The organism is Bifidobacterium dolichotidis, from assembly GCF_003951975.1.
GTDB classification, from domain to species: Bacteria; Actinomycetota; Actinomycetes; order Actinomycetales; family Bifidobacteriaceae; genus Bifidobacterium; species Bifidobacterium dolichotidis.
The window spans coordinates 230,685-288,355 of sequence record NZ_QXGM01000002.1 but is presented as its reverse complement, the minus strand read 5'-3'; the positions used below and the strand labels follow the sequence as shown (position 1 = coordinate 288,355).

The 57,671-nt window shown below is 48.9% G+C and carries 46 protein-coding genes, 5 tRNA genes and 2 pseudogenes (1 of these 53 only partly in view); 38 read left to right on the top strand and 15 right to left on the bottom strand.

The genetic code is table 11. The features are described 5' to 3' along the window. Window positions 1-299, top strand: partial view of a metallophosphoesterase gene (locus D2E26_RS05055; protein ID WP_125963609.1) — the 3' portion only. It extends 1,192 nt beyond the left edge of the window; 299 of the gene's 1,491 nt are visible here — the last part of the coding sequence; the start codon falls outside the window, past its left edge; it ends in the stop codon at window positions 297-299. 192 nt (window positions 300-491) lie between these two features. On the opposite strand, the gene D2E26_RS05050 is transcribed toward D2E26_RS05055, so the two are convergent. The 4 genes and pseudogenes from D2E26_RS05050 to D2E26_RS05035 form a co-directional block, all read right to left on the bottom strand. Continuing rightward, window positions 492-2,198, bottom strand: coding sequence for an acyl-CoA thioester hydrolase/BAAT C-terminal domain-containing protein (locus D2E26_RS05050; protein WP_125963608.1), 1,707 nt, complete (start codon window positions 2,196-2,198; stop codon window positions 492-494). Between the two features lie 401 nt (window positions 2,199-2,599). Further along, a complete protein-coding gene (locus D2E26_RS05045; protein WP_125963607.1) occupies window positions 2,600-3,214 on the bottom strand; it encodes a DUF4125 family protein in 615 nt (204 codons plus the stop codon). 70 nt (window positions 3,215-3,284) lie between these two features. After that, the gene (locus D2E26_RS05040; protein ID WP_241218884.1) at window positions 3,285-5,237 is read right to left on the bottom strand and encodes a DUF4037 domain-containing protein; all 1,953 of its coding nucleotides are present in this window, start codon (window positions 5,235-5,237) and stop codon (window positions 3,285-3,287) included. Between the two features lie 135 nt (window positions 5,238-5,372). Further along, window positions 5,373-5,585: pseudogene (locus tag D2E26_RS05035) on the bottom strand (response regulator transcription factor); the annotation flags it as partial. A 304-nt stretch (window positions 5,586-5,889) separates the two neighbouring features. Between D2E26_RS05035 and D2E26_RS05030 the strand changes: the two are divergent. The 3 genes from D2E26_RS05030 (at window position 5,890) to D2E26_RS05020 (ending at window position 7,994) form a co-directional block, all read left to right on the top strand. Beyond that, on the top strand, window positions 5,890-6,216 hold the full coding sequence (locus D2E26_RS05030) for a hypothetical protein (RefSeq protein ID WP_125963605.1): 327 nt from the start codon (window positions 5,890-5,892) through the stop codon (window positions 6,214-6,216). Between the two features lie 123 nt (window positions 6,217-6,339). Next, entirely contained in the window at window positions 6,340-7,083 is a 744-nt protein-coding gene (locus D2E26_RS05025) for an ABC transporter ATP-binding protein (RefSeq protein ID WP_125963604.1), read from the top strand. Between the two features lie 8 nt (window positions 7,084-7,091). Beyond that, on the top strand, window positions 7,092-7,994 hold the full coding sequence (locus D2E26_RS05020) for an ABC transporter permease (protein WP_420897210.1): 903 nt from the start codon (window positions 7,092-7,094) through the stop codon (window positions 7,992-7,994). 401 nt (window positions 7,995-8,395) lie between these two features. Here the strand turns inward: D2E26_RS05020 and D2E26_RS05015 are convergent. After that, a tRNA-Pro gene (locus D2E26_RS05015) sits at window positions 8,396-8,469 on the bottom strand. 201 nt (window positions 8,470-8,670) lie between these two features. Here D2E26_RS05015 and lysS point away from each other — a divergent pair. The 5 genes from lysS to D2E26_RS04990 all read left to right on the top strand — a co-directional run bounded on the left by lysS (window position 8,671) and on the right by D2E26_RS04990 (window position 15,573). After that, window positions 8,671-10,335, top strand: coding sequence for a lysine--tRNA ligase (gene lysS, locus D2E26_RS05010; RefSeq protein WP_125963920.1), 1,665 nt, complete (start codon window positions 8,671-8,673; stop codon window positions 10,333-10,335). A gap of 445 nt (window positions 10,336-10,780) precedes the next feature. Beyond that, window positions 10,781-12,103, top strand: a complete 1,323-nt coding sequence (locus D2E26_RS05005; protein WP_125963602.1) for a hypothetical protein — start codon at window positions 10,781-10,783, stop codon at window positions 12,101-12,103. Between the two features lie 288 nt (window positions 12,104-12,391). After that, window positions 12,392-13,351, top strand: coding sequence for a 1,4-dihydroxy-2-naphthoate octaprenyltransferase (gene menA / locus D2E26_RS05000; RefSeq protein ID WP_125963601.1), 960 nt, complete (start codon window positions 12,392-12,394; stop codon window positions 13,349-13,351). 200 nt (window positions 13,352-13,551) lie between these two features. After that, window positions 13,552-14,295 (top strand): phosphoglyceromutase, encoded by a 744-nt coding sequence (locus D2E26_RS04995; protein ID WP_125963600.1) that lies wholly within the window; start codon window positions 13,552-13,554, stop codon window positions 14,293-14,295. A gap of 273 nt (window positions 14,296-14,568) precedes the next feature. Beyond that, on the top strand, window positions 14,569-15,573 hold the full coding sequence (locus tag D2E26_RS04990) for a zinc-binding dehydrogenase (RefSeq protein WP_125963599.1): 1,005 nt from the start codon (window positions 14,569-14,571) through the stop codon (window positions 15,571-15,573). Window positions 15,574-15,776: 203 nt separating this feature from the next. On the opposite strand, the gene phoU is transcribed toward D2E26_RS04990, so the two are convergent. Continuing rightward, a complete protein-coding gene (gene phoU, locus D2E26_RS04985) occupies window positions 15,777-16,457 on the bottom strand; it encodes a phosphate signaling complex protein PhoU (protein WP_125963598.1) in 681 nt (226 codons plus the stop codon). A gap of 542 nt (window positions 16,458-16,999) precedes the next feature. Between phoU and D2E26_RS04980 the strand changes: the two genes are divergently transcribed. Then, complete coding sequence (locus D2E26_RS04980) at window positions 17,000-18,178, top strand: sensor histidine kinase (RefSeq protein ID WP_241218883.1); 1,179 nt, start codon at window positions 17,000-17,002, stop codon at window positions 18,176-18,178. Window positions 18,179-18,283: 105 nt separating this feature from the next. Here D2E26_RS04980 and D2E26_RS04975 read toward each other — a convergent pair whose 3' ends face one another. Then, the gene (locus D2E26_RS04975) at window positions 18,284-18,547 is read right to left on the bottom strand and encodes a DUF2530 domain-containing protein (RefSeq protein ID WP_164515879.1); all 264 of its coding nucleotides are present in this window, start codon (window positions 18,545-18,547) and stop codon (window positions 18,284-18,286) included. 284 nt (window positions 18,548-18,831) lie between these two features. Here D2E26_RS04975 and D2E26_RS04970 point away from each other — a divergent pair, with 284 nt between their 5' ends. Continuing rightward, window positions 18,832-20,316: a type I phosphomannose isomerase catalytic subunit gene (locus D2E26_RS04970; protein WP_125963596.1), complete on the top strand. Its 1,485-nt coding sequence runs from the start codon at window positions 18,832-18,834 to the stop codon at window positions 20,314-20,316. Window positions 20,317-20,594: 278 nt separating this feature from the next. Here D2E26_RS04970 and serC read toward each other — a convergent pair whose 3' ends face one another. Beyond that, complete coding sequence (gene serC, locus D2E26_RS04965) at window positions 20,595-21,734, bottom strand: phosphoserine transaminase (protein ID WP_206432072.1); 1,140 nt, start codon at window positions 21,732-21,734, stop codon at window positions 20,595-20,597. A 916-nt stretch (window positions 21,735-22,650) separates the two neighbouring features. Between serC and D2E26_RS04960 the strand changes: the two genes are divergently transcribed. The 3 genes from D2E26_RS04960 (at window position 22,651) to D2E26_RS04950 (ending at window position 25,922) form a co-directional block, all read left to right on the top strand. Continuing rightward, window positions 22,651-23,625, top strand: coding sequence for a CHAP domain-containing protein (locus D2E26_RS04960; RefSeq protein WP_125963594.1), 975 nt, complete (start codon window positions 22,651-22,653; stop codon window positions 23,623-23,625). A 237-nt stretch (window positions 23,626-23,862) separates the two neighbouring features. Then, window positions 23,863-24,630: a C40 family peptidase gene (locus tag D2E26_RS04955; RefSeq protein WP_125963593.1), complete on the top strand. Its 768-nt coding sequence runs from the start codon at window positions 23,863-23,865 to the stop codon at window positions 24,628-24,630. Window positions 24,631-24,878: 248 nt separating this feature from the next. Next, the gene (locus tag D2E26_RS04950) at window positions 24,879-25,922 is read left to right on the top strand and encodes a universal stress protein (RefSeq protein WP_125963592.1); all 1,044 of its coding nucleotides are present in this window, start codon (window positions 24,879-24,881) and stop codon (window positions 25,920-25,922) included. Window positions 25,923-26,212: 290 nt separating this feature from the next. Here D2E26_RS04950 and D2E26_RS04945 read toward each other — a convergent pair whose 3' ends face one another. Then, the gene (locus D2E26_RS04945) at window positions 26,213-26,626 is read right to left on the bottom strand and encodes an OsmC family protein (protein ID WP_125963919.1); all 414 of its coding nucleotides are present in this window, start codon (window positions 26,624-26,626) and stop codon (window positions 26,213-26,215) included. Window positions 26,627-27,099: 473 nt separating this feature from the next. Between D2E26_RS04945 and D2E26_RS04940 the strand changes: the two genes are divergently transcribed. The 3 genes from D2E26_RS04940 to D2E26_RS04930 all read left to right on the top strand — a co-directional run bounded on the left by D2E26_RS04940 (window position 27,100) and on the right by D2E26_RS04930 (window position 29,495). Next, window positions 27,100-27,969, top strand: coding sequence for a thymidylate synthase (locus tag D2E26_RS04940; RefSeq protein WP_125963591.1), 870 nt, complete (start codon window positions 27,100-27,102; stop codon window positions 27,967-27,969). A gap of 156 nt (window positions 27,970-28,125) precedes the next feature. Further along, window positions 28,126-28,809 (top strand): dihydrofolate reductase, encoded by a 684-nt coding sequence (locus D2E26_RS04935; RefSeq protein ID WP_125963590.1) that lies wholly within the window; start codon window positions 28,126-28,128, stop codon window positions 28,807-28,809. Between the two features lie 170 nt (window positions 28,810-28,979). After that, a complete protein-coding gene (locus D2E26_RS04930; RefSeq protein ID WP_125963589.1) occupies window positions 28,980-29,495 on the top strand; it encodes a low molecular weight protein-tyrosine-phosphatase in 516 nt (171 codons plus the stop codon). A gap of 549 nt (window positions 29,496-30,044) precedes the next feature. On the opposite strand, the gene galE is transcribed toward D2E26_RS04930, so the two are convergent. Further along, complete coding sequence (gene galE / locus D2E26_RS04925) at window positions 30,045-31,055, bottom strand: UDP-glucose 4-epimerase GalE (RefSeq protein ID WP_125963588.1); 1,011 nt, start codon at window positions 31,053-31,055, stop codon at window positions 30,045-30,047. Window positions 31,056-31,334: 279 nt separating this feature from the next. Here galE and trmB point away from each other — a divergent pair, with 279 nt between their 5' ends. Together trmB and D2E26_RS04915 are read left to right on the top strand one after the other, a co-directional pair. Continuing rightward, window positions 31,335-32,120: a tRNA (guanosine(46)-N7)-methyltransferase TrmB gene (gene trmB / locus D2E26_RS04920; protein WP_241218899.1), complete on the top strand. Its 786-nt coding sequence runs from the start codon at window positions 31,335-31,337 to the stop codon at window positions 32,118-32,120. A gap of 127 nt (window positions 32,121-32,247) precedes the next feature. Beyond that, window positions 32,248-32,319: transfer RNA gene (locus D2E26_RS04915), tRNA-Glu, on the top strand. Between the two features lie 221 nt (window positions 32,320-32,540). Here D2E26_RS04915 and D2E26_RS04910 read toward each other — a convergent pair. Then, window positions 32,541-33,635 (bottom strand): MazG nucleotide pyrophosphohydrolase domain-containing protein, encoded by a 1,095-nt coding sequence (locus D2E26_RS04910; protein WP_125963586.1) that lies wholly within the window; start codon window positions 33,633-33,635, stop codon window positions 32,541-32,543. A 167-nt stretch (window positions 33,636-33,802) separates the two neighbouring features. After that, a complete protein-coding gene (locus D2E26_RS04905; protein ID WP_125963585.1) occupies window positions 33,803-34,105 on the bottom strand; it encodes a hypothetical protein in 303 nt (100 codons plus the stop codon). A 395-nt stretch (window positions 34,106-34,500) separates the two neighbouring features. Here D2E26_RS04905 and D2E26_RS04900 point away from each other — a divergent pair, with 395 nt between their 5' ends. The 9 genes from D2E26_RS04900 (at window position 34,501) to D2E26_RS04860 (ending at window position 40,572) form a co-directional block, all read left to right on the top strand. Continuing rightward, a complete protein-coding gene (locus D2E26_RS04900) occupies window positions 34,501-35,160 on the top strand; it encodes a DUF4190 domain-containing protein (protein ID WP_241218881.1) in 660 nt (219 codons plus the stop codon). A gap of 237 nt (window positions 35,161-35,397) precedes the next feature. Beyond that, window positions 35,398-35,471 (top strand) — tRNA-Asp (locus D2E26_RS04895). Between the two features lie 37 nt (window positions 35,472-35,508). Then, window positions 35,509-35,582, top strand: a tRNA-Asp gene (locus D2E26_RS04890). A gap of 1 nt (window position 35,583) precedes the next feature. Continuing rightward, a tRNA-Phe gene (locus D2E26_RS04885) sits at window positions 35,584-35,659 on the top strand. Between the two features lie 901 nt (window positions 35,660-36,560). Then, entirely contained in the window at window positions 36,561-36,818 is a 258-nt protein-coding gene (locus tag D2E26_RS04880; RefSeq protein ID WP_125963584.1) for a hypothetical protein, read from the top strand. A 347-nt stretch (window positions 36,819-37,165) separates the two neighbouring features. Further along, a complete protein-coding gene (locus tag D2E26_RS04875) occupies window positions 37,166-38,044 on the top strand; it encodes an ABC transporter ATP-binding protein (protein ID WP_125963583.1) in 879 nt (292 codons plus the stop codon). Continuing rightward, entirely contained in the window at window positions 38,041-39,486 is a 1,446-nt protein-coding gene (locus D2E26_RS04870; RefSeq protein WP_125963582.1) for a hypothetical protein, read from the top strand. Before D2E26_RS04875 ends, D2E26_RS04870 begins: the two co-directional genes overlap by 4 nt. Then, window positions 39,473-39,970, top strand: a complete 498-nt coding sequence (locus D2E26_RS04865) for a hypothetical protein (protein WP_125963581.1) — start codon at window positions 39,473-39,475, stop codon at window positions 39,968-39,970. The genes D2E26_RS04870 and D2E26_RS04865 overlap by 14 nt, the downstream gene beginning before the upstream one ends. Continuing rightward, entirely contained in the window at window positions 39,970-40,572 is a 603-nt protein-coding gene (locus tag D2E26_RS04860; protein ID WP_125963580.1) for a hypothetical protein, read from the top strand. Before D2E26_RS04865 ends, D2E26_RS04860 begins: the two co-directional genes overlap by 1 nt. 249 nt (window positions 40,573-40,821) lie before the next feature. Here D2E26_RS04860 and D2E26_RS04855 read toward each other — a convergent pair whose 3' ends face one another. After that, entirely contained in the window at window positions 40,822-41,784 is a 963-nt protein-coding gene (locus tag D2E26_RS04855) for a glycosyltransferase family 2 protein (RefSeq protein WP_125963579.1), read from the bottom strand. A 136-nt stretch (window positions 41,785-41,920) separates the two neighbouring features. On the opposite strand from D2E26_RS04855, the gene D2E26_RS04850 reads away from it, so the two are divergent. The 10 genes and pseudogenes from D2E26_RS04850 (at window position 41,921) to D2E26_RS04805 (ending at window position 55,600) form a co-directional block, all read left to right on the top strand. Then, entirely contained in the window at window positions 41,921-43,615 is a 1,695-nt protein-coding gene (locus D2E26_RS04850; protein WP_420897205.1) for an AI-2E family transporter, read from the top strand. After that, window positions 43,615-44,841: a glycosyltransferase family 2 protein gene (locus tag D2E26_RS04845; RefSeq protein ID WP_125963578.1), complete on the top strand. Its 1,227-nt coding sequence runs from the start codon at window positions 43,615-43,617 to the stop codon at window positions 44,839-44,841. The genes D2E26_RS04850 and D2E26_RS04845 overlap by 1 nt, the downstream gene beginning before the upstream one ends. A 289-nt stretch (window positions 44,842-45,130) precedes the next feature. Next, window positions 45,131-45,941, top strand: a pseudogene (locus D2E26_RS04840) (ABC transporter ATP-binding protein); the annotation flags it as partial. Between the two features lie 415 nt (window positions 45,942-46,356). Next, window positions 46,357-47,994, top strand: coding sequence for an ABC transporter permease (locus D2E26_RS04835; RefSeq protein WP_125963577.1), 1,638 nt, complete (start codon window positions 46,357-46,359; stop codon window positions 47,992-47,994). 53 nt (window positions 47,995-48,047) lie between these two features. Beyond that, window positions 48,048-49,631: a D-alanyl-D-alanine carboxypeptidase/D-alanyl-D-alanine endopeptidase gene (gene dacB / locus D2E26_RS04830; protein WP_125963576.1), complete on the top strand. Its 1,584-nt coding sequence runs from the start codon at window positions 48,048-48,050 to the stop codon at window positions 49,629-49,631. 278 nt (window positions 49,632-49,909) lie between these two features. Then, on the top strand, window positions 49,910-51,142 hold the full coding sequence (gene tilS / locus D2E26_RS04825; protein ID WP_241218880.1) for a tRNA lysidine(34) synthetase TilS: 1,233 nt from the start codon (window positions 49,910-49,912) through the stop codon (window positions 51,140-51,142). Continuing rightward, window positions 51,111-51,677: a hypoxanthine phosphoribosyltransferase gene (gene hpt, locus D2E26_RS04820; RefSeq protein WP_206432071.1), complete on the top strand. Its 567-nt coding sequence runs from the start codon at window positions 51,111-51,113 to the stop codon at window positions 51,675-51,677. The genes tilS and hpt overlap by 32 nt, the downstream gene beginning before the upstream one ends. Next, window positions 51,674-53,749 carry an ATP-dependent zinc metalloprotease FtsH gene (ftsH, locus tag D2E26_RS04815; protein WP_125963574.1) on the top strand — a complete coding sequence of 692 codons (2,076 nt, stop codon included), beginning with the start codon at window positions 51,674-51,676 and terminating at the stop codon, window positions 53,747-53,749. Before hpt ends, ftsH begins: the two co-directional genes overlap by 4 nt. A gap of 301 nt (window positions 53,750-54,050) precedes the next feature. Then, window positions 54,051-55,052 carry a hypothetical protein gene (locus D2E26_RS04810; protein WP_125963573.1) on the top strand — a complete coding sequence of 334 codons (1,002 nt, stop codon included), beginning with the start codon at window positions 54,051-54,053 and terminating at the stop codon, window positions 55,050-55,052. Between the two features lie 2 nt (window positions 55,053-55,054). Next, entirely contained in the window at window positions 55,055-55,600 is a 546-nt protein-coding gene (locus D2E26_RS04805; RefSeq protein WP_125963572.1) for a DUF3180 domain-containing protein, read from the top strand. Between the two features lie 85 nt (window positions 55,601-55,685). On the opposite strand, the gene D2E26_RS04800 is transcribed toward D2E26_RS04805, so the two are convergent. Together D2E26_RS04800 and D2E26_RS04795 are read right to left on the bottom strand one after the other, a co-directional pair. Then, window positions 55,686-56,609 (bottom strand): acyl-CoA thioesterase, encoded by a 924-nt coding sequence (locus D2E26_RS04800; protein WP_125963571.1) that lies wholly within the window; start codon window positions 56,607-56,609, stop codon window positions 55,686-55,688. Window positions 56,610-56,798: 189 nt separating this feature from the next. After that, window positions 56,799-57,569: a DUF559 domain-containing protein gene (locus D2E26_RS04795; RefSeq protein ID WP_164515878.1), complete on the bottom strand. Its 771-nt coding sequence runs from the start codon at window positions 57,567-57,569 to the stop codon at window positions 56,799-56,801. Window positions 57,570-57,671: the final 102 nt, after the last annotated feature.

Here is a 57,671-nt window from a genome sequence, read left to right as displayed (position 1 = left end):
CGCCAACGGCTGGATTCACCTCATACGGGCCGAAAAGTAGTGATCGTGCGCTGCGATTGTTTGTATTCAATGAACATCATCCTGCACAGTATGAAACAAGATTACTCAAATATGGTGATCTCATTGGACGCCTGCCTATGAAACCAGTTCGCGTGCTCCTCGGTGAAACCATGGTCGCTGATGTAAGTTCAATCGGCAACTGGTTACGCAATGCCAAGGTTCGTGCAGTGCTTGGAGCTGTTGCAACGTATATGGTCGCATCGAAATTTATACGGTACTTGGGGAGTAAGCGTTCATAAAGTGTGCGGCTTAATCCCGCACATAATCGCGTTACTGCTAACCGCACATAAGCAATTTGCCTTTTACGCACGTAAGCGACTTACCTCTCTGCGCACATAAGTAACTTGCTTCTCTACGCATGTAAGCGAAATACAAAAAAGACCGTCGAATTACCGGCGGTCTTTTTTGCTTAGTGAAATCGGCTTATTACATCAAATAACAAATAGGCCGAAGAATGCTGCGAGGAACAGCATAATGAGTGCGCACAGAATGACGGAACCAATGGTGAGCCAATATTCACGAAGCAGGCGGATAGCATGACGTTTTGGATGATTTGGCAGACGCAGCGTTGTTTTGCGTCCCACGATGCGAATCAACATAAATGAGAACACAAGTACGCTAAGTGCGGTGCCGATTTGCAGAATGTGCCACCAGAAGTGCATCTCGTCAGCTTGATCCTGAAGGTTCAGTGCGGTTTTCAGTGCGAACACAAAATAAGCAATGAAGCCAGCAGTTAACGCAATTGAGAGCAGCATCGTCGATGAAACGAGTACCTTGGTGCTCTTTGACACAGGTAATGGGCGTTTTAGCGACGGAATATGCATACGATGCCGTGCACTTGGAATCGATGCATGCTGCGCATCACTTGATGAAGATGCTGTGTGGAACGTACCTGATGCAACAAGTTGCTCGTAACGGCGAATGCGGCGGGTGCGATACACATTAATAATGTCGCCAACAATCCAGAACACGAGGGAAAGTACACAGAGCAATACCTCGAGAGCACTCAGAATGATGATCACGTTAATTGAGGTGATCAGACCTGGCGTAATTGTGCTTGGCGCAGCCCATTCTTGGAATGGCTTATCACCAGCAACAAGTGGAGTCTGCCAATCATCAGTTTTCGTGCCATTCGCTACTGCATGCACCCAGTCTTCTAGGTTATGTGTGTAATTCGGCTCAAGTGGCAAATCCGGCTTAGCTTGCATAGAGCCCATGCGCATTTGGTGATTCGTAGGGTAGTAGCGAACCGTAACGTTAGTGTTGCCGTTTTCGCGGCCGGTACGAATCAGCATGGCTGCGCCCTGTTCCACAGGCATTGCAGGATCTTTAGTACCGTAATTGACGAGCAATGGCATCTTGAATGCAGACAAGTAATGCTCAGCATCGAAATCAGCATAATTCAGATCGAGCATGCCAAAGTTCATACTCGTAATCTTTGGAACAATGCCAATAACGCCCTTAGGTGCGCCTGCAATATGCAGATATGCTGTGGCGGCCATGGCCATTTGTTGGCGAGGAGACACAACAGGGGCTGATGTCAGCACAGCAAAGGCCAGTGATGGATCCTTAGATGCCATAACTGAAGAAATCCAAGTGCCTTCTGATTCGGCATATAGACCGACCTGAGCAGGATTAACACCTGACGTATGACGTAGATAGTTCACGCCGTCCAGATAGTCATCGGCCATTGCAACGTAATTACGGTCGCGGAATGTGTAGTTATCAAGGCGCTTATCTTGCACCAGCGTGGTGATACCAGAGGAAGCCATAGCGTGAGCAATATCGCCAAAGACTTCAGAAGCCTTACCAGTTCCGGCACCATGCACGAACTCTACTGCTGGATGGTTTTGCGGAGCATTAATAGGTTCTCGAAGGATTGCGTTGACTTGCACGCCATCACTAATCGTGAGCTTGAGCGGCGTAGTACGCACTTCGTAGGTGCCTTCTTGCGTAGTAGCACCGAGTTTCGATTGAATTGCAGTGTCTGCATCCGTAACCGTAATGTGTCCAGAAAGACGGTGGACAGACCAACGAGGTGCCATCACATACGAAAGTGCACCAAGGATAGCGAATAGCACGATAGCTACTCCGAGACTCCACGCAATAGGCTTGAGCTTGCTCTGCGAAGTGCCCACGCAAATACCTCTTCTACCAGAATGCAAAAGCGCGCTTCAAACGTATGCGTCCTCCAGATTCTCTCAAATCATGTGAAAAATACGCATGCGTATAAGCGTACAAATATGACCAATTTCTCTGGACATTGCATTTTAGGAGAGGGGTTGCAACATCTAGCGATGCGCGAACAAATCGCTTATGTGCGGGAGTGTAAGGCTAGTTATGTCTAACCTCGTTCTACACATTGCTGCCTGCTCAGATCTATGGCCTACACAAAATAATCCCGCACATAAGCCAGATATAGAGATAACGAATCAATCTTTTTGCATTCGTTGGAACTGGCTTATGTGCGGGAAGGTTTTACAGTTGCTTTATGTGCGTGAGATATGGAATCGATCTAGTTGAGCTGCGCAACCTCAGGTTAGGCCTGGGCGGCTTCCGCGCTCGCGAGATCTTTGAAACCAGCAAGTTCTATAGTATTGCGCACCGTTTGCTGGGTAAGATTTTTGCCATTCTGCACATAAGTAAGAATGAGCTGATTATAAAGATTTAAAGTTTTATCACTGTACGTGCTGAGTTCGCCACGTAAATAAGTTTCGAAAGAAGTTTGTGCGTCGCTATCTTCTCGCGTCTCGAGTACGCGCATAGCCGCGCCAAGGTGTGGATATTGTGCGCGGAATTCTCGCGCCCATTGAATTTGTTTAGAAATAATTTGTTCTTGCATAGTGACTCGCTGCTTGTCTAGAACAGACAATGCCTGCTTAATCTCCCGATCGTAAATCTCTGGATCCGTGGTAATCATCATTCGCGCATACTTTTCGGTAATAAGATTGCGTCCGACTGCTCGTGCTCGTGTGAGATCAACGAGATACGACTCCAAAAGGTTGTCTGGCCACGTCATAAATTGACTCATGCGCATGAGTATGAACTGTGGGTAGTTGTTCTGGCACTCTGCGCGACCGTCTCGTCCCTGCGTTTGCTGGAACATCTGCCATTCGGCATCCACGATCGCTTGCTGCATTTCGCTGCGTTGCATGGTTCTTCCTTCTTTCTTTTTCTATTGATTTCTGCCAACCACAGAAATCACAAAAACTATTGAAATGGCTTTATTTATGGAGTGACGGATCAGACGAACTGATGTGTTCTTCGACATAAGGGCGTTGCCACTCGAGGAACGTGTGTGCACTCGAAGTGAGCCCAGCCGCCTGCAATCCGCACGTAACGCGATTACAAATCAATTCGATAGTTTCTGTAAGTTCCTTACGTGCGGGGGAGTCGGGGTTAAAGCAGGCTTCAGAACTGAGCTGCAGAATGTGCTCGAGAGGATCGCACACATCGTCAAGCATCATGGCTGGTCGTGCACTGAGCTTGCGAAGCGCAGCAAACTGCCACTTGTAATACGGGCAATAACCAGCACGAATTGGTTCGTTCATCAGGAAAACAAGCGATGTAATAGCATGCACGAATTCAGTGATGCAGAGCATGGCTGCTGAAGCATCGTTACGTGCAAACATGCGAGGTAGATTGGCTTGACCACCTTGTGAGGCCATGCCAAGACGTCGTGAAATTAGTGCGATACGAACATCATCAGGCATCAACAAGAAGGCCTGGCGAGCTTTCGAAAACGCACCTAATGGATCTGCAAAAATACGACCATTGGTTGCAGTTGCCAGTGTTGTCTCATCCAGCATGAGCCATAAGTGCGGCTCATCAGAGCGTGGAGCCTGTGCCTGGCCTGTTAAACCCTCAAAGAATTGAGGAATGCTAAATACACCATCACGAGCAGTTCGGCCCTTACTCTGTTCCTCCTGCACATAAGCCAGTTGCCCAAGCTGCTGCTCATTGCCATGCTCCCGCACATAAGCGAGTTGTGTGGTTTCGTAAGCATTTTGCAGGGTCTGGCCGTATTGCACGAAATCTTCAGGAGTCAGCCAAATACAGACACGCGGAAAGAAATCATGATCTTGCGAAATCTCGTCATCGAATCCGAAGCATTCTGACCCGTGGCCCACGAGACCAGCAGCAATACGAGGAAGCAGTTCAGGGAATTCTTGTTCCAACATAGGGCGTACTGCTGTATTCCAAAATTCTCGAGACAGTTCCATACCTGTTTGGCGAGGAGCCATTGGCTGTTGAGACTCGCTTATGTGCGGGGAAGAAGAGGAAACTTCGGCATGGACTTGATTAGCCATCTCTTCAATAGAATGTACGTACTCTGCAAAATCCTTGGTACGAATGGAATCTGGACCATAATTCAAGGCCAACACGTCAATTGCGCGGCGTAACGAGGGGAGTGCTTCATCAATACGACCAAGCTCCACGAGGACGTTGCCATAGGTGATTAAAGCAGCTGCCGCATGGCCATCATTATCTTGATTACAAGCATGGAAGGCATCGAGTGCTTGCTGTGCTGTAGTAAGTGCTTGGTGCAATGACTGCAGCACTTCCATTTCGCTTACGTGCGGGGAAGATGTGGCAGCCTGCTTATGTGCAATAGCCTGCCAAACTTGCGCCAGATTGGTTAATGAAGAAGCGATGTCGAGGTCGCGCTGTGTATCAGGAGATTGCTGCTGCATAATACGCAATGCCTGTTCGAGTTCATCGCGTGCTTGTTCTGGACGATCGGTTTCCATGAACAACATAGAACGATTATTGTGCAGTGCAGCAAGCGTGCGATCATTTGGATCACAGATGTTCTGAGCTGCGGCAAGTGCCTGATCATACAAATCTTCGGCCTGATCATAATGCTGAGCTGCTCGCATAGCAGTTGCTGCATTAATCAGCGTTGTAACCCAAGTTGGCGTTCCCGTAAGTCCCATGCGAATAGCGAGCTCAAGAGATCGCTGCACAATCCACTGATTCTCATCATGACGTTCCTGAGAACGATAGAAGCCCATCGTTTCATTCAATACGGCTAATAAACCCGCATTATCTCCGGCATTCTCCGCAGTGACCATAGCTTCCTGCAGAAAATCATCGATACGTTCTGGCGAGGCATGCTCAGCAAACAACGCATCGAGAGTTGTCATAAATTGATGAGTATCAAACTGTTGTGTCACCTTTGACTCCTCATACCAGTTTTACGTGAAAACTTACGTTCACTTCTATGAATGAAATGTACGCCGGATACTGCTCATTCATAGTTTCAAACAATGAGACGATAAGGCACTCGGAGGCCGTGAGGTAAGTATTTCTCAAATAATGCGACGGACAGTAGCCCAATGTGTAAGTTCTGTGCGATTTGAGAGCTGGAGCTTGCGAAGTACTGCACTCATATGAGTTTCTACTGTTTTTACGGAGATGAATAATTCCGCTGCAACTTCGCGATAGGTGTACCCGCGTGCGATGAGTCGCATCACTTCTTGTTCTCGAGTAGACAGTCGATTGAATTCATCATCATCTGCTGAATCAGCATCACCAGCCCGACTACCAATGGACAATAATGGATGCGGTGCTGCAATTACTTCAGTGCAGAACACCTCGTGATTATTCGCAGTAGTTACACGGATATGTTTTGTATTCGGTTTTGCTTGCTGAGCGATAAAGCTTCCATTTCGTTTAAATAGTAGCGATTCGGAAGGTTACAGTTTCTAGCAAACTTGTCATATTTCTCATGAACCTACTATCGCTGTAACCGTCGCTGATGAAGTATCCCATTCTGTAGCGCTTAAGAAGAAATCAAACAAATATCTGAGTGGTAACCTCGAAACCATGGAAGAGCACCAAACACAGCAATCGCCAGTGAACAAGCAGTCGTCTAGCGATGCACAGTCAAGGAAGACGCAAACCCAGCACAATATGCAGGCTCAACAGCCACAGGCAAATGAGCATCAGCCTGCAACATCCAAGAACCCAGCTTCACCGCGTCGCTCACTTATGGATATTGATGCTTCTGCTATTAAGGTTTCACCGTCGGTACTCGAACAAGAACGTCGAGAAATGGAAGCTCGCGCTCATAAGCTCAAGCGCAACCGTATCTTCTTAGTTGCCGGCGTGATTGTTGCCGCTATCTGCATGATTCTGCTCGTTATTATGTAGAGGCCGTTCACAAGATCTAGTATTCGACGTAGTGCTGGGTTTATGTAACTCACTTATGTGCGGGACTTTCGTAAGACGCTGAACATTGTAATGAGGTGAGAGTTGCGGGCTAGGGTAGTCGGTATGACTTCCCAAACCCAGCAAACTCCCGCCTCACATTTATTTGAGGCAACAGGGGTAACATGCCAGATTCCGTCGGAGAACGGATCTCGCACGATTTTTGAAGACCTTAATTTTTACGTTGACCGAGGCGAAATCGTTGATCTTACAGGTCCTTCAGGCTCTGGAAAATCAACATTATTAACTGCATTCGCACGTCTTAATGTGCGTACCAGTGGCACGTTTACTGTGAACGGCGTGGATTCATCGACTATGACACCACAGCAATGGCGAGAGCAGGTATCGTATTTGCCTCAAACATCCACACTTATGGGATCAAGCGTGGCTGAAGCAATCCGCTTGCCATTTACGTTCAAAGTACGCATGGGAGAAAGCGAACAATCAGCAGAAGAAGTACTCCCGGATACAAAAATTCGAGCCATGCTTGATTCCATCGGCTGTTCGGATATCAATCTAGACCGAAAGCCGCGTGAACTCTCAGGTGGTCAGGCTGCGCGAGTCTCATTAGCACGTACTTTATTAACCGAGCCAAAGGTCCTACTTGCTGATGAGGTAGATGCTGGTTTGGATCCTGAGAATGCTGATCTTGTAGGCCAGATCATGCAAGAAGCTGCAGAACGAGGTATGGGAATTATCCGAATTCGCCATCGTGCAACTGATCATCGTGCTACGCGCATGTATGAGCTCGCGCATGGTCAACTCAAGGTAATTTCCGCTGAAGATGCAGAGCAGGGAGGCGAAGCGTGAGCGGCAGTATTGCTAGTACATATACCGTCATTGACGTATGGGGTCTCGTGCTGGCCATGGTTATGGTCTGCGCTGCGGCGGGTATTTCAGTTGCAATGAAGTTGGGCGTCGCGCGCTCGCTGGTATGGGGATCGGTGCGCTCGCTGATTCAGCTGCTCGTCATGGGCATTGTGCTGACCTATATCATTCGTTGGAATAATGCGTGGATAACGGTCGGATTGCTATGCGTTATGGTGCTTGCAGCTGCTCAGATTGCGATGGGCCGCGCCAAAGGTGCGCCAAGTGGCATGATTGGTATCGTTCTGCTGTCTTTGGCCGTCACCATGTTGCTCATGATTACGGTCGTTGTAGAAATTATTATTCGACCAAAGAACTGGGCTTCTCCGGAATTGATTATTCCAATTACTGGCATGCTCCTAGGTAATGCAGTCTCAGCTTTGGCATTGGGACTGAACCGATTCTTTGATTCGATGCGAGAACGTGCTGATGATGTACAGACGATGCTTGCTTTAGGTGCGACGAAGTGGGAAGCTGCACGTCCTTCAATTCGTAATTCGGTCAAGCTTGGATTGCTGCCATCTATTGCAAAGCTTGAAACATCAGGAATTGTCATGATTCCAGGCATGATGGCAGGCCAGATTATTTCTGGTGAGAGCCCATTCCAAGCAGCGAAATATCAGTTTGTATTGCTTACGGGTATTGCTGCACTGACGCTTGTTGCGGATGCCATTATTTTGGCGCTGGTATATAAGCGCTGCTTCACGTCGTATGACCGTTATTTGGTACCACCGCCAGCTCCAGCGCTTTCACTGAAAACGCTCAAATCTATGTTCCGCAAGGATAGCTTGAAGCACTTGCTTGAGCACGGTACTGATTCTGCTACAAAGTCTGCTGATAAAGCAGAGAAGTGAGTATTGCTACACCGCTGTTCACTGCGAAGCTCCGTTAAGATACTCACGCTGAACAGTTGAGCCACTCGAGCAGCGAAATGTTGTGAGATTGACATACTGAGAAAAGCCGAACCGCACATAACGCGATTCGGCTTTTTCTTGCTCTACAGCAAGTTCGTCTGCAGCGCACAAAGAAGAGAGAGTAATTCGCTTATATGCGGGGAGAAAGGTCGTTTATTTTGGTAAGCCATTCTTGTGCCTGGTAATTCGCTTATGTGCGTGGATGGAAGTGGTTCAACTTCGAAGTTCACAACGTTGAAGATGCAAATCGCTTATGTGCGGGTATAGCTAAATGGCTATGAAAAGCTATGAAAATAGGTACAAGAAAACCCCAGAGAAACCTGCTCTCTGGGGTTAAGAAGTCGGGCTGGCGAGATTTGAACTCGCGGCCTCTTCGTCCCGAACGAAGCGCGCTACCAAGCTGCGCCACAGCCCGATTGTCCTACGGACAACGGTCGACATTTTACGCTTAAGTGTGGATTGGCAAGGTTTGGTGTGTTGGTGGGGTGGTGTGTTGTGCTATATGCGTGAGTGTTCTGCCGCGGCGGTAAACTAAGTCGTGGCCGAGAATGGTGAGCATATGTGTGGCGTGAGTGATTCTGCCGCAGCTCCAGAAATTAATGAGATTGATGTGACAATGACTGAAACGCAAGAAATTTCTGAACAAAATAACTCTGAAGAAAACGAGCAGACGCCAACCATGACAACTGTGGAGCGTGCTGAACTGCTGCTCTCGCAAGATAAGGCGATTCGTGAGCGTATCGACGCTGGCGCAACGCTCGACGAGGCTATTGACCCGTCGAATAAGGAGTTTGGTCCAAACGCTCACCCTGAGCAGGTGCAGATGCGCGTCGCTAAGCGCGCCATGATGCTCAAGGATGGTGAGAACCCTTACCCTGTTACGCTCGACGTGACCGACACGATTGAAGACGTTCGCAAGAAGTATGACGGCAAGCTCGAGCCAGGTCAGGAGACCGAGGACGTTGTCGGCATTGCAGGCCGCGTGCTGTTCATCCGTAACGCTGGTGGCCTGTGCTTCGTGCAGCTCGCAGCAGGCGATGGCACGAAGATTCAGGGCATGCTTTCGAAGAAGGAACTTGGCGCTGATTCGCTGAAGCGTTTCAAGCAGCTCGTGGACCTTGGTGATCACCTGTTCCTCAAGGGTCGCGTTATTGCTTCGAAGACCGGTGAGCTTTCGGTGTTCGCAACTGAGTGGGCAATCGCTGCTAAGGCTCTGCAGCCACTGCCAGCTCTGCACAAGGAACTCAACGAAGATACGCGTACGCGTAAGCCATACATCGGCATGATCGCTGACGAGCGTATCCGCAACATGGTGCGTAACCGTTCGAAGGCTGTTGCTTCGCTGCGTCACACGTTTGAGAACCACGGCTTCCTTGAGGTTGAGACGCCAATGCTGCAGACGATTCACGGTGGTGCAGCTGCTCGTCCATTCACGACGCACATGAACGCTTTCGACCTTGATCTGTACCTGCGTATTGCTCCAGAACTCTTCCTGAAGCGCTGCCTCGTTGGTGGTATTGATCGCGTGTTCGAGATTAACCGCGACTTCCGTAACGAGGGCGTTGACGCAACGCACGCTCCTGAGTTCACGATGGTTGAAGCTTACGAGGCTTACGGCAACTACGACACGATTGCAAAGCTGACGAAGGAGCTCATCCAGAAGACGGCTATGGACGTGTTCGGTTCGCTCAAGGTCACGCTGCTTGACGGCACGGAGTACGACTTCGGTGGCGAGTGGAAGCAGATGAGCATGTATGACTCGCTGTCTGAAGCACTCGGCGAAGAAGTAACGCCAGAGACGAGCATTGATAAGCTCGGCGCTTGGGCTGACAAGCTTGGCGTAGAGCGCGATGAGGTCGAGAACCGCGGCAAGCTTGTTGAGCACCTGTGGGAGCACTTCTACGAGGACAAGCTGTACGAGCCAACGTTCGTGCGTGACTTCCCAGTTGAGACGTCGCCACTCGTTAAGGGCCACCGCTCCAAGCCAGGCGTTGTGGAGAAGTGGGATCTGTACGTGCGTGGCTTCGAGCTGGCAACCGGTTACTCCGAGCTCAACGATCCAATCGTTCAGCGTGAGCGCTTCGTTGCTCAGGCTAAGGATGCTCTGGCTGGCGATGAGGAAGCTTGCGATATCGATGAGGACTTCCTTGAGGCACTCGGCGTGGGCATGCCACCTGCAGGCGGCATGGGCATGGGTATCGATCGTCTGCTGATCGCTCTGACCGGCGCCACTATTCGTGAGACGATCACGTTCCCTCTCGTTAAGCCTCTGGCTGCTTGAGTTTTCTAGCTGAGTTTTAATTTCTCAGTTTGCAAGAAGCGGTGATTCCACCTTCGGAGTCACCGCTTTTCGTATATCAAGGCTGTTACGCAGCTACTTCCGCACATAAGTGGGATGCAATAAATTTCATACCCCTGCGCATAAGTGAGATGCAGTAGACCCTGTGTCATGCACGTAAGAGAGATACATTAAACCCTGTTGTTACACACGTAAGTGAGATAGATGTTTTATGTAATTTAGGGGGTATTTTTCTCACATCGTTCGTATTTTCAGCAGACACTCAGCAAACTCTCCTTAATCTTGGGGTAAAGAGTGAGCCGATATACCGAAAAGAACGTTGGTATGCGGCTACAGTGGCAACTAGTGAGTAGTCAAGCGGATACGTTCAGATCTAAAAATTTGCGAGCCGCTTGGAGAAAACGTGAGTTAGTCCCAAGGAGGAACCATGGAGCAGAACTCCGAGCAAAAGAATGGAATGGCTCAGCCAACACAGGCAGCACAGCAGGCTCAGCCAATGCAGCATGAGCAAGCGGCTCAGCCAGCACAGAATGTGCAGAATCAGAACCAGCATGATGTTTCAGAAGGCCCGCTGATGGCTCAGCCAGGTCCTCCAGTGATGCCTCCAATCGAGACGCAATTCCCTGGTGTGGATCAGGGCCTGCCTGGATACGAACCATCTATTGCCGAATATGGCACAACGCCTTACGAGACTGCACAAGCAAGCCAGCCATTGCCAGAGTCTGCGAACGTAGCAGATCAGGGAGCCTCGGATCCATCTGCACAGCAGATTCCTGTTCAGCAGGCACAGGCAGCTGGACAGCAGCAGAATGCGCAGAATGCGACGGCCCAGACGAATGCTTCAATGCCAAATCAATCTGCTCAGGCAACGAATCAGCCGACGACTCTGCAGACGCAAGGATTCCTTGCTTCGGCTTCTCGATCCGTCAAGATCGGTCATAAAGCATTCGATGTTTCGCTGTTGATCACGATTGTTGGTGCGATCATTTCGCTGATTGGAGTCTTTGTTCCATACGTTGGCATCTCGTTTATGGGACAAGAACGATGGGCAACGCTGATGAGCATGTCTACGACTGTTTCTTGGGTTGTTCTGGTGTTGCTTGCTGAGATTGTTATTCTCGCAGCTTGCAAGGAAGCCTTTGCCGCATTGGTGTTGAATGCCAACTTGGCAGTATTCATGGTGTTTGTTGTTTCGAATGCTTCTTCTTTGGCAGATATGACTGGCCAGAACGCCTACATGAAGGTACAAACTGGTGCTGCTCCATGGCTTCTGATTATCGGCATGATTGTGATGCTCGTCGGAACTATCGTGATGTTCTACAACCAGCACGGTAAGAAGCTCAACAACAAGAGGGTTGCTGCTATGCAGTCAGCTGTGAGCGACCAGTATGCTCAGTCGGTGAGCAACTACTACAACAATGTGCCAAATGCAGCAGCTGCTCCAGCTCAGGGACCAAGCGACGCATACGCTGCCTCGGTTAGCGATTACTACAATGCATCCGATGCACAGCAGCAGACTGCTCAGGGTCAGATGCCAGCATCTACTCAGGCATCTCAGGCAGGTCAGCCAAGTCAGCCAGCTCAACCAGCTCAGGCTCCAGTGTCTGCAGCTCCAGTGGCACAGTCTGAACAGCCTACGGTTCAGATGCCTGTAAACCAGAACGTTGCACAGGAGGCTCCAGCAGCAGCTGCTCCAGCCCAGACGAACCTAGTACAGGAGGATCCACAGGCTCCATCTCAGCAGAACTAATACGTAATTAGTTTGCATTCCTAGGTGCAGCGAGACATTAGTCTTGCTGCATCTTTTTTGTTGTTACGTCCTAGATGCCACCGCACATAACTCAAATCGAATGAACTTTAGTTTGCATAGTGTTAGAAGCCGCACATAAATCAATTGCCTTACGTGCGTGAGAGAAGAGCGTGAGATGCTGATTTCTGACTTATGTGCGGTGAGAGTATTTTTAAGTGGAGTAGAGATACGCGATTGGTAATCGTGATCAGCAATTAAGCATTTGCAATATAAGGCTTGGTATTTTCAATGACACTCACTGACTTCATTCAAGGGGCACGTTTGCGCACACTGCCACTTTCTGTGGCTGCTGTGGTGACTGGGACAGCTGCAGCCACAAACTGGATTTGTACGCAAGTCATGTTCAGTGGAATGAGCTTACGTGAGTTCTCTTCTTGGCGTGAGTTTATTTGCCCACTCCTGTTATGCCTAGGCGTTGCTGTTTTTCTGCAGATCGCAGCTAATTTTATGAATGATTATTCTGATGGCATCCGTGGCACTGATGACCATCGTGATGCCAATGCTCCTCGAAGACTCGTGGCACAAGGTGTAGCACCGCGTCAGGTCCTTCACGCGGCACAAGGCATGGTGGTACTCGCGTGCATCTGTGGAATCATCACGGTGATACTAACAGGGCGGTGGCCGCTGCTTATTCTTGGTGCAGTTTCTATTGTTGCGGCGTGGTTCTATGTGGGAGGAAGTCATCCTTATGGATATCACGGCATGGGTGAGATTTCGGCTTTTCTCTTCTTTGGACCTGTTGCCGTGCTTGGAACGCAGTATGCAATTTGTGGCAATCTAACATCTTTAGGACTTCTTGGCAGCCTAGAGATGGGACTCTTATCTATGGCAGTTTTGAGCATCAACAATCTCCGTGATGTAAAGAATGATGCTCAGTGTGGTAAACGAACATGGATGGTGCGTCTTGGTCCGCAGCGTGGAACAGTTTTGTTTTGCACGTTACTGATCATCTTTGTAGCGCTTCTTGTTGTGCTATGGATTGGTGCAGCTCGTTCATTTAATGGAGTTTCTGGCGAATTACTATGCGCCATCATTGCTTGTATTGGCACTATCTGCGCGGTTTTATTTGCTGCGAATGTAGCGCATCAGGTTGCAAATGAACGGTACGGCGTTGCAATGGCCATATGTTCCTCACTATCGCTTGTTTTTGCTGCAACGTATGCATTGCTGGCGATTGTGCTTGTATAGCCTCGTACTTCCTTTATATAGGTATATGTCTTATGTGCGGGAAAAGAGTAATAAAAAGAAGTACAAAGCTTTGAAATGAAGTGAGGAAACCCTCTAAAGAGGGGAGTGAGGAGCCTCAGTACACGGAAACGTGACGTTTTCAAGTAAATTTTGCGGAAATGTTACGGGTTTGTGCGGCCGTAACGTTAGACTGTGGAGTCATGACCTATAAATTGATTCTGCTCCGACATGGTCAGAGCGCATGGAACAAGACAAACCAGTTCACTGGCTGGGTTGACGTCCCACTGACTGAACAGGGCGTTGAGGAAGCCAAGAACGGCGGCCGCCTGCTCAAGGAAAAGAATGTCCTTCCAGACATCGTTTTCACTTCGCTGCTGCGTCGTTCGATCAACACGGCAAACATTGCTCTTGATGAGGCAGATCGCCTGTGGATCCCTGTCAAGCGCGATTGGCGTCTGAACGAGCGTCACTACGGCGCTCTGCAGGGCAAGAACAAGTCCGAGATCCGTGAAGAGTACGGTGACGAGAAGTTCATGCTGTGGCGTCGTTCCTACGGCACCCCACCTCCAGAGATCGATCCAAACGACGAGTACGCTCAGAACAACGATCCTCGTTACGCTGGCGATCCAGTGCCAGAAGCTGAGTGCCTGGCTGATGTCGTCGCTCGCGTGACGCCATACTGGGATGCTGAGATCGTTCCTGAGCTCAAGTCCGGCAAGACCGTCATGATTGCTGCTCACGGCAACTCGCTGCGCGCAATCGTGAAGATGCTGGACGAGCTGACCGAGGATGAGATTGCTAAGGTGAACATTCCTACGGCAATGCCGCTGGTCTACGAGCTCGACGAGAACATGAAGCCAATCAAGAAGGGCGGCGAGTACCTCGATCCAGAGGCCGCTGCTGCTGGTGCTGCAGCTGTGGCTGCACAGGGCCAGTCCAAGTGATTGACTGAATAGTTTTATAGAAAAGACCCGTCTTTATGGCGGGTCTTTTTGTTTTGCTGATCAGGCTGAACACAGTAGTAGACGGAATGTTATGTGGCATCCGCACATACTGCAGTTGGCTTATGTGCGAAAACACCCATAGCTTTTATGGGGGTAAATCCGAATTTATTCCCGAAATATAGCGGATACGCGAACAACAGAACTCGGGAGTACTGACGGCTATGGTTGCTTGGCAGAAGTTAAAGAGCTTGATAAGACAGAAAGAAGGTCATCATGAAGGCGTATGTCGTCGAAAATGAAGAAGCACGTAGCTTAGACCAAGTCGTTCTGAAGGATATGCCAAAGCCAGTCCCGGCTAAGGACGAAGTGCTCGTTAAGGTGCACGCAGCTGGCCTGAACCCAGTTGATTACAAGCTTGTTGAGGGTGGCGTTGAGAAGTGGACGTACCCACATGTACTAGGTTTGGACATGGCCGGCGAAATTGAAGCCGTGGGCGAGGACGTGACCGACTTTAAGATTGGCATGAGGGTCTCGGGCCATCTGAACTTGGTGAAGGATGGCTGCTTCGCTGAATACGTAGCTGTTCCAACCTACGAGCTGGCTGAAATCCCAGAAAACGTGACGTATGAAGATGCTGCAGCTCTGCTGTGTGGCGCTTTGACCGCATACCAGGCTATCGAGCGCAAGCCAAATCTGAATAATGTGCATACGGTGCTGGTCCAGGCCGGTTCTGGTGCTGTTGGCTCGCTGGCAATTCAGTTCGCTAAGCTCCACGGTCTTGTCGTCGCAACGACGTGCTCGACTGAGAAGGTTCCTTTCGTTGGCTACACGAGCGCTGACCACATCATCGATTACAAGACGCAGGACGTTGCTAAGGAAATCGATGAGTTCACGGATGGTCACGGCGTGGACCTCATTGTGGACCCTGTGAGCGGCGCAATGGCTGAGAAGGACTTTGACATGTTGGCATACAACGGTCAGCTGGTCACGATTGTGGATGTTCCACCAATCGATGCAGATCGTATGTTTAACAACGGCTTCTCGTTGGATGTTGTTAACCTTGGCGGCGCACACGAGTCCGGTAATCCTGAACAGAAGCGTGATCTCGGCCGTATGAACGCAGAGGTGCTGAAGCTGGCATCCGAGAATGAAATTGATCCATTGCTCGGTACCGTGTTGCCATTCGAAAAGCTTGTGGATGGCCTTCGTCAGATTAAGAACCACGAGAACTTCGGCAAGCTCGTTGTCAGCTTCGATCACACTGAGCGTCTTCAGTAATTATGAGCTATCAAACTTACTCAGTTGAGTGAGTTGAATGTTCCATATTGAGGCATCTAATTATCTGAGAAATCAAGCATAAAAACGTCACGTAACTGTATTGGTTACGTGACGTTTTTATATAAGTAGTTGAGACTTATATCAGTTCAGAAATCTAGATATAGCGGCGGATGCTTGAACTAAATTTCTGCTGAGCTGATAGATCAGTCGATATCAGTGCCCTCGTCTGGCGTTGGCTCCTTCGTTGGATCGAAGCCCGAAACAATGTATACGACGCGGCGGGATGCAGAAACAGCATGATCACCGAGACGTTCCATAAAACGACCAATCAGCACAACATCGACGAGCTGCTGGTGCGTAACATTCCACTTGTCGTCAACGGCAAGTTCGAACGTCTTCTTATGAATCTGATCGAGTTTGTCATCGTCGCGAATGATCTGCTCAGCAACTTCGGTATCACGGTCAGCAAGCATCGTAACGAGACGATCAGCCGTAACGTCAAGGAAGTCCTGCATCTGCACGAACAAATCCTGAGCACTTGCAGGAATTGGGGACTGTGGGTACGTGCGGCGAGCTGCTTCAGCAATATGACGAGCCAAATCGCCCATACGCTCGAACGTCACCGACAGGCGCAGCGTAGCAACAATAACACGCAAATCCGTAGCCACAGGGCTCTGACGAGCAAGTAACTTCACACACTGATCAACAACAGAAGTTGCAATTTGGTCAGTTTCAACATCCATATCAATAACATGCTGGGCTGCATCCAGGTCCTGCTTTGTCAGTGCAACACCTGCGCAATGAATAGCGTCACGAACATTTCGTGCCAAGTGATCCAGATCATCAGCCACAGCCTTGAGCTCTTCGTTGAACAGCACGCGCATCGGCGGCCTCCTCCTTCATGTCGTCTACGTTTCCTAGAACGACAAAGCTTTAACTTCCATGCTTCTTGCAGAATACTGGTCGCTCCACACCACAGTTTAGAGGAAGACATGCCAGTTAGTGCGCATTCACATCGAATTCTACAGAAGTTCGACGCTTGTTCATGTTCAGCGAGTTTTTCTCGCTTATGTGCGGTGGAGTTAGTGAGTTTTATTTATTCCTGCTTCCCCACACATAAGACAAGTAGCTTATGTGCGTGATAGAAGGGTAGAGGAACGTCTATTTCTGCCCCGCACGTAAGGTAATTAGCTTATGTGCGGGAAGAATTATGAGTGATGTGAAGTATTGAAATCGGCGAAAAAGAGCGGAATGCTGTGATATGTGTAAGAATATGGCTATGCAACATCTGAATGGATCAACAGTCATATTTGTGGCGTTTATATTGCTTGGCATTGCTGCAGTACTCGGGCTGTGCGTGATCCTTTTCAGTTTTCTTTCCCCATTATTTGCGCGTTTATGGGATAGCACCATCTCGTCGGGTGCAGTGAGCCGTTGGTTCCGGAAGCTACGCCATGCAGACGATTCTCGTGATGACGAAGAATATGGCGATGATGTTGATGCAAGTGTTGCTTCATTATTAGCTTTATTACCCGCTGCGGCAATTGTTGTTGATGAAGACAACGAGGTTATTCGATCTAATCCTGAGGCATATCAGTTAGGTGTGGTGGCTAATGACGTTATCGTTGAGCCACAGATCGCAGATGCTGTGAAACATGTCCGTGAAACTGGCGGCATGATGTCACTTGATGTCACTACTTATACGGCAAGCTTGTTGCCACATGTAGCGGAAAAGAGTGACTCGAATGCTAGCGCTGTGAGCGCAGCAAAGAAGCAAAGTACGAGTGACAAAAATGCTCTGACACAAGAAGCTGTTGATAAAGAGGTGAGTAGGCCGAACTGGCTGAAAGTTCGTGTTGGCAGTATTGATGAACATTTTGTTGTGGTGCTTATTGATGATGTTAGTGAACGAATTCGCTTTGATCAGGTTCGTGACGACTTCATTGTTAATGTGAGTGAGCAGCTGCTTAAGCCTGGTGCGGATCTGCGAAAGCTGGCTGATTCTCTGGAACGTGGTGAGACGAGTCCTGATCAATTAGCGGAGGATGCACGACGAGTCCGTATTTCAAGTAATCGTGTAGACCATATGGTCTCTGATCTTCTGCTGCTGATTAAGGCGCAGGAACCTGTGCAGCCATCGAGTGAGAATATCATCAATCTGTTTGATACGGCTGTTCAGGCTGTTGATGCTTTGCAGAATATGTCGCATAGTCTTGATGTAACAGTCAAGGTTACAGGTGAAACAGATGTGCTTGTTCACGGTGATGCTGGCCAATTGCGGTCTGCAGTTACCAAGCTTGTTGAGAACGCAATGGAATACTCGTTTAAGGGCTCCATGGTTAATGTGATTGTTTCACGAGCAGGATCGGGCCACGATGCTCAATTGCGAGTTATTGATCGAGGTTACGGTATTCCTCTGCAGGATCAGGATCGTATTTTCGAACGATTCTATCGTGGGCCAGAACAACATGATCGTAATGATGATGGTGTTGGTCTTGGTCTTGCCATCGTCAAGCATGTTGCGCTTACACATCATGGAAGCGTTGGTGTATGGAGTCGTCCAGGTCAGGGAAGTACTTTCACGTTGCTGCTTCCTCTTGTATGAGATAGTGCCGTTATGTGCGGCTGGTGGAGCTAGTGAAGTAATCGAGAAATAAAAAAGAGGGCTTAAAGCCCTCGAAAAATGCCGTGAATTAACGAACTGAACTACTCACGAATCTGCACCCAAACGGCGGTAATCCCATCGATCGAAGAATTCCCAAATTAGCAGGCAGATACCGATCACTACGCCTGAAATGGTGATAACTAAAGCTGAGTGCATGTTTTTATAGCCCATGTACATCATGACCAACACAACAATCAGCGCGATAACCCACAGCACCAGACCAACTGCGAAAACCTTATGAAGATCCACCTGAAATGGCTTAGGACCTGGCTTTCGAACGCTTGGATCATATAATGGTGCGAATTTCATGTCATTAACCATAGTCGATGGCCCTCCCGCACGTAAGCTAATTGCGTTATATGTGGGCATAGAAATGCTTCTTGCTTATGTGTGGCTTTAATGCGAATAAGACAACTGTGTTGTATGAGGAAGTAACGCAATATATTTTCACGCACGTAAGCGAAATACAGAATATCAGCAGAAAAGTCGGGTAGGCTGATGTAGATCGTGAGTCTTGAACTGCGCGAATTCATTCTGTAGCAGTGAATTGAGGACATCACTCTGTAGAGGATCAAGGAAGGAGATGACTCAGTATGTATACGATTCATCCCGTTCCTAAGCATTATGCATGGGGCTCACACGATCGTCTTCAGCATTTATTTGACCTTCCTCCGCAAGAAAGTGAAGGTCCTCTTGCTGAGATGTGGTTCAGTGGTCATACTGGATCGGCATCTATGCTCGAGATGCCGTCGCCAAAAGGAGAATCAACGCTGGTAAGCGTTCCTACGGCGATTGTGCACGATCCATTAGATATGGTCGGCCATAAATCTTCTGATGAATTCGGCCCAGTTTTACCATATTTATTCAAAATAATTTGTGCTCGTGAGCCGCTTTCTCTTCAGGTACATCCCATCGATTTTGAAGCTCGTGCTGGTTTTAATGAGGAAAATGCACGGGGAATTGCATTGGATGATCCGACTCGTTCTTTTAAAGATACGAATGCAAAAAATGAGATGGTTGTAGCGCTCGAACCATTCATGGCTTCTGTTGGATTTTCCACGCGAAACGTTGCTATGAAAAACCTGGCACTAGTAAACCATCCAGTGGCATTACGGATGTTAGCAGCACTACAGTCGACTAATGAAGGCGAGGTTTCTGCTGATTCTAAGCAGATAATGCAGACTGGCCTGGTAGATGGTGAATCGCACGATCTGGATCAATCAGAATCGACGAATTTTGGGGCGCAAGCTGCATTTGATAACTTCCAATCTGCTGATGTAATGATGCCAGTTGCTTCATCAGTGTGGCATCTTGGCATGAAACGAATCTTCCGTGCTTTCCATGCGGCAATTACTGCTGGTCCAGTTGATGCACAATTACTTCTTGATGCGCTTCAAGCTGGTCTCGGCAAAGCGACGGCAACGAAACAGATTCTGGCATTTGAATATGCAATACGTGCTGCAACCGCATTCCCCGGGGATGCTAGCGCACTAGCACTACTCATGATGAATCCTGTGCTGCTTGACGAGGGTGACAGTGTGTTCATCCCAACTGGAACTCCTCATGCTTATATTCATGGCATGGGTGCGGAGATTATGACGAACTCCGATAATGTGCTACGTGCGGGATTAACAGTAAAGCATAAAGATATTGAGCATTTACTGAAGTGCTTGAACTGCAAACCGTCAATGCCCATTGATCCTTCGGATACTCGCGTAGGACGTTTTTTGACTCGTGACATGGTGGTGTACCGACCGCACGTAAATGAGTTCATGCTTGTTTATGGTCGAGTAGATGCGCAGCATACGCCATGGCCAGTTTTGGATGCAATGGCTAAGCGTTATGACGCAATTGTTCGGCAGGTTAGCGGACATCCAACGCTACCGCACTTAGGACCTCGCATTGTTATGTGCACTCAGGGAGCTGTTAAGTGTGTGACTGAGCGAGATACTCGTGTTTTGCATCAGGGAGAAGCTGTTTTCGTTCCTGCTAGTGACGGTTGGCTTTCAGTAGATCCAGTAACTGACAGCAGTGCTGACTCTACTGGCTCATTTGTTGCAGCCTCTACGCCGTTCTGAGCGAAAAATAGCTGGTATGAGCTAGGCGGACTGTACTTAGATTGGCCTGCACATAAGATAAATGTTTTATGTGTGGGATGAGAATTGGCTAACAACGCCTTGGTAGCTAGTGAATTAGTACCTGCTTTATGTGCGGGAATGAGAAATAAGAGGGTTAAAGAAGAGAACTATTTTGCGGTAGTGAAATACGGATCGAATAGGTAAACATAGAAGAATAGAGCAATAAAAAAGGCTATGAATTCATTGGAATCCATAGCCTATATGTGTTCGTTCTAGAGCTAGAGTCGCTCGACTACGTAATCAATGCACTTGGTAAGGGCTCGTACGTCGTCAGGTTCTACTGATGGGAAGACGCCGATGCGCAGCTGATTGCGTCCAAGCTTGCGATAGCTATTGACGTCAACAATGCCGTTATCGCGGAGTGCAGCCAAAACGGCTTGATCAGAAACTGATGCATCAAGATCTACTGTCACAACAGCCTGCGAACGAGCCTTTGGATCCGTTACAAACGGTGAAGCATAATCACTCTGCTCAGCCCAGTCATAAATAATTGAGGCACTTCGTTGGCAGCGTGCAGTTGCCCATTGCAGACCACCTTGTTCGTTAAGGTAACGGACTTGATTCTCCATTAAGACAAGAGTTGCTAGAGCAGGTGTATTCAGCGTCTGATTCTTGCGAGAGTTTTCTATCGCAGAAGTTAGCGATAAGAACGGTGGGATCCATCGCGTGGATCCAGCCAATCCGACTCCCTGCTGAATGTGCTCTGCACGATCAATAGCTGCAGGGGAAAGAATGGCAACCCAAAGGCCGCCCTCTGCGCCAAAGGCCTTCTGTGGAGAGAAGTAATAGGCATCAGTTTGTGCAATATCAACGGGTAATGCGCCTGCGCCGCTTGTTGCATCGATAAGCGTTAATGCATTTTGTTCGGTACTGCCAGGAACTCGCTCGACTGGTGCAGCAACGCCGGTGGACGTTTCGTTATGTGCCCAGCAGTAGCAGTCAACATGTTCCGTATATTCAGGGAGCTTGTAATTACCTGGGTCGCAAGCATATATAACCGGATCCTCAAGGAATGGAGCAGTCTGAATAGATTGCGCAAGCTTTTTCGTGAATGAACCATATACGCCACATGCTGCTTTGCGTGTGACGAGATTGGCACAAATAATCTCCCAGAACGCAGAAGCACCACCGTTGCCGAGCACTACTTCATAGCCGTCTGGTAATGAAAAGAACTCAGATAAACCAGAGCGCAGTGATGCAACGAGTTGTTTCACAGGTGTTTGACGGTGCGAAGTTCCCAGTAGATGTGGGAATGCGTCGTTAAGAGCCTGCATCTGCGCGGGGCGTATTTTGGTTGGACCTGATCCGAATCGACCATCTTCAGGGAGCATAGATTGCGGAATCTGAATGTTAGACATGATCTCACCATAATCAATTCCTTATGTGCATGCCTAGAGTTGATCAGAAATGAGCATATTTTTCAAAAGGAGTGCGGTAAGCGTCGAAAGAAATGCGGCACTGATGATGTGAAGAGTTGATTGTGAGCTACATGATCGCTGTATATATAAGGTGCAGTTGTCTATATAACTCTGTCGTGTAGCGCTATTCCCTTGAGAACGGCTCCAATAGCTCCAATGTGTTTGAGTTTTCCATTTCGTTGTAACTGTCAATGTTTCAATAAAACAGACAATATGTTTGTTTGGAGTTGTCTTGTCGCCGATGGTGCTCTGCCTATAAACACTTGTTTCGCGTGATTGTTGCGGAGTAACTGATGTTGTGTCTCCAGAGTGGAACTGGGGGCTGATTGGGATATAGGTTTCTAGTTTATGTGTGTGAGCGTTGTAACTGGCTTAGGTGCGTGAGATGCAGCAACTGACTTATGTGTGGGTAGCTGTAACTGGCTTATGTGTGTGAGGGGAGAAGCGGCGAACTTAGGGGTGGTTGAAGGGGTGATTAACGGGGGTGTTTAGGCTATTTCGCTTATGTGCGGCGGGGATTAATGCAAATGAGAATTGACACGCCGTTGAAAATTGGTTTTGAGACAGATATATTCCTCTGTTAGCGAAGTGTGACTGGAATTACGCGAATCTCTGTAGTTTGAGTGCCTGAGCGCTTGTGAATATTTCATGTTCAATGTGTAATTCATCTGTGAAAACGTTTTATAAAAGTTGGGCTCTTCTATCCATCCGAGTATTGTGATCACTCGTGATCATCCGCATGTTGCTGATTTTCATAAGCAGAAAGAGTTTCTATGGAGCTCCAAACGGCTTTTTAACGAAACTTTTTCGTGGGTGCTCACCGTCCCTGTAGTCGTTTGAGGAGTAGTAGTTCTATATGAGGCATGCAGCCAGCAAAACCCATCGTGGTTCTGCCGCTATTAGCCGGTCTCGATCGCATGGAGCACACTCTGCTAAAGCCGTCCACAAGATGGCGAAGGTAGCTAAGTCCAATTCGCGCAATGCACAGTCCGCAGTGGCAGTGTTGCCAGAAGTGGAGCCTGCTCTTGCTGCAAAACTCAATGAAGTCGCGCCTATGACGCGTCGTACGCTGCGTATGCAGGCTAAGGCCGAGCAGCGTCGTAATACAATGCTTTCTTCTGCAGCACTTGCCGCACTGGTTGGTACTGCAGCCACTGCACTCGCACTGTCTCGAGCAAATAATGCAGATCATTTTGCTCTTGCAGACGGTGAAGCAACGACCACTACCATCACTCGCGTGAGCTCTGAAGCAGCATCTCGTTCTCAGACACGTGAGTCCCTCGAGAGCGGTATTGCTTCCGCAGATGAGGCAGATTCCAACCATTCTGATTGGAACTTAGGCTCCTCCAACGAAGTGACCGATCTGGATAATCTTTCTAAGTCGACAATCAATAACCCAGTTGTTGCTATGCGTATGGAGCATGGCGACAGCAAGGTTGCCCCGGCAGGATTCAATCCAAACCACGAGTCTGGTGACTACGCAAGCAGCTCGTATCCTTATGGCCAGTGCACTTGGTGGGCTTACACCCGCCGTGCTCAGCTTGGTTTGCCAACTGGTACTGCATTCGGTGATGCACGTAGCTGGTCGGCTTCTGCAGCAGGTCTGGGCTACTGGGTTGATCACGCTCCACGTGCTGTGGGCGATGTTGTGGTGTTCGGCCCAGGTCAGGCCGGTGCTTCAAGCGTTTACGGTCACGTCGCAGTTGTCGAGGAAGTCCATCCAGATGGCTCGATTAAGATTTCCGAATCCAATGTGAAGGGTCTTGGTGTTATTTCGGACCGTTCATTCTCAGCTGACGAAGCTAAACAATTCTCTTACATTCACTACTGATTTTTACCACCCCTTCCAGCAGAGCGGCATTGCTGGTGAGGGTGCGTAAAGCTATGTCGTATCCACAAAAATAAACAAAATTTAATGTGGAAAGCAGACCCCCACTTCACCTTGCAGAGGGTGAAGGCTGAACCACAGATAAAAATAGACACCTGAAAAAAGTGTGTCTGAAAGATGAGTGTTAACGGCTATTTCCCGCGGAATACTGCGGATTAGCCGTGATACGGTGGTGCACTGATGATTACCAAGAAACGCATTGCTTCTTTAATTGCAGTTTGTGTAGCTTCACTGACTCTGTCGTCAGTGGAGGCCCCTGCAACTTTTGCTGCTGATAATGCTTCGAACGCAAGTGACATGGTCACTTCCGCTCGTTCATTCCCTAAGGTCAACACGGTGAAGAAGAACCTCTATGTTGAGGCTTCGTCAACGAACGTTGATTCAAACTCTAACTGGGGTGGTCTTGAGCAGATGGACGTACCTCAGACTCAATCGACGAGCGAGAAGGAAGCTGAGGCTCAGGCTCAAGCACAGGCTGAAGAACAAGCTAAGGCTGAGGCGCAGCGTAGGGCTGATCAGGAAGCTGCAGCCGCATCGCGTTCGCAGTCTCGTGCTCCATTGGAGAACAATGCTGCCGCTTCGGTTCCTGCTGTTCCAGTGAGTGCAAATGCTTCGGCACTTTCCGCATTTGCAACGCAGTTCGTCGGAGCTCCATATGTCTTCGGTGGCAACCAGCCAAGCGGTTGGGACTGCTCCGGCTTTGTGCAGTACGTATTCTCGCAGTTCGGTATTAGCCTTCCACATAGTTCCGGTGCTCAGATGGGCGTTGGAACGCCAGTCAATAGCTTGGCAGAAGCTCGTCCTGGTGACATTTTGGCTAATGGTGCACACGCTGGTATCTACATTGGTAACGGCATGGTCATCAACGCACTGAACCCAGCTCAGGGCACTCAGATCACGAGTACGGCAGTGTTCTCAGGACCATTTGCAATTCGTCGTGTGCTGTAATTTCTAGGTAATCGTTAATCATCCTTCAACAGAAACCCGCCATTGAGGCGGGTTTTTGCGTATCTGGGGCATGCAAAACTGCTCGGCGCCGCAGATAAGTGAGAAAGCACAAACAAGCAGCAACTCCTACCACGGCAGTCTGGAAATAGTACAGATGTTGTATATATGCAGGGAATATTTGACCGGAGCATGTATTGTTATGCATAGTGAGCGCAAGGAAGAGCGTTACTGTCTAGGAGGTCTTCACGATGAACGACAAGGCTATTTTGGTTGGTGTTGATGGTTCCCACGCAAGTTATAAGGCCACTTGGTGGGCCGCAAACTATGCAAAGCATGCCGGCCTCTCACTCCAGATCGTGTGTGCATACTCACTGCCGAGCTATGCCGCTGTTTCTTTTGATTCTTCGTATACTGCCGTGAGCGATGATCAGACGGCTCATCAGGATGCTCAGGAGATTCTGTCGAAGGCAAAGGCCATTGCAAATGAGCAGGGTGTTGAAGCACAGACGCTGATCGTGACCGGTGACCCGTCGTCGGTTTTCGTGGAGCTTTCTCGCAACTATAACTTGATCGTGATTGGTAACCGCGGTAAGGGCGGTTTGGCTGAGCGTCTGCTTGGTACTACGAGCTCGAGTCTTCCTGCTTATGCATATTGCCCAATTGTTGTGGTTCCATATACCGATGATGACGGTAATCTGCTTCACTTGAACAACCACATCACGCGCGTTGCTGTGGGCTCTGACGATACGAAGTGGGGAATTAAGGCTCTTGATATTGCCGCTGCTTTCTCGGGCCAGTGGGATGCAGAGCTTGATGTTATTTGCGTGGTTCCAGCAAGTAAGAATGCTGCAGAAGATGCGTTGGCTAAGGCAGAAGCAGAATTGGATGAGCGCCTCGCACCAATCGAGGAGAAATATCCAAATCTGACTATTCGCCGTTCTATTGTTCAGGGCAACGCTATTGCAACGCTGTCTAAGGCAAGCTGCAATCACGACATTGTGGTTGTTGGATCGTGCGGTCGTGGCGGACTTTCAGGTCTGCTCATGAATTCAACGAGCCAGGGACTGCTGCAGCACTCGTCGTCGCCAGTGTACGTTGTACCGCGCAAGTATGTGGAAGCAGAAGCCGCTCGTACATCTGACCAGACTTCTACGGAGACTCAGTCTGCTGAGACTCCTGTTGCTATCGATCAGCTCGTCAAGGAAGTTCCAGTGCAACCTGCAACTGAGCAGGAGGCTCACGAGATTGAACAGGCTATTGACCCGGAGCACGAGCAGTACGATAATAAATAAGCTTGGCTAGGTTAATTCGTCTAGCCGAAAGTAAAAAACAGCAAGAAATAGCCCCGCAGTGAAGTTCTGCGGGGCCATTTTTATTTCGTCAGTTTTTTCGACGCATGTTTCGATGTGCGTTTTGGCGTACGTTTTGATGCACGTTTTGACGCACGTAAGGGAGTTCGATTCTTGCTTATGTGCGGTGCTGAAGATTTTTATTTCTGCTTCCGTACACAAGCCAATTCATATCTCCCTTAGTTGTGGTAAGGAAGCGTGATTAATCCTCACTGACGCACGTAAGCGAGAAATCAACGCTTAACATTCACATCCATACGCACTGGCGTTACTTGCTCATACGTGTGCATAATCGTGCAGCTCTTATCGATGTAGGCCTTAACGCGCTTCTTCAGCGTCTCAGCATCCTCATCGGAAAGGTTTGCATCAGAAGCATCGATTTCAACGTGTTCTGTGAAGTCAAGGAAGGAATCGGTGTCAGCGTCGTAGCGGCTATCCACGACGATCTTTGCACCCTTGCCTTCGCCAACGGCTGCTTCAACAGCCCTCTGGCTCGACAGTGCTGCGCAAGCTGCAAGTGCGATGCGGGCGAGATCGCCTGGATCAAACTGGCCACGGCCCTTACCGAACTTAATGTGTGCGCCTTCGTCGCTGAATGCATCCCAAGAACCATCCTTGTTGCGCTCTACCCATACGCGATCAGTCATGTTGCCTTCTTTCTTAACGAGTTTGAATGCCATTAACGGCATTGGAGCTCATCGTAAAGGGCAAAGCTGGTAACTGCCTGCTATGTTCATCCTGCGGCCAAAGTTTGTGAAGACAGGGTAGTTTTGTGAGGCTTATCTCATTTTGAGTGAGGAATTTACTGGACTTCCCATATGGCTAACTTTTTCCCGCGCGTAACGCAATTGCTGCTTCATGGTCTGACAGCAGCTACGAAAGCAACTATCTTCCCGCACGTAACGTAATTGCCTTACGTGCGGGACTAACATGCGCAGCATTTTATGAATACTAAGCGGAGTAATACCAGCTCAGAGCAACGGTTTAATCCAGCGGAATATACGCAGTCTTCTGATCTTAAATACGCAAATAAGGGATGTAGTGTCGCAAGAAAAGCTGCAAGAAATATTTCAGTGGCAAAGGGGTTACATGCGACCACCCATTATGCGAAACTAGTCGCATGTTGACACAGCAAGAACTGGATGCCATCCGTGCACGCGTGCCTGAGCGCCCAGAAACAGATATTCCAATGCCTTACGAAGATTTGCTGCGCAAGATTCTGATGGAAGGCTCACTGAAGACCGACCGCACTGGAACCGGTACGATTTCACTATTTGGACAGCAGATGCGATTTGACCTCTCTAAGGATTTTCCACTGCTCACCACGAAGCGTGTATTTCTTAAAGGCATTACCTACGAATTGCTGTGGTTCTTGAAGGGCTCAAGCAATGTTCGATGGCTTCAGGAACATAACGTTCATATTTGGGATGAATGGGCTGATGAAAACGGTGATCTAGGCCCTGTATACGGTGTGCAATGGCGAAGCTGGCCTGCACCAACTCCAGACGATCCAAACCGCACGATTGATCAGATTAGTAATGTGCTAAATCTCATTCGTACGCATCCTGATTCTCGACGCATGGTTGTTTCTGCCTGGAACCCTGCTGAGGTCGAAGAAATGGCTCTGCCTCCATGTCATGCGCTGTTCCAGTTCTATGTTGCAGATGGCAAGCTGAGCTGCCAGCTGTACCAGCGCTCTTGTGACATGTTCTTAGGTGTGCCATTCAATATTGCCTCGTATTCGATGCTGACCATGATGATGGCACAGCAAACTGGTCTTGAACCTGGTGAGTTCGTCTGGACTGGCGGCGATTGCCATATTTATGACAACCATGTTGAGCAGGTTTTGGAACAGCTTTCTCGTAAGCCATATCCATACCCTCAATTGGAAATTCGCAAGGCCGATTCGTTGTTTGATTACACGTGGGATGACTTTACGATTCAGAATTATCAGTATCATCCAACGATTAAGGCACCAATCGCTGTATGAGTAGGTAGTTCTTCGTTCTGTTAATGTGGCGCCTCAGTTTCTTGAGTGCGCCAAAAGAACGTTGCATGAACTTTGTAAGGGCGTTGTACCAGCTATTGTTCACCGTCTTGAGTCATGAATAAACTGTGACGCGGTTAGTATACGCAAGGAGTCGAAATGGAGCATGACAGTAGCCGCACTGGCTATCACGAACCCGTGCCCGGTCTTGCCGGGCTTGAAGAGATGGAGGACGATTGGGGTGATGATTTCCCCAAGACGTTCTCGCTCAATATGATTTGGGCACAAGCCTTTGACCATGATGGTCGCGAAGGAGCGATTGGTTTTGAAGGCGGTATGCCTTGGCATCTGCCAGAAGATTTAAAACGCTTCAAGGAATTGACAGTTTCCCATCCAATTATTATGGGACGTCGAACTTGGGAATCATTGAATCCGAAGTATCGTCCGCTGCCAAATCGCGACAATATCGTGATTTCAAGCAACAGAGATTTCGTGGCCCCAGGTGCTGTCGTTGTAGACAATATTGAAGATGCCCTCGATCTCGCACGACAGGAAGCCATTCCTGATGATGGCCTCGATCGTAGCGAAATCTGGGTTATTGGCGGAGCTCGTTTGTTTGAAGAGCTTTTGCCGCGTGCTTCAAAGCTCTGCGTGACTCAGATTGACATGGCTGTGGACGCTGATACATATGCGCCATCAGTCTCGTCGCTCGTTGCAGATGGTTCGTGGGAAGTTACTGAAGAATCCGCATGGAAGACGCCTTCCAATCCTGATTCTCCAATTAAGCGCTTCCGTTTTGTCACCTACGAGCGCGTAAATCGAGAGAACGACGAGGAGAAGTAGGCTCTACCACGATTGTTAACTGTTACTGAGGCTTTTTCTATGGGTGGCAGCAAGATAGTTTGCAATCGTGCAGTAAAAGACGTTAAAGAGGCTGACACACGATGATGATGGGGTGCGGCTGCAGATAGTGCAGACCCACGCCATCCCGGAAAAGAATGTGAGATGACACGATGAGTGAGAATCGACCATACACGGTTATGACAGTGTGCACCGGTAATATCTGCCGTTCTCCAATGGGAGCTATTATCCTGCGTAACGAGTTTGATAGCCGCGGCCTTGGTAATAAGGTTCGCGTGCTTTCCAGCGGCGTCAGTGATGAAGAATACAGCCATCCAATTGATCGTCGTGCCGTTAAGGTTCTGCGTGAGCATGGCTATGAGATTCCAGAGCATCACTTTGCTCATCAAATCACTCCAGAGGAGATTGAGAGCACCGATCTTTTCCTGCCAATGACTGCTTCCCATGAAACTGCATTGTTGCGTCAGCTTCCTGCAGATAAGCGTGATGAAGTGTTCATGTATCGTAGCTTCGATCCTTCGCTGAAGAAGCCTGCTCCAGGTCATGAGAGTGATATCGATCTGATTGATCCTTGGTACGGCGGTATGAAGGACTTTGAGGTTGCTATCGATCAGCTCGAAGAGGTCGCACCGTACATCGCTGATTACGTAGAGAAGCAGCTCAACTAAGCCTGTATTCGTTCTAGAGTTTCGTCTGGAATCCTATAGTTTCGTAGTTGATTGATTTTTGATTTCTGCCTCCCGTACATAAGGGTTTTACCCAAAAGCGGGAGGCACATTCATATCTACTCTCATACGCACGTAAGGCGTTTATTGCGCAAGTATTACACTCCCGCACATAAGCGATTTACTTTACGTGCGTCCATGAGTACCTCACATAAGTTAATTGCCTTACATGCGTCAAATGCTGTGCATAGCCCACTTGTGGCGCATAGCCGATTACTGCACATAGCCCAAATGCTTTATGTGTGTCTTAAGGCCGCATCTAAGCTAACTAGCTTATGTGTGTAGTTTCCCGCACATAAAGCAGTTAGCTTGTTTGAGTGCACCGTTCCACAGTTAAAGCAATTAGCTTATGTGCGGTATAAGAACTGGGATACATCTCTTATCAAGTACTGATGCGTATAAAAAGGGCTCTGTTCATAGATCAATAAGTCTATGAACAGAGCCCTACTGTTAAGGCAGATTAAGTTAAAACCTCAGTATTTGCGGTTTTAATTAGTCCTGCTGCTTCCAAGTATCAACGTCGATGTGGTGATCTGGGTTTGCCTGCCATGCATCCCATGCAGACTGCACGATCTGCTCGACGTCATACTGTGCGTGCCAGCCCATAGCGGTGTTGATGCGCGTTGCGTCGCCGATGAGCTGAGGAGGATCACCTGCGCGGCGGTCCATAACGGTTTCCGTAAATGGCAGACCGGTGACCTTCTTGACTTCGTCAACGATCTCGCGCACAGAAGTGCCCTTACCGGTACCCACGTTGAACACGTCGTACTTGCGCTCATCACGATCCAGGTAATCAAGAGCAGCGACGTGAGCGTCAGCCAAGTCGGACACGTGGATGTAATCACGAATGCAGGTGCCGTCTGGCGTTGGGTAGTCATCGCCGAAGATTGCAGGAGCCTTGCCCTGCTTCAGGCGGTTGAACAGCATAGGAATCAGGTTGAGGATTGCTGGATCCTCGAGTTCCACTGGGCCGCAGCCAGCCACGTTGAAGTAACGAAGGCCGCAGAAGCGAATGCCGTATGGCTCCTCGCATGCGCGAGCCATCCACTCACCGAAGAGCTTGGTCTGGCCATATGGGTTGATTGGCAGCATTGGAACAACATCTTCTGGAACCACGTCAACTGGTGGCTCACCGTATGTTGCAGCGGAGGAGGAGAAGACAAGCTTCTTCACGCCTGCATCGCGCATTGCGGTCAGCACGTTGAGCATGCCGTTGATGTTCTGCTGGTAGTACCACAGTGGCTTCTCCATGGATTCGCCAACCTGCTTACGTGCGGCGAAGTGGATAACAGCATCAACGTGCTCATCCTTCATAATCTGGGTAAGACGTGCTGCAGCGCTTGGGTTGGAGACATCCATGCCGTAGAGACGAGCATTGCCAATACGCGATGGCTTGCCGTAGCTCAGATCGTCCACGACGACAACGTTGTCGCCCTTCTCGTGCAGTGCATGAACCACGTGCGCTCCGATGTAACCGCATCCGCCGGTAACAAGAACAGTCATGATAGACCTTTCGGTGTGTTCGATTTGTTTCGTTTTTGTTCAATTATGTTGATTTCAGTGTAACTGACAATGGGGACTCTCGAAGGTGGAGAAGCTCGTGTCGTATACATCAGAAATCAACTAAATGAAGACATAAAGCCAGACGGCTGGAACGTGTTTGGACGCTGCTCTATAAAAGAAGCTATGCAGGAACTTAAGAACATGCCAAAAGCGGGTGAGCCAGCTGGTGCTCAATCTAGTGTAGTCACCGATGCGCCAGAAGTAAGTGAGCGTGAACAAATGAACCGCGGCCGTAAGGTGCAGTCGTTCGTGAGGCGATCGGCAAGGCTAGACGTGCGTCTACAGCGAGCTTGGGATCGTTTTGCTGATCAGTATCTTCTTGATATTGCTGCAGGAGAGGGGTCTTTATCTCCAAAGCCTGATTTCAAATTCAATAAGGAATTTGTGCAGCAGGCGTTCGGAAATAGCGCTCCACTTACCATGGAAATTGGTTCGGGGCAGGGTGAAAATATCGTTGCCGCTGCAGCTGCTCATCCTGAACGCAACTTCCTTGCGGTTGAAGTGTATGACCCAGGCGTTGCTCATACGATGCTGCTCGCAGGTAAGCAGGGCCTTACTAATTTGCGTATTGCGCAGATTAATGCTCCTGAGTTACTGGAGACTGCAGAAGCAGGTGTACTTGACGAATTATGGACGTTCTTCCCAGATCCTTGGCCAAAGATGCGTCATCATAAGCGTCGTATTGTGCAACCTCAGTTAGCTGATTCAGTGCATCATGCGCTCCGAGATAACGGTGTGTGGCGTATTGCTACCGATATTGAGGACTATGCATTGCATGTGCATGAGGTCATGGATGATCGTCAGGACTTCAAGAATGTTGGTGAGGTTATGGTTTCTCTTCCAACCGAGCATGTTGGCAAAGGAAACGCCGAAGAAGCAGAAAATTTGCCTCATTCTGACTTTTTTGAGTCCGAACGTTTCGATGGACGTGTACTCACTAACTTTGAGCGTAAGGGTTTGAATGCAGGTCGTGTGATTCACGACTTTACATACCAGCGTGCCTGATATTGCAACGATTTGCGCACTCTTCGGGGTGCGCAAATTTGTATATTACGGGCACCTTTTCTGGGTCGCGACACGCCGAGAGTTGACTTCGTAAGAGAAGCGCGTAGTATTAGTCGAGTTGTCGATCGCCCCCTTCGTCTAACGGTTAGGACACCAGACTTTCAATCTGACAACGAGAGTTCGACTCTCTCAGGGGGTACCGGTTAAAACCCTTGGAATCAAGCGAAAACTTGAGACCAAGGGTTTTCTTTGTATTATGCTCAATCCAGTTTCTTGTGACTGTATAGGCGCCCTCATATGCAAATTCTCCCGCACATAAGGCAGTTAGCTTACGTGCGGGAGAGTTTTGTGAGAATACCCTGCCTGAGAAACTTGATTAAAGCTGATATGCGGGCATTAAAGCTGCCGTGTAGGGGAGAATTACTCTTCTGAGGGTTTCTCCTCATATAGCTCTATAGAAAACTGTTCTAGGGCATTTTGAGGATCAGTCTCTTTTTCGTCCTCATATGCGGCTGCATCTGAAGACTCGTTTGCAGATGTATCTGTGGATTCATCAACAGATTCATCATCAGATGCATTTTCAGAGTCGTTGACAGAAATTCCCGCATGAATTTCGGAGAGGATTGCAAATTCGTCGACGTCCTCTTCATCTTCGGTGAGTTCGGCCTTCTCGATATCCCTAATGTTGTCCTCAAACTCACTTAAGCGATGTCTGAGTGCGGCCTCGATATCAATATCAGCGTCGGCTGCATCTTTAACGACCTCAAGGATGCGGTCGGCATAGTAATCTTCGCCAGTTTCTACGCCAGCCGGTTGAGCTTCAAGCACTAATACATCTTTTGAAGCCTTACGCAGGCGAGACATAATCTGCGCAGCGCGAGGTAGCGCACCCTGAGAATGGGAAATTCCGTCAAGTATGGACTCATGCTTGTCATGTTGTTCCATTTGATCCCATAGAGTGCGAGAAATATCAACTTTCCAACCATCTTTGAACCACCACGCTGTTTCGTCATCATCGGATTGTTCAAAAACTTCAGGATGTCGTTTAATCATCCTGCGGACCAAACGATCGCAAACTTCATCGAATGAAAATGGAAGATCTGGATCGGCAGCACTGAGTTGTGCCTGGAACATGATCTGCAAGAGAATATCGCCGAGCTCTTCGCGCATACCGACACGATCGTTAATTTCTACTGCGTCAATATATTCGTAAACCTCATGTAGAAGCGATTTCAGCAGCGTTGTATTGGTCTGATTGGTGTTTTCTGGGTTTTCTTCAGAACTTTGAAGAATGCGAACGAGCTGTTTAACGCGTTCGATAGGTGTTGGTGCGCCAAGAACCTGTTCCAATTTCGTTTCAGGATCGGAATCATCAGGCAGCGGATAGAGCACAGGGGTAATGATTGCTGGGTGCGGCGTAGGGCCAGAAGGAACCGTCTTTGGTTCTGTATTCTTTGGAGCGCGTGGATGATAAGCAGGGTGTGAATTCGACCCAAGCAGAGATGCGTCACTCATGAGTCTTGATCATCTTCCTTTCTTGGTTCAAGGAAAACTCAAGAAGGAGCGATTCCTGCTTATATTTCGCGTTCTTTCTTTAGTTTGTCCTTTTTGTCATCTTCCCCGCACGTAGTGCAGTTGCTTTACGTGCGGGAGAAAAATGCTTTTTTATTTTTGATGATGCTTCATCGCTTTAATAGCGAAATAGGTAGGAACGAAGTCGATTGGGACTTACGTGCGAAGTGAAGTCCGCATGCAATACCAGCTGCAATAAGAGCGGCGCCTGCGGCAATTGCGATGCAGAGACGAGGGTTAATGTGGTGCTTCTTGGCATCGTTTGAGCCATGCTCATCTTGCTGAGATTCTTCGTGTGCGGATTGCGGCTCTTGATAATCAGCAACGTCGGATTGAGTCGTGTATACGAGCTGGTCACCCTGATCTGATGGAGTGGCTTCTGCCTGAGATGTATCGGATTGTGTATTAGCCATAGAGGCCTCTTTTCGTTAAGCGTCGTTCAAAACCACGCGGTAGTTGGTGTCTCTCACGATAACGAGCGAATCAGTGGATTCACTGAATATCACCCTAAGCGCTATCTCATTGAATATTCAGCAAAGTGTGAGTCAATCATTTGCTTACCCTTCACGCACCTCACATCGCGCATATAAGCCAATTGCTTTATGTGCGTCTCAATGTACGCACGTAAGCTAATTGCCCTATGTGCGCCTTGTTTTACGCATGTAAGCCAATTGCTTGATCTGTGTGCCGTTCGACGCACGTAAGCTAATTACCTTATGTGTGTCCCGTTTACGCATGTAGGTCAATTAGCTTATGTGCGGGAAGCTTATGCGCGGATAGGGAAGCGGATAAACCCTAAACTCGATGTATGAGTATTAATCAGATGCCAAAAGATCCTCAGACGGATCAACCAACAACACCTATGGCCGCAGCTAACCCAGTTATGCACGAAACTTCTACATCGGCACAGTCTGAGAAGCTATCTCAGGAAAAAATCGAGTCTGGAACTCCGCTGCAAGAAGTTCCTCAACAAAATACTGCGATGCAGCAGACTCCGGTTCAGCCCCAACATCCTTATGGTCAATCTGGCCAGATGCAACAGCAGTTCAGTCAGCCAACGCAGCGTAATCCATATGTGCAAAATATGCAGCCCTCGGCAGTAGCATATGCTCAAATGCATTCTGTGCCGGCAATGATGCCGACCATGGCGCCTCATGTCTCGGAGAAGCCTAAGAAGCCATGGAATACGTTGTGCATTGTGGGCTTCGTACTTGCCTTCTTTATTCCAGAGGCTGGTTTAGTGCTGTCGATTGTGGCTCTGAATCAGATCAATAAGTCTGGAGAGCGGAGCCGCGCGCTCGCAATTGCTGGCATCGTTATTGGTGCTGTTGTTACAGCATTGCAGTTCATCTTTGCATTGATCGTACTTGCAGCAATTGGTAGCTTAGGTGCATTGCTTCCAGCTTCGCTTGATCCTTCTACCTCGCAGTTCGATATGACTACCTCGCAATTAGCGATGATGATGTAATCGGTTTATCTATGCTCGCAGCATAATTGAGCGGCTGTGTTGTGCGATCACTTTTCTGGACGTGTGAGGAGATAATTTCTGTTTTATGAGGCTAAATTGATCGAAAAGTCAATAATTTCAATGGTTTTGCGCCAATTTGCTCATAATGCGACACGCCGAGATTTGCTATTAGAACATGTGTGTGTAAGATAAACAGCTGTTGTCTCCAAGTGTTGAACAGACACCACGAGAAAACACGGCTCCGTAGCTCAGTTGGTTAGAGCGCCGCCCTGTCACGGCGGAGGTCACCGGTTCAAGTCCGGCCGGAGTCGCGAGTCTGCGCGATTCTGTAAAGATTCATGTAGATTTGGCTCCGTAGCTCAGTTGGTTAGAGCGCCGCCCTGTCACGGCGGAGGTCACCGGTTCAAGTCCGGCCGGAGTCGCGGCTCTGTAGCTCAGTTGGTAGAGCGAACGACTGAAAATCGTTAGGTCAGCGGATCGATGCCGCTCGGAGCCACCACTTACCCCGCCTTGTGCGGGGTTTTCTTTTTCTATCTTTGTTTTTTTATTCCTGTATTTCGTTAGCTTGCGATCAGATCGGCGACTCTGGTACGTAGCTCTAGGCTCTAGCGCGTAATTGTAGGGGTTTAACGCGTAACTTGAGACTCTCGAGTGTAACCCTAAGATCTCGCACATAGTGAGTCTGAGTCGCAATCGTAAAAGCAAGTAATGCGTTGATATAAGGCCGAATTGACATGACTGAGTGGCTATTGCGATCCGCTTAAGTGCGTCAAAAATAGGTTCGGTGCAACTGGCTTACGTGCGTAGAGACCCCCGTGAAGTGCCAATCGATCCAGAAATCTCATTAAGTTAACGTGGATTTAACGTAGGGAGCAACCCCGCAAACCCAATGAATACCAATGATTAGAACGGTATTCGGATATGCCCCCATGGAGTTATTTAGTGTTCATATCACATACTGAAACACTAAAACCGATCTCTTTTATTTGGGGCGACCATAGGTAACTGAGAGTGGTCCGGTAAACAAATTGATCCACAATCTGAATACTGGCTACAGCTCCCCGGAATATACGAAGGTCAACTTCACTGGTGGAGGCCCCAACCTGGACGGGTAACGAAAGTTCGAAGGATTGCGCAACCTTTAGAACCTAGATGCCACATCCGCGCTAGGAACCTAGATGCCGCCGCAGCTGCCTAGCAGATCCTAGATTGCCAAGCAGTCGGTAGTTACACGACAGCGTCGCCGATGACGTCAACCTCCGAATCCCGAACCATATTGGACGGCGTCACGAGTCATGCCCTTGCTCGCGGTATGGCGACGTGTGAACCCCTTGATCACACGTCGTACAAGGCTTAGAGCCTGGTACCTGACTTATGATGCACAACCTTGAAGGAATACTATGATCGACAGAATTTTCACGACACTGAGTGTGTTGCCTTGGACGGTGCAAAATTCGATCGCGGCTAAGAAGCAAGAGCTTTCTGCAAAGTATGGAGCATGGTTCGTCGTGTTCCTTGCTGTGCTTATTGCTCTGTGTACAGCTTTCTTCCTTGCCATGTCGGCCTACTGCATGATCGCGCAGCATGGTTACTTCACGGGTAATTGGAACTTCAAGAAATGGTTCACCTCGGTCGAACTGGAATGCAAGCCTTTCTAGGCTAAGTTCTCGTAGTTAGTTATCTAACTAGGACCTCTATCACAAATCTATTGCCACGCGATGGCCAGCCCAATTGAATTTTGGGTATGGTCTGCGCAGCTATACCCAAAATCAATAAGAAATTTCGGTATACCAACGTGGAGATTCGTAATTTCCTAGGGCTGGCCATCGTATGGTTTTGCACACGAAGCGCAAAACCGCATCAAAATTTTCTTGCGATTCTTATATAAGCCCCATCTGTTCGGGTTCATTGGTGCATCTGTGCATGGTTAAACTTTGAAGAGGAGTCGAATCTTATGGATATGACTGCCATGTCAGCAACCACAGAAATAAATTCAAATTCAGGGATGCAGAAAACTCAATGGGCGTCAGCAATAAGCGAGACCCAAATCAATCAATTGAACTTTGCACAGCAGAAGAACCAGGTATCTCCAGCAGAGCGTAATTCCTACTTTCGAGAGGAGATTTCTTCCACTCAGAATGAAGCATTCTCGAGCATTTTTGCTGGAACTCCAGTTCTGGAAGTAAGCGATGTTGATTTCGGCTATGTGCGGTCGCATCGTGTACTCAATGATGTTAATTTAACTGTTCCTGAAGCAACTATTACCGGTTTAATCGGTCCTAATGGTTCGGGTAAAACAACATTAATTAACCTCATTAGCGACGTCTACGATCTTCAGTCCGGCAAAATAACTGTGCTTGGTAAACCCTCAACTTCTTGCGCTGGAAAAATCGGAATTATGCATGTTGGCGGCAATAATGATGTCCCAACATTCCTCACCGGCATGGAATATATCATGACGATGGGCCGGTTATACGGCGTAAATATTAGGCGTTCTCGCGTGCGCAAATTGTTTGCACGATTTGGCATGGCAGGTGCTGAAAACCGTCTGATTGACTCGTATTCACATGGTATGAAGAAGAAGGCGCAGCTGTGTGCTGCATTCCTGATTCGTTGCCCACTAACGATAGTCGATGAAACGCTGAACGGCATTGATATTGACGCCTGGTACGTCTGCGTCGAGGAGTTTAAGTCGCTACGTGAGGATGGCCTGTCAGTGCTGCTGTGCACGCATGATTTCACGCTGCTTCAACAGGTAAGCGATGACATTGTGCTGCTGCATAACGGTCATATGGATAAGCCGCTCGTTACTACCGATGTTGAACGCCTCTTTGGCGGCATCGCTGAATGGTATCAAATGCAAACGCTTCAGGAGGCTTCATGATGAAGACTCTTGCTCAAGGAGTGACGCGGTTCAATACTGTGTTCGGTATGCTGCTGCGATTCTTTCGCCGCACGTTGCTGCAATACGGTGTGCTACGTACCAAGGCTGTTCGTTGGGCATTAGTTGGCTTAGCTGCGGTTTGGCTTTCATTCGCATGCGTTATCGTATTCGTTTTTACGAAGCCAATTGACGCACAAAAAGATATGTGGCCATTCATGGTAGACATGTCTTGGGTTTCATCAATTCCGTGGGTTATTGGAGCCTTCCTTGCCGTTAAACTGCTGTTCTCGAAGGCTGATGGCGCACTTAGGGTTGTTAGTCATCTTCCTGTCACGTCTATCATGCGTAAGCTCGCCATAAAAGCTTGTGAAGCTTGCGTTGTACTGTGCGTCATTCTGGTTTCTGCCTTAGCTGTGGTTACTTCTGTGATTGCACACGATGGCTTCCCAGCTGTCGGATTGGTTGCGACGCATATTGCGCTGCCGGTATTGGTACTATATGCGGCACTGTGCCTGGCATGGGATCTTGTTGCGCGGTTCATGCACATCATTGGACTCGGCAAATTCTCTGGACTTGTTGGTCTGTGTGCGACATCTGCGTTACTTGTGCAATATGCCGTATCGATGATGCAGCTGTCACTCGATGTACAAAAGCATTGGGTACAGAATGATGGCAATGTGTTGTGGATTACCGTGGTCGGTGATCTGACGCAAAAATACGGTGCATTACCTATCGCTGCAGCATCCATTGGTGTGATTATCGGTCTGGTGGCACTCGATATGGTGGTTGCTCCACCTCAGTATTGCGGCCAAGCTGATTATCTGCCACTGCGCCTCCCATCTGTAGGTCATTCAGACATTGCCATGTTCGCCTCTTATGTGGTGCGTTCAAAGGATACGTTCCTTGAAACACTGCTATCACTGGCATGCGCAATACTGCTGTGCCTACACAAAGACGCATCCTGGGCTTTGTATCCAGTGTGCATGGTGACGTTTACGGGTCTGTCGCAATTTGCTGAAGGTATACCACGAGTGTGGAGCGTTCATCGTCAATCCGCAGTGCATACCTACATTTGTCTGATTGTCTCGCAAATCATTGTGTACACCTTGATCTGGGCCGCTATTGCACTGATCATTCTTCCATGGGGCACCCTGGGCACTATGGATTACATCTACTCCTATTTAGGCGTTGCTGCAGGCACTGTACTCTGCACGACGCTGGGCATCCTATTCCCAATGACAAAGAACAATCCATTGGCCGCAATCATTGGCTTCGCCTCACTTGCACTCATTGGCATTCTGCTTGTCTGCGGAATTGGAATTCTCAATCTTAAAGGTACATGGCTGGTTGTTGCTGGCATAGCCATATTCATCGCCATGATTTTCTATTCAGTTTTTGGTATTCAAACACATCAAAGGAGCGTCCGTCATGGCAGCTGTTAGGAATATCTTCGTTACCGTTTGCGCTGCAATTGTCATTTGGATCGCCGTTCTACTCGGTGGAATGACATACGCAATGTTCTGCTCAACAGATCAGGTACGACGTACCGAGGCATTAGGCGGTGCAGTGTATTTCCAATCAGATGCCGCAGACGATGGTGGATTCAACATTTCGCTTGGCGTTGGTAACCAGCATGCAGCACTCGTTGTACTCGCAGTATGTGCAGTGGTATGTGCAGCAGTTGATCTGATCATTCTGCATGTACGTAAAACTCGTAAAGCAAATAACGAGGATACGCACAATACGCCTCGTGCAGCGTTCGTTCCACAGCGCGCTAATGGCATGCGCAATATCAATGGGATGCCTGGCACCAATGGCGTAAACACCATGAACACTGTGTCTTGCCAAGGAATGCCGGTTGCAGTGCCTGCTGTTGCACATGTAACTTCACCAAACCCAACTGGACCATCTCACAAGATGTACTAATGAACACAACAATGCAGGGGTGCGAACAATCGATGCAGGCACGTCATCCACGTCGATCGCATGGGAACAGGTCACAATGCGTCAGCAAAGTATCGAGTTCGTCTCAGTACTTGCGCTCGCCATTGTTACGTGTGATACCGAAAATCGTGGTGGCGTGCTTTGCACCGTTTATTCCTGTGTATGTGCTTGCTGCAATACAAGCAATATGGATAGGCGCTAATGGGATCGTCACTGGATTCGTGATATTCGCACTATGTGCGTCGCTCGCCATGTTCTTTCATGAGCTGATGCACGCTGTTGTGCTGTGCCACGATATCGGGTCAGCAGCAATACAAGTGAAAATGCATCTATTTTGCGTACAGATTCAGCGCGATAAACCTCAAACGTCAGGCGACGAACTGTTGTGCGCAGTTTTAGGGCCACTTGCAGGAGTACTGACTGCAGTAATTGGAATAGCCTGCACAGGAGCACCTTGGTTTTGGCTACTTATTATCCAACAAGCTCTCTGCCTGATGCCGTTTTGCGATGACGGCATGGTGGCACTGAGCAGCATCGCAACGATGTTGCTTGCTCGCAGGCAACAGTTGCATCAAGAGAAATAAAAACAACGAAATACAAACAGAAAGGAGGTTTCTACTCACATTTCCGTGGATTTACTACCTTTCACAACTCTCCTGTATCTCTCCCGCACGTAAGGCAATTGCACTACGTGCGGGAGAGTTTTTGTATAGCACTACCCAACTAAATCCGCACATAAGCCAACTGTTTTATGTGCGGGAGAGGTTCCGCACAAACAAAAATCCCGCACATAAAGCAGTTAGCTTATGTGCGGGAGTATTAGATGCTAATGATCAAGCTGCCTGAGAAGTAGTTGATTCGATATCTTTAGCGTCTTTGTTATCGCTATTTTCTTCTTGATCAAGATCTTCAATTTCCGAAAGATCTTCGCCATCATCAAGTGCAAGATCGAGCTGTTCCTTGAACCAAACGCGGACAGCAGGATTAATATCCTTTGCCTCAAGGTACTGCTGATAGAGCGGGTATAGCGCGTGCAGCCATGGGTACATCAAATAAAGTGTGTGCTCGGACTTGTGCTTGCGCCAGTGTTCTGGATGGGCTTCAAACGTATTCTTGAAGCGCTGCATGTAGTTATGGAACGACTTAAACGAGGTATCCATCCTACGTGCGGAAATACCGCACACCATACGGCGCGAGTACACCGTCTTCAAACCGCGACCAAGCAGATGCAGAGAAATATCGATATCTTCGTGCATCTTATCTTCTCGGTCCAAGCAAACTTCGTCAGCAATCATGTGCCAGGCAGAGGCGCGCAGTGCCATATTGGAACCGAACAGCAAGACCTGACCGCCATCAGCGCGGTAGGTGTGACGTCGCACATGGTCATCGCTACGAAGGCTAATCTTGCGAGCTGGCATATCGTAATAGGTCACAGGACCCGTAGCGCCCATAGCTTCAGGATCCTCGGTAAATACGCCGGCAACAATTTCAACCCAGTCAGGCTTCAACATGCAGTCCGCGTCGATACGACCGAGCACATCGCCAGTAGCGTGGTTCAAGCCATAATTTCGCGTAGGGATCAAACCCTGATCCTCATCCTGATGCAGCAACTTAACCGGAGCTTCAGGGTGGTCAGCAATAAATTGCTCAACAAGCTCGACTGTACGATCCGTAGAACGGTTGTCGACGACAATTACTTCGTGTGGCATAACAGTCTGGCGAGTAGCATTCGTCAGGCAATCGATAATTCGTTCTTCCTCGTTCCATGCGGGAATAACAATCGAGACATTCAACATACAGAACAGAATATGGTTACTTGCGTACACCGTTACGCTCTACTGACTCAGAATCTGCTAAATCGGTAGAATGAGAAGCCATGAATGAACGCATACAGTAGCATCTACTTTTGCGTTTACATGCGAAACAGACAGGATGAATGTGACAAACGGGATGAAAGTGACGGACGAGTCGAACTCCGTACCGCAAAACATCGCGCGAGCTTCTAAAACCGCGCAAGAGGATCTTCTCGAACATCGTAACCGTCAGCCAAAGCTTGATTTAGCGTCGATCTTTCCAAGTAAAGGCGATGCACGTCGACCTCCTGAATGGTTGAGCCGTGCATTGCTGTACACGGTTATTGCAGTATTCCTTGCGTACTTCTGCTTCCGTGCATGGTTCCGCATTGAATTTATTGTGCTTGACGTTGTTATTGCACTGTTCTTGTCGCTTGCTGTGGAACCACTTGTTCTCAAATTGATTCGCCACGGTTGGCGTCGAGGCGTTGCTGCAGTTACCAGTCTTATTGGCCTGCTCGTTATTGTTGTTGCCTTACTTGCGGCATTCGGTAATTTGTTCGTGCAACAGCTTATTTCGATGTTGCAGGGCATTCCAGCGCTATATGACCAGCTCAGCAAGGTTGTAGAGCAGTACACTACATTCCACTTACCTGAGGTGAGCTCGATTGGACCTGAGATTCTGAAGAATATTCAGACGTCTTGGATCGCGAACTTTGCAGGTACGGCAGTAAGCACGACTGTTGGTCTGCTCGGTGGTCTGCTGAACTTCACAACAGCAATTATGGTTGCGTTCTACATGTCCATTGCTGGACCTCGTCTGCGTCGCAGTATCTGCCAGTGGTTGTCGCCTAATTCGCAGCGTCGCTTCCTACTGACTTGGACTGTGGTTCAGGACCAGATCTCGAACTATCTGTTCTCGCGTACGATTTTGGCCGCATGCTCTGCTGCTTGCACGGCTATTTTCCTTATGTGCATCCATGTGCCATATTGGCTGCCACTTGCACTGTTCAGCGGCATTGTTTCGCAGTTCATTCCAACAATTGGTACGTATTTGGGCGGTGCTCTGCCAGTGCTGTTTGCATGGGGTGATCGTGGTATTTGGTACGCGGTTGCTGTCATTATTTTCATCACGATTTACCAACAGATTGAAAACTTGCTGCTTTCTCCAAAGATTTCTGAGCGCACTATGGATATCAATCCGTGCGTGGCATTCTTGGCGGTTCTGGTATTTGGCGCAATCTTTGGCGCTCTCGGCGCGTTCCTGGCGCTGCCAATTACGGCTAGCCTTCAGGTGCTGTTCAAGGTTTCAACGAAGCGCTATGAGCTGGTTGATGTGCCGATTATGTCTGATCCAGAGCCAAAGAAGAAGTCTCGTATTGTTCAGGCGGGAGAGGCATTGTCTGACAATGTTGCAAAACGTTCTCCTCGCGCTGCGAAGGGTTCGTCGGCTAACGTCCCACTTGATGAAGCAGTTCGTCAGCTTCAGGAGCAGATTTACGGTATCGACGCTGAAAATCAACGAGATGAAGATTCGCCAACGGTTGCGATTCCGCAGCGCAATCAGCAGCGTCGTCGTTCCGGTTTGCTGAAGACATTGCGCGACAATAAAGCTGACTCCGCTTCACAGAGTTCAGACAGTGAGGTAGTGGCTTCTTCCGATTCGTCGGACAAGGTTGCACAGCAGAAAAATAATGATTTTTCTGATACCAACAGTGCCGATCCGCACGTAGCCGAGAACCGCGCAACTATGGAAGAAAATCGCGGGGTGGCGGACCCAACTGTAGAATCGGACGCAGCAGAAAGCGATAACCCGAGGAGAAGCTGGAAATAATGGCATTGCTGAACGTGCTTGACGTGCTGCTCGTTATTGTGGGCGGCGTAGGCATGGCGTATCAGGGCCTGTGTATTGTCATCTCTTTATTTGCTAAGCCTGAACCGTTTCCGGATGCACCGTATGACAAGCATTACGCCGTACTCATTTCCGCACGTAACGAGGAACAAGTTATCGGCAATCTGATTCACGATATTCAGAATCAGACATACCCAGCTGATCATATCGATATCTGGTTGGTAGCCGATAACTGCACTGATAACACGGCAAAAGTTGTACGTGCCTTGGGTTGCCATGTTGTGGAGCGTTTCAATAAGGAGCTCATCGGCAAGGGCTATGCGCTGACATACTTGCTGAACCACATGATCGAGTCTCACGACGCAGATAAGTACGATGCATTCTTCGTGTTTGATGCCGACAACAGGCTCGATCGCAACTACTTCGCCGAAATGAATAAGGCATTCCATGCAGGATTCCGCATTCTGACGAGCTACCGTAACTCGGTGAATTTGTCTGATAATTGGGTGTCATCGGGTTCGGCACTGTGGTTCATTCGTGAGTCGCGATTCCTGTCGGCTTCTCGTATGATGCTTGGCAATTCGTGCCATGTGGGCGGTACTGGCTTTATGTTCTCGCAGTCGGTGATGCGTCGAAATAAGGGCTGGAAGTTCCATCTGCTGACCGAGGATCTCGAATTCACGATGGATTCGCTGCTGCATGGCGATCGTATTGGCTATGTCGGTTCGGCTGTGTTGTACGACGAACAGCCAACAACATTTGCACAGAGCTGGCGTCAGCGTTTGCGCTGGAGTAAGGGCTTCTTGCAGGTGTTCCGTTATTACGGCATGCCGCTGATTCGTCGAGCCGTAACTGAGCGAGATTTCTCAGCAATCGACTTCACGTTGCTGCTGTGCCCATTTACTGTGCTTGGTATTTTGCGTATCTTCTTGGGCGCTTTGTTCGCAGCCTTTGGCTTCGTTTCATGGTCGAGTCAGCTTGGATCACTGATTAATTGGTCGAACGGTATTTTGTGGTCGCTGCTGTTCATGATGGCATTGGCAGCATTGACAATTATCGTTGAGCGCGACCAGATCGGTGCAACGAACCGAGAGCTTGTCGCTTACGTGCTGAGCTTCCCAATTTATATGCTCAGCTATGTGCCAATCTCGTTCCAGGCTATCTTCAGCAAGGCCGAGTGGAAGCCAATTGTTCACAAGGGTTCCTGAGTCGATTCACTAGAACCAGTACCTAGGAAGAACTAGCTTTTCAACCTCATTTTCTTTCCCCGCACATAAGGCAATTGCGCTACGTGCGGGGAGAAAATGAGGTTTTTATTTTTGCGATTGCCGCACATAAGCGAGTTAACTTAAGTGCGGCAGAACAATAACAAGAGGTTCTTAAAAAAATGGGAATCTCGCATTTTACATATTGAGAATCTGTACTGTAAGGAGAATGAAGGATTTCTCACAGACGCCAGCAGGCGTACCAGCGCAACCTGATTCGGCACAGCGAGCAATGCATTCACAGCAGCCATCACCGATGCAGCAGGGAATGATGACATCACCTGACACGCAAGCGGCTGTATCAATTAGGGGATTGTATAAGCATTTTGATCAAAAAATTGCCGTAAATAATTTGTCTCTGGATATTCCAGTTGGCTCGTATTACGGCCTTGTAGGGCCTAACGGTGCTGGCAAGACAACGACTATCTCAATGATGTCGGGCCTTTTGAAACCAGATGGTGGAAGCACCATGATTCTTGGCAAAGACGTTTGGAGCGACGTTAATAGTGCGAAGCGTCAGATTGGCCTGATGCCACAACCTGATCAGATATTTGACCTATTGAGTGGTATGCAGCTGCTGATGTATGCAGGTATGCTGCGAGGTCTGCCACGTGCTGAAGTACAGAAGCGTGCAAATGATTTACTTGCAGCATTTGATTTAACTGAGGCCGCAAATAAGTCAGTATCGAGTTATTCGGCAGGTATGACAAAGAAAATTTGTCTTGCATCAGCAATGATTCATAGCCCGCGCATTCTTATTCTTGATGAGCCATTTGAGGCAGTTGATCCTATTTCTAGCGCCAATATCAAAGATATTTTGCAGGAATATGTGGCGACTGGTGGTACGGTCATTATTTCTTCTCATGTTATGGCTTTGGTCGAGCGCATGTGCACGCACGTAGCCGTTATTAATGATGGACAAGTTGCTGCAGCAGGCACTATCGACGAGGTTGCTGCTGGTCGTGATCTTGAGGATCGTTTCTTGGAGCTTGTAGGTGGACGTCATGAAGCAGCGCATCTTGGCTGGCTTGACGGTAAGCGAGGATCTGATCAAGCTGCTATGGATAAGAGCGGTACGGAGAACAATGGCACAGAGCAGAATGCATATGGTAAGCCTTCTGCAACTATGCAAGATCAGCAGACGCACAATCAATCGATGATGAGTGATGCATCGTCCTTAGGTGCGTCGAAAGACTTGCGAGAAGAGTCTCTTGGATCGTTCCATGACCAGCCTTCGATAATTGGGAAGTATATGCAGACAGCATCTTCGTATGCATCATGTTCAGGTATTTCTAGGTCTCGTTCAGCATCCATGCCTGCTTCGCCAATGCGTCAGCAGGGGCCGTTTGCGCATCAGCCAGATCGCACCCAGCCTCCATTCCCATCGAGTCATCCTCATGCTCTGCAACCGCCAAGGCCAGGTGCAGGAGGTCATACATCAGGTGATGGAGGACAGCTATGATCGCAACAATGTCGCGTTTGCGATGGAGCCTCATGGCTTCTGCTCTGAAGACCTCGCCGTGGCAAATTGTGGCGCTGGTTATATCGTTATTGTTTGGCTTTGGTCTCGTAGGCCTTGCTATCGGCATGGGACACTCACTTGGATTTGGTCCCGACTCATCTGATGACGTCAGTTCTTGGACGACCACATTCAATACGGGTGTTGTCAGCCTTGGTTCCATAGTTATTTTGTCTTTGCTGCTTATTCAGCTGACTTTTATTGGAGAGGGCTCATCATTTAGCCTGAGCCGTTTTGCGAACTATGGTATTCCTGACGTTCAATTGCAACTTGGCTTAACTGCGGCTGGCTTAGTGGGTATGCCATCTATTTTCGGCCTTTTATCGCTACTATTCTGGTCATCTGCATATCGCTGGATGGGCATGCCAGCTGTTGTTATTTCGCTTATTGCCGCGCCAATTATCATCGTGACGCTCATGCTTATGTGCAAGGCAGTTATCTCATTAGGTACGGTGTTTGTTCGTACAAATCGAGGACGTAATGCCTTCTATACGTTAGTTTTTGTTTTTATGATGGTGGTGTTCCAGCTTCCAACAATGCTTGCTGGTACTGGCACTTCTGTTTCCCTAATAGAAATAGCTCAGCACAGTGCTCAAGGTCCTGCCAGCGTAATGTCGTGGACGCCGTTCGGCGCATTATTCCAGTTACCATTTGATGCCGCAGCAGGAGATTGGGGTCTACTTATTGCAAGGCTCGGCATTATTGCCGTGTTCGATGTATTGTGCTTCTACCTTGCGGTCTGGTGTATTCGACGTGAGCGCTTACTTCCAAGCGTTTCACAAGGAAATGGGGTAGCAAAAGGTTTGGGCATGTTTTCGCACGTTCCGGACTCACCGTCTGGCGCAATTTCTGCTCGAGTCGCAAGCATGTTGAAACGCGATCCTCGCCAATGCATGACTTATATTTTGCCGATTATGTTCTTCATAGTCTTTGCCATCCAGCCGTCAGAAACGCCATACGCTTTGTGGGCAGTGCTCTCTTATCTTGGCCTGTTGCTGATTACGTCGGAGAGTAATGGTCTCGCTTATGATGGCCTTGGTTTCACAATGGAAGTTATTTCCGGAACCACAGGTAAGCAGAACAGAATTGGCCGTGCTCGTGTGTATGTAGCGATTATTGCTGTGGCTTTTGCACTGTTCGGCATCGCTTCATTCCTCATTACGGGTGACTGGAAAACTCCAGAAGGACTTGTACGTGGCTTCATGTTTACCGTTATCGGATTTAATATTGCTCTATCGTGCTTAGGTGTGACGCTGTGGTTCTCAACGGTTTTCAGCTATCCAGTTCCGTCGATTAAGAAGCCGTTTAGTTCACCTCAAGGCCGTACTGCATCTCAGCTCTTTTTCCCATTTTTGTATATGTTTATTTCTCTGGTTGCAGCATTGCCAACAATAATTGTCGGCGCCTGTGCGGCGGTGTTGCACTGGCAGGCTTGGGAATGGATTGTTACTGCGGTTTCGGCTGTAAATGGTATTGGCGTACTGTGCTTAGGTACATGGCTTGGCGCTAAAATATTCGACGCTCGTCAGTTGAAAATTCTGCACACGCTTGAGCAATATGCAACATTGCAGAAGTAAGGTTCACTCGTCCCACTGATAGCAAGGCGTGACGGGTGAGCATGGAAGGAACTATGTCCTCGTCACGCCGTTTGCGATCCGTCGCCAAAACTCATGGTGATTCTAAAAATGGTGAGTCGCGTTTTGACCTATCTCAAGTTGCAGTACTTGATGCGCGTAAGCGTCATCGAAGGATTGTTCTTGTAGTTATTTCTGCCGTGGTGACGTTTGCTTTAGCATGCGCTTATGTTGTTGGGGATATTGTTGGCGTTGTGCCAGGAGCATTGACTATGCAAGCCTCACAACAAGCCCAATATGAAACGGCCAGTAACAGTATCGGTGCTGCAGAAATAATTGATAATGTTGATCTGAATAAGCCCGTAGATGCTGCACGCGCTCAATCCGCAATTAAAGAACTTCTTAACGCCAATGGAGTGGGCTCTGATCTGTCAGTTGCAGTCGCCCAAGCAAATGGAGATCCGATCGCATCTCATGAGATCGATAAAACTCGAGAGCCAGCTTCAACTCTGAAAACGCTGACGTCTCTTGCTGCCGCATCTAAGCTAGATATGGGATCGACGCTGCCTACACAAGTATTTTTGCAGCAGCAGGGCAATACCTATCGTCTGGTGCTAAAGGGCAATGGCGACATGTTGCTGTCCGCAGGAGATAGCGATCCAAACCATATCAATGGACGTGCAGGATTACGCACGTTAGCAAAGCAGACTGCTCATGCATTACAGTCACGTGGTATTTCCAAAGTGACGCTTGATTATGACGACGCACTGTTTTCTGATCAGCGCACGCCTTCTGCCTTAAGTGCGGCTGGTGATATGAGCATGTATTACACAGGCGTGTCATCAATGGCTATTGATGGCGGTCGCCAGCGTTCTGAAGCACTGAGTAATCCAGATGTGTTCCATGATTATCCGGAGCTTTCTCAACATACTGCTGCCGATGTTGCTGAGAAATTTAAGGATTTGCTCCATAAGCAGGGGATTAATGCAGCAGCTGGCAAATCCGTAAAAATGAATAATGCTTCTTCAGCAAATGATGCTGCAGCTAATGCATCTTCACCTACTACCGCACATAAGGCGGATGCAACTCAGCAAGATACTCCAATTGCTCAGGTGGAATCAGCACCACTGAGTGCTGTCATGATGTTTATGTTGCGTCATTCAGATAACACGCTTGCAGAAGAATTCGGCCGCCTGCTGGCTTTGCGCTTACATGAGGATAATTCTCCTGCTGGAGCCGTGCAATCTGTGACGAAAGTGCTAAAGGAGCTTGGTGTACCTACTCAGGGCCTGCATATGTCCGATTGTTCTGGCCTTTCCCCAGGCAGTCGCGTCTCTGTGCGCACCTTGGTGGCAGTGCAGCAGCAGAACCTTCATGCAGGAAACGCTGTCGCAGCTGCAGAAGGACTTGCTGTAGCAGGATTAAATGGCACGGTCCAGTATCGACTTGCTAATTCCGAGAATGCTGGTTTGATGCGTATGAAAACAGGCACACTTAACGCAGTTACCTCGTTGACTGGCAATATCTCACGACGCCAGGGTGGCGTGCTTGCGTTCTCCGTGATTGTGAATAATCCAAGCGATACAGAAGCAGCAAAAGCAGCAATTGATCGCTTTGCTTCATCCTTGGCAAGTCTGTGATGTGGAAGGACTCTGGTTGGTAGACCGAGCGCGATTACACAGGTAAGCGAGTTGCTGTTTCCACGCACGTAGGTCAGTTAGCTCGTCCTACGTAGGCAACGCAGTTTGATTACCTACGCATGTAAGCCAGTTAAGTTTTTACGCACGTAAGCCAGCTCAGCTGTTTTACGCACGTAAGCTAATTGCTTTATGTGCGTAAAACAATGCACTGTGGCTAGTGTTAAGTGAGTACAGCAGCTCAAAACGTGTAGGAGGGCAAAGTGGTATATAGCGCGCAGATGAAATCTGCAATCGGAGCAGTTCGAACTTCGCTAGGCCACCTCGATCGCACGTTAGTGAATTGGGATCCGCAGTTTGTTAAGCATGGGCATCATGAAATTCGCAAGGATGCACCTGTTATTGCTGTCGCTTGCTCTGGTGGGCGAGATTCGCTTGCTTTAGCTGCATCGGCACAAAAAGTATGTGCCTCTTGGGGTATTCGTTGTGCTGCAATCATCGTGGACCACGGGTTGCAACAAAACTCTGATGTAGTTGCAGCGCAGGCTGCACAACAGTGTGCCGATTTAGGTCTCGATCCCGTCATTGTTGAACGTATTACTATTCGGGCCTCTGACATGCGTCATCGAGGAGTTGAAGCAGCAGCTCGACAGCAGCGGTATGACGCAATCGTGAATAAAGCGCGTGAGATTCATGCACGTGCCGTGTTATTGGCTCATACGCGTGACGATCAGGCAGAAACGGTGCTGATTGACCTTTTAACGGCCGGCAGTCTTGATGGTATGGCAGGCATGGCTGATTCGATTGATATCGATGGAATCCCGTTCCTGCGACCTTTATTAGGCCTTTCACGAGCAGATACGACTAACATATGCAAGTCACTCAATCTCGAGTATTGGGATGATCCAACTAACGGAGATGACTTACGTGCGTCTGTAATTGAGTCTCATACTCAGGAGACTGCAGATACCTCTTCCCGCACGTTAGACAGTTGCGCTACGTGCGTTGAGGCTGGGTTGGGCCGTGACCTGCCGTTGCGTTCTCGAATCCGTAACGTGCTGCTGCCATGGCTAAGCGAGTTCACCGGTGGAAACATGGTGACTCGACTCGCCACGTTCGCTCAGACATCACGTCCAGATATTGAGTTTTTACAAGAGCAGGCTGATCTCGCGTTTCGTCGAGCAGTCACGTTGACTTTGCCTGAAGATTCAGCTCAAGCATCTGTAATTTCTGATGACGCAACAGATAACGGTCAGATACTTGCGCTGATTGATTTAGACGTGCTCAATGACGTGCATCTGGCATTACGCCGTCGTGTTATGGCTACTCTGTTCTCACGCTTTGGAATCCGTGCGTCATCTGCTCATGTGGCTGCAGCAGTTGGGCTGACGCGGGGTAACGGGGGACGCGTTGTGCAGTTACCAGCCGGTTATGTACTCAAGCGTGTCAAACACGTCATTCGTTTGTGCCATGATGATGTGCATGCGAATCGCGGATATTCAGGAAAACATTGACCATGAGCTGATTTCTCATGAGCAGATTATGTCCAAAATTGAAGAGGTTGCTGCTCAGGCAAGCAAGGACTATGAGGGTCGCGTCCCGATCGTTATGGCCGTGCTTAAGGGTGCAGTGTGCACGCTGACTGCCTTTACGCAGGCAATGACTTGCCATCTGGAAATGGACTTCATGAGTATTTCCAGCTATGGCAAGAGCATGTCGAGCTCTGGCTCAATTACGGTTCGTCAGGACCTGACCTCTGACGTTAAGGGAAGGGATGTGCTCATCGTTGAGGACATCATCGATTCCGGATATACGCTGGATTGGCTCGTCAAGGAATTGAAGCGTCGAGGCGCAGCTTCCGTGGAGATTTTTGCGTTACTAGAAAAACCTGCACGTCGCATGGTAGAAGTTGATGTTAAGTACAAGGGATTCGAAATTCCTGACGAATTTGTTGTCGGCTTCGGTTTGGATTGCGACGAGCAATATCGTAATCTCGATTGCATTGCTGTGCTGAAGCCTGAGGTATACGAAGGAGCGCTTACGCAATGAGTTTCCAGCAGGGACCACAGCAGCCTGGACGCAGGCCGCCGAATGGTTCAAATAACCCATTCCGTAATGGTGAGCCTGATAAGGGCGGAAACGGCCAAAACGGCAATAATCCAAAGTCGATTTGGCGTTCACCATGGCTATGGGGTGCTGTCATTGTTGTCTTCGCTGTGATTTTGTTCCAGATTTTCTCTGGTTCGGGTGCACAGACGATTGATACCAAGGATGGCATGAACATCCTTGAGCACAATGCAAGCAACGTGACCTATGCAAAGATCGTTGACAATACGCAGCAGGTCCAGCTCAAGCTCAAGGATGATTACACAGCTAAGGATCCTGACTCGGGTAAGGATCACAACTACGGCAAGAGCGTGCAGTTCTATTACACGTCTGCACAGAGCGCCGATATTGTGAAGGCTGTGGAAAAGGCCAACCCATCTAAGGGTTGGACTGCTTCGATGCAGCAGACCAGTATTTGGACATACCTGCTGACCTCGATTCTGCCGTTCATCATCTTCTTTGTGCTTGTCTGGTTCTTGATGAGCCGTATGGGCTCCGCTGGCGGCATGCTCGGCATGGGTGGCAAGAAGAACAGCGGCAAGCTGCTCGAAGGTCAGGTGCCACATACGAAGTTCTCCGATGTGGCTGGCGAAGATGCTGCTGTTCAGGAAGTTGAGGAGATTAAGGACTTCCTGAAGGATCCATCGAAGTACAAGGCTCTGGGCGCACGTATTCCTCGCGGTGTTCTGCTGTACGGCCCTCCAGGAACTGGTAAGACGCTGCTCGCACGTGCTATTGCAGGTGAAGCAGGCGTTCCATTCTATTCGATGGCAGGTTCTGACTTCGTTGAGATGTTTGTCGGTCTCGGTGCTTCGCGAGTCCGTGATCTGTTCGATGAGGCTAAGAAGAATGCTCCAGCAATTATCTTCATCGATGAGATTGATGCTGTGGGTCGTAAGCGTGGTTCCGGCATGGGTGGCGGTCACGATGAGCGCGAACAGACTCTGAACCAGCTGCTCGTCGAGATGGATGGTTTCGATAACGATACGAACCTCATCATCATTGCAGCTACGAACCGTCCTGATGTACTCGATCCAGCACTGCTGCGTCCTGGTCGTTTCGATCGTCAGGTTGCTGTGGAGGCACCTGATCTCGAAGGCCGTTATGCAATTCTGAAGGTGCACGCTAAGGGTAAGCCATTCGTTCCAGATATTGATCTGCGTTCTGTTGCAGTGCGCACGCCAGGCTTCACTGGTGCTGATCTGGCCAATGTGCTGAACGAAGCTGCTTTGCTGTGTGCACGTGTTGGAGCACAGCTCATTGATAACCGTGCAATTGATGAAGCTATCGATCGTGTGATGTCTGGTCCACGTCGTCGCTCGAAGGGTATGGCCCTCGATGAGCTTCGTAACACTGCATACCACGAGGGTGGCCACGCACTCGTTGCTGCAGCTCTGCGCAATACAGATCCTGTGACTAAGGTTACGATTTTGCCTCGCGGTCGTGCACTCGGCTATACCGCTGTGATGCCAACGGAGGATCGTTATTCGCAGACTCGTAACCAGCTGCTTGATCAGATGGCCTATGCAATGGGTGGCCGTACTGCAGAAGAGATTGTGTTCCACGATCCTTCTACTGGTGCATCGAACGATATCGAGAAGGCTACGCACATTGCCCGTAGGATGATCGGTGAGTTCGGCTTCTCAACTGCCTTGGGTGCAGTCAAGTGGACTGACGATGAAGATCAGTCTGGCCTTGACGGATTGCGTCCTCGCGAATACTCGGATGCAACGGCAGAGCGTATGGATGAGGAAGTTCTTGCCCTCATCGAAAATGCTCATACTGAAGCATGGACGATTATCAACGAGAACCGTGATGTCCTTGACGAATTGGTTCGCCAGCTGCTGGTGAAGCAGACGCTGAACGAAGCAGAGCTGGACGCCATCTTCAAGAACATCAAGAAGGCTCCAGAACGTGAAGTTTGGCTCAGCGATCCACACCGCCCTGATTCGGATAAGCCACCAGTGCCTATCCCAGATTCACTGAAGCAGAGCGTGGGCATTTCCAAGCTGTAAAACGATAGAAGGCACCGATGCCATTGGCTTTCGGTGCCTTCATCTGTGTTTATACGGATTCGGTAGCCAGCACATAAGCGCTATGCATAGCCTAAGACTGATAATTGCGCTCTTACTTACGCACGTAGAACAACTGTCTTACGTGCGTAAGCGATGAATCAAACTGTCTTATGTGCGAGAGAGCAGTAGTGAAGCTATATTGCCACGATGCAGAACAGTGAGCCATTGCCACTGAAACCATTGCATTACAACGTTGTTATGATCTGCGCGGATCCGGCGCATAAAACGGAGGACACCATATATGACGAGTCGCAAGCGGACTGAGCCGATTCAGGCTGGGCCATTTCTTATTGAAGCTGAGTGGGAGCAGGATGATCATGGTGCACATCTCGACGTGCATATTCATGTTGCTCAGCAGTCCGCTGATGAAGTGGGTGCGTCATTCTCTTATGCCGTGCCAGCATCTGTTCTTCGTTCTGTGCAGACAGCTGCATTGTTGAATCAGGACCCTGCGTCTGTGCAAATCTCTTCCACTACTATTCCCGCATCTTATGTAGAAGGCTTATGCGTGGAGAAGGAAACAGAGCAGCACTCTCTGGAAACTGAATCTGAGAGCAATACTTCAGAAGAAGATGCGCTTCAGCACGATCAACTCGGTCATGAAACTGAATCTTCAACTTCGGACTCGGCCTTGGCGTCAACCTTTGCTGAACAACAGACCTCCGAGACTCCATCTCTTGAAATCGCTACTGAGGCAGAGCAGCGTGTCGCAATTGTTTTGATGGAAAGCGCTTCAGAGAACGCGGCAACTTTGTTCCGCAAATCCATAGTTTCTATCGATGCTGTGCCAACCAATACGGTTGAAGGAATTTCTCCGCTGTATCACGTAACGAATTATGACTCGCTTGATACGAGCACTGCTGTTTTGCAGCTGCGGACCAAGCTTAGCCCTCAATCGTTGCAAAGGGTGCTGTCAGATTTAGCTATTGCGCATGAGGGACAGGTTGCCCTGCAGTGTGTGGCTTATGACGGTGTCGGCACTGATAAGCATCAGCTTGATCGTGCTGCTGTATTGGCACCGTGGATGGATATGGATCCAAACGGTGAAGTAGATGGTGACCCGCTCCCGTTCAAACTGGCAATGGCACAGGATTCGATGCGTGTAGCAATGGTCAGTAATACATGGCTACTGCAAGCTTCGGCTGAATCATATGCGGATATTGCGGGCGACACTACCGCACATAAGCCGGATGCATTCCCAAATCAGGCATGGCAGACTGAAGACGATAGTGAGGAGAGGTGATTATGAGAAGCGCACATAGAATTCCATGGTGGGTATATCTAGTAGCCGCCATTATTGGTTTCGTTGGCGGAATCCTGTTGCAAAAGTTCGATGAATTCTTTGCTGTAGGAGTCCTTGGTGCACCATGGTTCGTTGCGATTATCATGGTCGCTCTTGGCATCGTTGTTATTTGTTTAGCTTGGCAGGTGCATCGGTACACCACTACCGAGCCACGAAAGCGCATTGAACTCAAAACAATTAGTCCTGAGCGAGCTGTGAATACGCTCGTTTTAGCTAAAGCCCTAGCATTGGCTGGAGCAATTTTGTTGGGCTGGTACTGCGGTCAACTCGTAATGTGCCTTGGCCATGCAGAAGCGGAATACTATAAACGTGTACTTTTCGAGTGCATTATTGCAGGTTCTGCCGCGCTTATTGACATGGTGCTTGGCATCATTAGTGAACGACTCTGCGAGATTCCACCTGCAGAAGGTCCGGAGCATCCTCAGATGAGTAAGCATTCGCATCGACCGTCAATGAGGGCAGAACAAGGTCATCATTGTTCAGCGTAGGTGTGCAGAAATAAAAAATCTGCAAACACTCGCTGAACGTAAGAAGCTAGAGGATAACCGAACGGAGCAACGCTAAGCGAGAGCTCTAAATTCCAGGAGCGCGCAGCATGGCCTCCTGAACCATTGCAGCTGCAAGCTCGCCATCTTGCGTGTACACCTTAGCGACGCCCAAACCGCGTCCGTGAGCAGCTGTAGGGGAATTTTGCACGTACAGGTGCCACTTCGTTACATCGATATCGCGATACCACCACATCGAGTGATCAATCGAAGCGTAAGAAAGCCCTGGCGTAAGCGCACTCAAACCCGACCTACGGATAATTGGCTCGAGCATAATCTGATCACAACCTAGAGCCAGGAGCGCGCGATGCATCGTTTGTGAAACATCGAGTTCACCCTCAGCCCTCATCCAGACCATCTGGAAGCCCGAATCCTGAGCTGCACTATTCTTATCAGGTCCCAACAGAATAGAACGTTGCACATGGCGCAGGTCAAAAGGCGACTTGGTCGCATAAAAGTCAGCAAATGGATTCTTATCAGCAAAAGGAGCCATCAGTTCTTTTGCGCTCTTTAACGACTCAGGATCTGGAACATTTTCAGGCATAGGATCAGCGAAGTCCACACCACTCTGGCCACGTTCCTGGAAACTAGCAATTGCAGTCAGAATGGCACCCTGCGTTTGTGTTACATTAATTCGCCTCGCAGAAAACGAACGGCCATCCCTCAAATTTTCAACGTCGAAAAGCAAATCCTGATTAATATCACCCGGCGCAATGAAATAACCGTGAATCGAGTCAGGCTCACGATGATCAGGCACAGTTTTTGCTGCAGCGATGAGCGACTGAGCAATGACCTGACCACCATAGACGCGGCCAGTAGGGAAGTACATACTCTCGCCATTAACAAATGTATGGCCGCGTACTTGCGATGGCTTACCAAGTTCGAGGACTTTGACAAGCTGCTGAAGTGGAGTTATCTGCTCTGCTGTTGGTGCTGTTTCCTGATCTGTCATAGCTTCTCCCGCCGTTTATCAATGAGGATTTCGCACTTGCGTAAAACGTTCAATACTGCAGAACGCATGCTCAGCAAGTTTAACGAGGTTAATTCTCGATTGAGTTCGGCAACAGCGGACAGTGAAACTTTGCTCGACTTTTCCAAAGAGGCTGAAGAACCGTAATAGCCATGAAGTGGCTTATGTGATCTAGAAATATCGTTTGTTGGTATTCCGCCATTCAGAGCGACGCCCATCCGATACTTCCCACAATGACATGGGATTCTTTCGAACGCTGTATTCATGTGATGGGTCACGTCTCTTGAGAACAGTTGCGACCCGTTTCACGAATCTTTGTTGAGCTTTGAGGGACTGGAGATCTTCTTTCGTAACTTCAATAACAGTCCAGCCACGCGCGTTCAGATCCTGCGTACGTGCGGCGTCCTGCAGACGCTGATTTTTATGGTATTCCCCGTTATATTCCAGATCGGTTTTCGCACCGACATAGGCGGCATCCAGTACTGCAACCACATAACCTTTCTCGTCTTTAACCGTCCAATTGACTTGAGCACGGTGAATACCGAATTGCTGTAGAACAAGCCGCATCACAGTTTCCGGCATGGAATCAGTATTAGGCTGCATCAGACGTAGCGCTCGCCGGCATTTGGTAATACCTCGGAATGCGCGGCATCGTTCGCCTAAGTTACGTCTGCTGCGCACGTAATACTCCCAGCGAGCAAGGTACCGCTCAAAATCCTCAAGAGAGACTTTGCGGAGCTGCGGATCTCTGCGCATCATAGCGTCACCGAGTTGTACCAATTCACTCAGCGGCAGCCAGTGGGCGAACATTGCCCAAGTGCATACGGGTGAAGTGCACTGAATACCATCACCGAGATTAATAACCTCGCATGGGCCACTCCAACATACCCACTTATGCTTTTGCAGCCAGCGACGTTTCCGTGGTGAATCAACAGTGGCCATGAGTGCACATTTCCTCAGCGATGTAGGCAAATGTGGTATATCAATACATTGCAATTCGAGCGCTGTACGCAGTGCAAACACAGGGCTTTCGTCGAGCGTGCG

Coding starts and splice junctions, on each gene's coding strand:
- D2E26_RS05045 (WP_125963607.1), bottom strand. CDS start 3,214: ATGCAACGCAGCGAAATGCAGCAAGCGATCGTGGATGCCGAATGGCAG.
- D2E26_RS05030 (WP_125963605.1), top strand. CDS start 5,890: ATGGAAGAGCACCAAACACAGCAATCGCCAGTGAACAAGCAGTCGTCT.
- D2E26_RS05025 (WP_125963604.1), top strand. CDS start 6,340: ATGACTTCCCAAACCCAGCAAACTCCCGCCTCACATTTATTTGAGGCA.
- lysS (WP_125963920.1), top strand. CDS start 8,671: ATGACTGAAACGCAAGAAATTTCTGAACAAAATAACTCTGAAGAAAAC.
- D2E26_RS05005 (WP_125963602.1), top strand. CDS start 10,781: ATGGAGCAGAACTCCGAGCAAAAGAATGGAATGGCTCAGCCAACACAG.
- menA (WP_125963601.1), top strand. CDS start 12,392: ATGACACTCACTGACTTCATTCAAGGGGCACGTTTGCGCACACTGCCA.
- D2E26_RS04995 (WP_125963600.1), top strand. CDS start 13,552: ATGACCTATAAATTGATTCTGCTCCGACATGGTCAGAGCGCATGGAAC.
- D2E26_RS04990 (WP_125963599.1), top strand. CDS start 14,569: ATGAAGGCGTATGTCGTCGAAAATGAAGAAGCACGTAGCTTAGACCAA.
- phoU (WP_125963598.1), bottom strand. CDS start 16,457: ATGCGCGTGCTGTTCAACGAAGAGCTCAAGGCTGTGGCTGATGATCTG.
- D2E26_RS04975 (WP_164515879.1), bottom strand. CDS start 18,547: ATGAAATTCGCACCATTATATGATCCAAGCGTTCGAAAGCCAGGTCCT.
- D2E26_RS04970 (WP_125963596.1), top strand. CDS start 18,832: ATGTATACGATTCATCCCGTTCCTAAGCATTATGCATGGGGCTCACAC.
- serC (WP_206432072.1), bottom strand. CDS start 21,734: ATGTCTAACATTCAGATTCCGCAATCTATGCTCCCTGAAGATGGTCGA.
- D2E26_RS04960 (WP_125963594.1), top strand. CDS start 22,651: ATGAGGCATGCAGCCAGCAAAACCCATCGTGGTTCTGCCGCTATTAGC.
- D2E26_RS04955 (WP_125963593.1), top strand. CDS start 23,863: ATGATTACCAAGAAACGCATTGCTTCTTTAATTGCAGTTTGTGTAGCT.
- D2E26_RS04950 (WP_125963592.1), top strand. CDS start 24,879: ATGAACGACAAGGCTATTTTGGTTGGTGTTGATGGTTCCCACGCAAGT.
- D2E26_RS04945 (WP_125963919.1), bottom strand. CDS start 26,626: ATGACTGATCGCGTATGGGTAGAGCGCAACAAGGATGGTTCTTGGGAT.
- D2E26_RS04940 (WP_125963591.1), top strand. CDS start 27,100: ATGTTGACACAGCAAGAACTGGATGCCATCCGTGCACGCGTGCCTGAG.
- D2E26_RS04935 (WP_125963590.1), top strand. CDS start 28,126: ATGGAGCATGACAGTAGCCGCACTGGCTATCACGAACCCGTGCCCGGT.
- D2E26_RS04930 (WP_125963589.1), top strand. CDS start 28,980: ATGAGTGAGAATCGACCATACACGGTTATGACAGTGTGCACCGGTAAT.
- galE (WP_125963588.1), bottom strand. CDS start 31,055: ATGACTGTTCTTGTTACCGGCGGATGCGGTTACATCGGAGCGCACGTG.
- trmB (WP_241218899.1), top strand. CDS start 31,335: ATGAACCGCGGCCGTAAGGTGCAGTCGTTCGTGAGGCGATCGGCAAGG.
- D2E26_RS04910 (WP_125963586.1), bottom strand. CDS start 33,635: ATGAGTGACGCATCTCTGCTTGGGTCGAATTCACACCCTGCTTATCAT.
- D2E26_RS04905 (WP_125963585.1), bottom strand. CDS start 34,105: ATGGCTAATACACAATCCGATACATCTCAGGCAGAAGCCACTCCATCA.
- D2E26_RS04900 (WP_241218881.1), top strand. CDS start 34,501: ATGAGTATTAATCAGATGCCAAAAGATCCTCAGACGGATCAACCAACA.
- D2E26_RS04880 (WP_125963584.1), top strand. CDS start 36,561: ATGATCGACAGAATTTTCACGACACTGAGTGTGTTGCCTTGGACGGTG.
- D2E26_RS04875 (WP_125963583.1), top strand. CDS start 37,166: ATGCAGAAAACTCAATGGGCGTCAGCAATAAGCGAGACCCAAATCAAT.
- D2E26_RS04870 (WP_125963582.1), top strand. CDS start 38,041: ATGATGAAGACTCTTGCTCAAGGAGTGACGCGGTTCAATACTGTGTTC.
- D2E26_RS04865 (WP_125963581.1), top strand. CDS start 39,473: ATGGCAGCTGTTAGGAATATCTTCGTTACCGTTTGCGCTGCAATTGTC.
- D2E26_RS04860 (WP_125963580.1), top strand. CDS start 39,970: ATGAACACAACAATGCAGGGGTGCGAACAATCGATGCAGGCACGTCAT.
- D2E26_RS04855 (WP_125963579.1), bottom strand. CDS start 41,784: ATGTTGAATGTCTCGATTGTTATTCCCGCATGGAACGAGGAAGAACGA.
- D2E26_RS04850 (WP_420897205.1), top strand. CDS start 41,921: ATGAATGTGACAAACGGGATGAAAGTGACGGACGAGTCGAACTCCGTA.
- D2E26_RS04845 (WP_125963578.1), top strand. CDS start 43,615: ATGGCATTGCTGAACGTGCTTGACGTGCTGCTCGTTATTGTGGGCGGC.
- D2E26_RS04835 (WP_125963577.1), top strand. CDS start 46,357: ATGATCGCAACAATGTCGCGTTTGCGATGGAGCCTCATGGCTTCTGCT.
- dacB (WP_125963576.1), top strand. CDS start 48,048: ATGTCCTCGTCACGCCGTTTGCGATCCGTCGCCAAAACTCATGGTGAT.
- tilS (WP_241218880.1), top strand. CDS start 49,910: ATGAAATCTGCAATCGGAGCAGTTCGAACTTCGCTAGGCCACCTCGAT.
- hpt (WP_206432071.1), top strand. CDS start 51,111: ATGCGAATCGCGGATATTCAGGAAAACATTGACCATGAGCTGATTTCT.
- ftsH (WP_125963574.1), top strand. CDS start 51,674: ATGAGTTTCCAGCAGGGACCACAGCAGCCTGGACGCAGGCCGCCGAAT.
- D2E26_RS04810 (WP_125963573.1), top strand. CDS start 54,051: ATGACGAGTCGCAAGCGGACTGAGCCGATTCAGGCTGGGCCATTTCTT.
- D2E26_RS04805 (WP_125963572.1), top strand. CDS start 55,055: ATGAGAAGCGCACATAGAATTCCATGGTGGGTATATCTAGTAGCCGCC.
- D2E26_RS04800 (WP_125963571.1), bottom strand. CDS start 56,609: ATGACAGATCAGGAAACAGCACCAACAGCAGAGCAGATAACTCCACTT.
- D2E26_RS04795 (WP_164515878.1), bottom strand. CDS start 57,569: ATGGCCACTGTTGATTCACCACGGAAACGTCGCTGGCTGCAAAAGCAT.